Here is a 49,768-nt window from a genome sequence, read left to right on the forward strand (position 1 = left end):
CTGGGGAACGGCTCGGCCCGCGCCAACGGTGGCCGCGTCGCGCCAGCTTCCGCTCTGGCCCCGGGCGTACCCCCGCCAGGCGAGCAGGCAGACGGCCGCCGCCACGACCACCGCGCCGGTACGTCGCCGCCGTCGCGGCCGCACCGGGGCCGCCGGCGGAACCGCCCGCGTCACCGGGCCGGCCGGGATCACCTCGGCGGCCGGCGCGGCTCCCACCACCGGCGCCGCCGTCACGGTCAAGCCGGCTCCCACCACCGGCGCCACCCCTACGGTCGAGCCGGCTCCCACCACCGGCGCCACCCCTGCGGTCGGCATTGCTCCGGTGCCCGGCAAGCCGCCGGCCGCGGCGACGGCGGCGATCACGGCAGCCGGGTCCGACCGGAACAGCGCCAGCCCGGCCGCCCGCTGCCGGCAGCCACGGGCGCCGTCGGTCAGCTCCACCAGGGTCCGGCCCAGGTCGGCGCGGCGCCGGATCCAGGTGGCGACGCCCACCCGGTGCATGGCGGCGGCGTTCGCCCGCCCGTGGCCGGGAATCGGACGGTACGTCGCCACCGGCACGCCACTGGCCATCGCCTCCAGCGAGGTCAACCCGCCGGCGTTCTCCACCAGCACGTCGGCCGCCCGGAGCAGTCCCGGCATGTCGTCCACCCAGTCCAGGGCGTACCGGATGCCCGCCCGGCGCAACCGGCGGGCCAGGGCGGAGTTACGGCCGCAGAGCACCACCGGCGTGGCCAGCCCGGTCCCGGCGATGTCGGTGGCCGCCCGGGCCACCGCGCCCACCCCCCAGGAGCCGGCCACCAGCAACGCGAGCCGGCCACCGGACGGCAGCCCGAAACGCTCCCGGGCCTGCCGGCGCTCCCCCGCCGAGCCGGGCCGGAAGCCCGGTCCGATCAACCGGCCACCCACCTCGACGGCCGCCGCCCCGAATCGGGCGGCCTGCTCCGCCGTGACCCGATGGGCGGCGCAGTGCAGGTCGACACCGGGCGACACCCAGATACGGTTCACCGCCAGGTCGGTGAGGTAGGTGACCACCGGCACCGGCAACGAGCCGGCCCGGCGCAGCGGGCCGAGCACCTGGCTGACCACCGGATAGGTGGAGACCACGGCCCGGGTGTCGGCCGGCAACGCCCGCAACGTCCGGGGTCGCACCGGCCGCAGCAGCGCCCGGGTGCTCGCACCCGCTCCGGGAAGTGCGCCACCGAGCGCGAACAGGAACCCGTAGCACCAGGGCAGCCGGCACATCATCCCCTGGTACGTGCCCTGCAGCAGGCGTCCGACCCCCAGTGGGAACAGCTCGGCCAGGTCGAGCAGCTCGGTCTGGAACCCGTAGCCGCGCAGCCGCCGCGCCAGTTCCTGGCTGGCGCCGTCGTGCCCCGCTCCGGCGCTCGCTGAAATGATCACGACTCGACCCGCCGGGTGCGTGGAACCCATTGTCGGCATCCGGCCTTCTACCCGCCCCGACGGGGAAGATTCCTGTTCCGGCCCCGGCGCCCGGCGATCACCCCCGTACGCTGAACGCAGCCCGCGACCGGGCCCGCCGGCGCGGCGGACGCGAGGAGGTGGGGCTTGCGGATCCTCATCGCCTCGGCCGGCTCGCGCGGTGACGTGGTCCCGTACGCCGGGTTGGGCGTCCGGCTTCGCGCCGCCGGCCACCACGTCACGATCGCCACCCAGGTGCAGTTGGCCCCGCTGGTCACCGGTTGCGGGCTGGAGTTCCGACCGCTGGCCGGTGACCTGCACGCGCTCCAGACCTCCACGGTGGGCCGCCGGCTGCACCGGGCCGGCCCGGGCGTACGCGGCGCGCTGAACTTCCTGCGGCTGGGCGGCCAGTTCGTGCCACGGCTCGGCGCGGGGCTCGCGCTGGCCGCCGAGGGCGCCGACGTGCTGCTGCTCTCGGCCGTCACCGCGCCGCTGGGGTACTCCGTGGCGCAGGCCCACGGCATTCCCAGCCTGGGCGTCTTCCTCCAGCCGGTGGAGCCGACCGGCGAGTTCCCACCGGTGCTGCTCGGCTCGTCCGGACTGACCCGCTGGGGTAACCGCGCGGCCGGCGCCCTGGGCGAACGGCTCGGCCGCCGGGTGTACGCGGACACCTCCCGCCGGCTGCGGGCCGATCTGGGCCTGCCGCCGGTCCCGGTGGGCCGGTTGCAGGCGGCGGCCGCCGCCGCGAACTGGCCCGTCCAGCACGGCTTCAGCCCCACCGTGGTGCCCCGGCCCGCCGACTGGCGCCCGGGCCTCGACGTGGCCGGCTACTGGTGGCCACCGGCGGAGCCGGACTGGCGGCCACCGCCGGAGCTGACCGCCTTCCTCGCCACCGGGCCACCGCCGGTGTACGTCGGCTTCGGCAGCATGGTGGGTGGCACCGACCGGCTGACCGGGCTGATCGTCCCGGCACTGCGCCGGGCCGGGCTGCGCGGCGTGGTCCAGCGCGGCTGGGCAGAGCTGGATCCCGGGGCGGTCGAGGCGGACGACGTGCTGGTGGTGGGTGAGGTGCCGCACGCCTGGCTCTTTCCCCGGGTGGCCGCGGTGCTGCACCACGGCGGTGGTGGCACCACCGCCGCCGGGCTGCGCGCCGGGGTGCCGACCGTGCCCGTACCCATGCTCGGTGACCAGCCGTTCTGGGCGGCCCGGCTGGCCACGCTGGGGGTGAGCCCGGGTCCGGTGCCGCTGCGCAAGCTCGGCGTGGACCGGCTCGCGGCGGCGCTGCGCGCGGCGGTCCGCGACCCCGGGTACGCCCGGCGGGCGCGGGCCATCGCCGACCGGCTGGCCGCCGAGGACGGCGCCGGGGCGGTGCTACGGGCGATCGACCGGCTCAGCTAGCGGCGGCCCGGACCCGCCGCGCGGGTGGCGGACGGCGTGGATCGGCGGCGGGTTCAGACCGGCTGTTCCCGGCTGGCCAGCCCCGGCGGCGCGGCGGCCAGCGCGTCCCGGATCGCCTCGATCAGGGCGTGCGCCGACTCCTCGGTGAGTTCGACGGCCACCCGGGCCCCCGGACCGGCGGTCGGGTCGAGAAAGTCGATGTTGACGGTGTGCCCGTACGGCGCGTGCTGGGGGTGGTCGACGTACACCATCGCGCGCCGGGCCGGGAACCAGCCGGTGGCCCCCTTCGCGCTGCCCTCGATGTCGCGGTGCGCGGTGACGTAGGTACACATGGCGGCCTCCTCGGCGGGCGCGGGCGGGTACTCGGGTCAGCCTCGGCGGGACGCGGACCGACGGCCGGGTCAGCCTCGCCGGGCATCGGGCGACGCTCGGGTGTGATTCGGACGCTCAGGTGAGGTTGCGGTCGAAGAAGTCCCGCACCCGTCGCCAGCCGTCGACCGCGGCCAACGGTCGGTAGCTCGGCCGGTTCACCGCGAAGAAGGCGTGGCCCGCGTCGTCGTAGGTGTGGAACTCGTGTGGTTTGCCCAACCGGTCGAGTTCCCGGTCCAGCTCCGCCGTCTGCTCCGGCGACGGGTACCGGTCCTGCGCGCCGAACAGGCCCAGCAGCGGGCAGGACAGTCGGTCCGCCTGGTCGAGCAGCGGGGTCACCGCCAGCGGGAAGTCGTCCGGCGGATCGCCGACCACGAAGGCCCCGTAGCAGTCGACGGCGGCCTGGAGCGGAAGCCGGCACGCGGCCAGGAACGCCTGCCGGCCACCGGAGCAGAAGCCGATCACCCCGATCCGTCCGTTGCTGCCGGGAATGCTCCGCAGGTACGCGGCGGCACCTTCGACCTCCCCGACCAGCCGGTCGTCCGGCACCCCGCCGGCCGCCCGAACCGTCGCGGCGGCGTCGTCCGGGTCGGCCCCGGGCGCCTCCCGGCTGTAGAGGTTGGGGCAGATCGCCTGGTAGCCGTACACCGCAAGCCGGCGGGTGATCTCCTTGGTCGGCTCGTCGTAGCCGGGCAGGTGGTGGATCACCACCACCCCGCCGTACGGACCGGGCCCGTCCGGCCGGGCGAGGTACGCCTCGATCTCGTCGCCGTTCGCGCCGGTGATCCGCACCGTTCCGGCCCGTATCGAATCGCGCACCACGGTTCCTTCCTGTCCGACGTCTGCCGGTCCGATGCCGTCCCTGACCCTGTCCGACTCCGGCCTGACCCCGTCGGACCCCGCCCCGCTCCGGCCTGACCCCGTTCGGCCCGGCGGTGACCCCGGGTCGGCGGGGCGACCGGCGGCGACCGGCTCATGATCAGCCTAGGTCAACCAGCCGCGCCCCCGGCCCGCCGCCCGGCTGGTCCGGCTCGCGCCGGACCAGTGGGCCGCGTCACCCGCGCCGGAGGATCTGGTCGAAGATCAGCTGCGGGCCTTACGGGTGTGCCGGGTGTTCGCCTTGGCTATCGCGTCCACCAGTTCCGCCTTGGTCATCCGGGACCGGCCGCGGATCTCCAGCCGCTTCGCGACGTCGAGCAGGTGCTCCTTGCTGGCGTTGGCGTCGACCCCGCCGGCGGTCCGGCCCCGCCGGGAGTCCCGGCCACGGGCCGCCTGGGCGTCACTGGGCCCCTTGTGGTCCTTCGGCTCCCAGTGGTCACCCACCTTCTCGAACGAATGCTTCACGGCGGCGAACGCGGTCCGGTGGGCCCGCTCGCCCTCGCCGTACGACTTGACGGCCGAGTCGTGTGCCTCGGCGTAGGTGTCCTGGGCCTTCCTGGGCGACCGTCGGAGCGTGGCGGGCATGTCCTCTCGGGCTGGCATCACAACCTCCTCACCATGGTTACGTCAGGTTCCTGCCCCCGGATCGGGTTGGACAAACCGCTCCGTTCCGGCTTGGCCCGGCCCGCCCGGGGTAAGACCTCGACGTCCGCCGGTCCGACCGGGTCCAACCCCCGGTGTCCGGACCGGCTGCGCCCGGCCCGGTCCCCGGACCCTCGAAGTCCCCGGACCCTCGAAGTCCCCCGGGCCGTCGAAGAAGGGCCGTCGAAGGAGAGCGGGATGTCCGCACGGGTGTTGACCGTGGTCGCCGGCTCGTCCAGCCTGCACCTGGGGTACGTCCGGGACGGTGTGGTCGGTCCCCGGCTGGACCGCGCCGACCCGCCCGGATCGGCCGAGGCGGCCCGGGTCACCGGCGGGTTCCTCGCCGAGCACGGCCGGCCGGACGCCGTCGGCCACCGGTTGGTGCACGGTGGCGACCTCGTCATCGAACCCCGGTTCGTGGACGACGCGCTCCGCGCCGAACTGGCCGGTCTGGTGGACCTGGCGCCGCTGCACCTGCCCCCCGCGCTGCGACTGCTCGACCTGCTCCGGGAGCGGCTGCCGGACGTACCCCAGGTGGTCTGCCCGGACACCGGGTTCCACGCGGGCCTGCCGGCGCACGCGGCGACCTACCCGCTGCCCGCGGCGTGGCGGCGGCGCTGGGGGCTGCGGCGCTACGGCTTCCACGGGCTGTCCTACTCGTACGCGCTGCGCCGCACCGCCGAGTTGCTGGGCCGACCGGTGGGGTCGCTGCAGGTGGTGCTGACCCACCTGGGTGGCGGCGCCTCGGTCTGCGCGGTCCGCGACGGGCGCAGCGTGGACACCTCGATGGGCTTCACCCCGCTGGACGGCGTACCCATGGCCAGACGCTCCGGTGCGGTCGACCCGGGCATGCTGCTCTGGCTGCTCGACGACGACCGGCTGGGTCGGGACGAGCTGGCCGACGGGCTCCACCACGGGTCGGGCCTGCTGGGTCTGTCCGACGGCCGGTCCGACGACACCCGGGAACTGGTCGCGGCGGCACCGACGGACCCGGCCGCGGCGCTGGCGCTGGCCGTCTTCGCCCACCGGGTACGCCGGGAGATCGCCGCCGTCTCGACCGGTCTGGACCGGCTCGACGCGGTGGTGTTCACCGGCGAGATCGGCTGGGACCAGCCCGAGGTCCGGCGCGACGTGTGCGCCGGGCTGTCGCTGCTCGGGGTACGCCCGCCGGCGCGGCCGACGAACCGGACCGACGACGGACCGGTCTCGGCCCCCGACGACCCGGTACCGGTGCTGGTGGTCGAGCCCCGCGAGGAGTTGGCGGTGGCCGCCCAGACGACAGCCATGCTCGCGCACGCAAAGAGTTAGGAAGGGCCCCTTCCTATACAAAAAGCGATAACAGGGGGCCCTTCCTTTCCCGGGGTGGGTACGTCCGCACAGCGGCCACTCAGGATCGGGCCGGTAGGGTACTTCCCCGGCGGAGGGAGACGCGGTGCATCACGTGGAGGTCTGGCTCGGGACGCTGCCCGCGTTCGGCGTCTATCTGCTGCTCGCCCTCGTCATCGGCGGCGAGAGCATGGGCATCCCGCTGCCGGGAGAGATCGTGCTGGTCAGCGCCGCCCTGCTGGCCACCACCGGGGTGACCAGCCCAGAGGGTGTGGCGATCGCCGCGGCGGCCGGCGCCATCATCGGGGACTCCGTCGGCTACGCCATCGGCCGTCGTGGTGGCCGGCCGTTGCTCGACCGGCTTGGCCGCCGCTTCCCCCACCACCTCGGGCCGGACCAGGTCGACCGGGCGGAACGGTTGTTCGCCCGCTGGGGAGTCTGGGCGGTGTTCATCGGCCGCTTCGTCGCGCTGCTCCGAATCCTCGCCGGACCGCTGGCCGGCGCTCTCCGGGTGCCGTACCGCAGGTTTCTGCTGGCCAACGCGGCCGGCGGGGTGATCTGGGCGGCCGGCACGACGTACCTGATCTACTCGGTGGGCCGGGTGGCCGAACGCTGGCTCAAGGACTTCTCCTGGGCCGCCCTCGTGGTGGCCGCGCTGTGCGGCGTACTCAGCACCCTGTGGTTGCGACGGCGGACCCGCCGCCGGGAGCCGGACGCCGGAACCGGCGCCGAGGGTTCCGCGCGGGACACCCGCTCGTGTGACATTCGGCCGTCTGCCGACGCTGGATCCGATGTCGGGACGACCATCGAGCCCGACGCGGCCGTCGCCGGCATCCGGGAGTCGGCGCCGGCCGGGTCGGCGTCGCCGAGCCGGCCGGCACGGGCGGCGGACCGGCCGCCGGCGGTCTGATCACCGCCAGCGGCGCAACCGGGACCGCTTCTTCTGGGGACGGATCAGGTCCGCCGCCTGGCGGAGCAGTGCGCTGCCCCGGGACGGTCCGCGTCGCCGCTCGATCGCCCGGCTGAGACCCCTGGCTCCGGCCGCCGCCAGCGGCAGCGCCACGGCGGTGACCGCAAACCGTTTCATCAGCATTCTCATATCGATTCTCCAGGTTCGCCGGCTTGACTGTGGCGGGTCTGGATGTACCCCGCACCGGGAGCGCTCATGCCACCTTCAGCACCCCCGCTGGCAGTCCGCGCCGCCGTGCGCCGGACCACCGGCGGCCGGCGCGACCGGGCGGACCGCTGTGCCGGTAGCGACCTGAGTGGCCGGTCGGACGGCCGCGCCGGGACGGACCGGCGTGACTCTGGTCACACGAGGTCATCGGCGGTGGCGGGCACAGGTTTCCGGCTGACGCGATCCGGGCACCGTTGCAGGCGCGTGGACGGGAGGCTCTCATGACACTGGGCGCGGTCGCACCGCCCACCGACCGCGGGAGACCCCAGGTCGTCACGCCCGGACGGGACCGCTACCTGGACCTCTGGCGAGCCGCCGCACTGTTCCGGGTCGTCGCGTACCACGCCTTCGGTTGGCTGTGGTTGACCGTGCTCTTCCCGGCGATGGGGCTGATGTTCGCCCTGGCCGGCTCGCTGATGGCCGCCTCGCTCGACCGTACCGGGTCGGCCGCGGTGGGCCGCCGACTGCGCCGGCTGCTGCCGCCGCTGTGGGCGTTCGGCGCCATCGCCCTGCCGCTCATGCTGGTCACCGGCTGGCGCGCCCGACCGTCCGGGGGCCTGGGCTGGGGCGAACTGCTCTGGTGGGTGCTGCCGGTCCGGACGCCGCCGGTCGGCGACCAACCCTGGGCGTGGACCTTCAACGTCGTGCTGTGGTACATCGTCACGTACCTCTGGCTCGTGGTCCTGTCCCCGCTGCTGCTGGCCGCGTTCCGGCGGTGGCCGTGGCACACCGTCGCCGTCGCCGCCCTGCTGCCGGTGCTCGCCCGCTTCGGCGTCGCCCACCTGGAGGGATACTTCACCGATCAGGCCACCAACGTCACCACCTACCTGGGCTGCTGGCTACTGGGCTTCGCGCACCATGACGGACTGCTGCGCCGGATCCCGGCCCGCCGGTACGCCGCCGCGGTGGCGACGTTCGCGGTGGGCGGCGCGACGTGGATCCTGATGGACGGCGTGCTCACCGGGACGTACGACCTCAACCGGATCCAGGGCGGCAACACCCTGTGGTCGATGGCGTTCGTCGCCACCGTGCTGCGGTTCCGGCCGTCGCTCGACTGGCTGCCCCGGGTCCGCCCGCTGCACCGGGCGGTGGCGGTGCTGAACGCCCGGGCGGTGACCGTGTACCTGTGGCACCTGCCCGCCGGTTTCGTCGCGGCGCTTCTGCTCACCCCCTTCGACACCCGGCACTACTGGGTCAACGTGGCCCTCCGGATCACCGTGGTGTGGCTGCTCGTCTCGGTTCCGGTGGCCGTCTTCGGCTGGATCGAGGACGTCGCGGCCCGGCGCCGGCCAGTGCTGCTGCCGGGCGGCTCCCCCGACCACCGCCGTCGTATCCCCACACCGGCCCGAGCCGCCGACCCGGCCACGCCGGGCGGGCCCGCCGCTCAGCCCCTGGCCGGGCCCGACGGCCTGCCCGCCGAGCCGCCCACCGCGACCGGGCCCGCCGGCCGACGGCTCGTTGGCGCGCTGGCCCGGTGGCGGGAACCGGCCGCCACCTGGCACCGGGTCATGGTCGGCGGGGTGGCCGCGCTGGCGGTACTGCTCGCCGGTGGCGCCCTGCACGCCATCCCCGGCCTGCCGGTGCCGGCACCGGCTCCCGCCGCGCAGGCCGAGACACCCCGCTACCTCAGCGACCAGGTGCTGGTCCTGGACGACGCCGCCGCGTCCGGCCTGGTCCCGGTCCCCGCGGAGACCGGCGGTGGCACGATCACGGTCGGCGGGGCCTCGTACCCCAACGCCGTGGTGACCCGCACCCCGAGCCGGATCCGGGTCCACCCACCCGCCGGCTGCGACCGGCTGCGGGCCATGACCGAGATCGGTGACGCCGACGCCGACGCGGTGGTGACCTTCGCGGTGCAGGCGGACGGCACCACGGTCTTCGACTCGGGTGCCCGGACCGCCGCCGACGGCGCCACCCAGGTGGACGTCCCGCTGTCGGCGGCGACCACGGCGGTCGAGCTGGTGGCCACCAGTTCGACCGGAGCCGCGTCGGCGGTCTGGGCCGACGCCCACTTCCTGTGCGCGCCCTGATCGCCCTCTCCTCGTCGATCACGGACCGCACCGCGCACTCCGGCGGAAGGGCAGGGGTCAGACGTAGATCGCGAGGGCGTCGTTCGCGCCGACCGTCGCGGTGAACCGGCCGGCCGAGTCGACGGAGTACGTCGGCCCGGTGCAGCCGCCGCCAGCCCGGTCCCCGTGTTGGACGTCGCAGTAGGTACCCGCCGGCAACGAGGTCTGGAAGGTCCGCGTCACCGCGAACGACTCGTGGTTGATCACCACGTACCCTCGGCTGCCCCGGCCGAAGGCGATCGTCTGGTACCCGTTGGACCACCAGTTGTTCACCGCGGTGCCGGCCACCGCGTTGCGGAAGCCCACCATGTTGGCGATCTGCCGCCAGAGGTGCTGGCACTTCCAGCCGTCACTGAAGCAGGCGGTCACGGTGCCGCCGTTGGGCGGCCCCGCGTCGATGTCGCTGAACTCGTAACCCGAGTAGACGTTCGGAGCCCCGTACGGCCAGGCCAGCAGGTACACGTTGGCCAGCGTGTAGGTGGCGTCGTACCGGTAGTTCAACGTCGAGCCGTTCCGCTCGGTGTCCCAGTTGTCGACGAAGGTCCGAGCCTGACCGCTGGGCAGGTATCCCCAGGACTGTCCCCAGTTGTTCAGGTACGCCAGCCGTTCGGTGGTGAAGATCCGCTTGAGGTCGTACGCCGCCCGGAACTCGTCGACGTCGCCGGTGCCGGTGTACTCCTCCGGCTGCACGGCCTCGCCGGCACCGTAGATCACCTCCTGCGCCCAGAAGACGCCCGGGTTGGACAGTCTGCTCCTGATCGCCGCCAGGTCGGCCGCCGCGATGTGCTTCGCCCCGTCGATCCGGAACCCGTCCACGCCCATGCCCAGCAGGCTGTTCAGGTATCCGGCGATCCGGCCCCGGACGTAGTCGCTGCCGGTGTTCAGGTCGGCCAGGTTGACCAGTTCGCAGTTCTGCACGTTCCACCGGTCGGTGTAGTTGGTCACCGGGCTGTGGCAGGAGTGGAAGTCCTGCACCTGGTAGTACCCGGGGTAGTCGTACTTGGTGTACGAGGAACCCCCGGTGCCGGTGCCCGAGCCGGCCGTCATGTGGTTGATCACCGCGTCCGCGATCACCTTGACCCCGGCGCCGTGGCAGCTGGCCACCATGGACCGGAACGACGCCTCGGAGCCGAGCCGGCCGGCGATCCGGTACGAGACCGGCTGGTACGACGTCCACCACTGTCCGCCCTGGATGTGCTCCTGTGGCGGGGACACCTCGACGAACCCGTACCCCTTGGGGCCGAGCGTGCCGGTGCAGGCGGTGGCGACCGAGTCGAACCGCCACTGGAACAGCGTGGCGGTCACGTCGTGGCCGCCGGGCGGCGAGGCCGCCGCACGATCCGCATCGGGCCGGGCGACGACCAGGCCCGCGGCGAGCAGGGTGGCGACGAGGACCGCGGCGGCGCGGCGACCGGAAAATCGACCGGACGGGGGTACGGCGGTGCGCATGGCTGCCTCCAGCGCCTGCACATTTTCTGCAAGATTTCCGAAACTCGCCGAAAAGTTGTGACCGGACTCTAGGAGGCGAAGACGTCGTCGTCAATGGATGGATGTCGACGGATCGGCCGAGGTGATCCACTCCCGGGGTGGTTAACAGGGGGCCCTTGTTCTACAAAAAGCGATAAGAAGGTGCCCTTCCTTACCGGTCAGCGGCGTAGCGCTACGGCGACGGCCGCGCCCGCCGCTCCGGCCGCGACGGCGGCGCCGGCCAACAGCGGCCGGTGCCGGGACAACCAGATCTGCGGGCTGCGCCCGTGTGCCCGATCGCCAAATGCTCCGTGGGCGCCGAAGTCCATGCCGTGTCCGTCGTCGACCGGCTGCCACAGGTTCGACGGACGACGCGGATCGGCCGGCTCGTCGGTCTGCTGGGATTTGAAGCCGGTGCGCGCGAGGTAGCGGTCCAGCAGTCCCGGGATCACCCGGTTGGCCAGGATCGTGCCGACGGTGGAGGCACCCACCCAGTACTCCCGGCGGTTGGGGTGGTCGGCGGCGTGCACGATCGCCCGGGCCACCACCTCGGGCTGGTAGATCGGCGGCACCGGTTGCGCGTGCCGGCTCAGCCGGGACAGTACCCAGTCGAACTGGGGTGTGTTCACCGCCGGCAGGTGGACCTGGGTCACCCGGACCCGGCTGCCCGAGTGCAGCAGCTCGGTCCGCAACGACTCGGTGAATCCCACGATCGCGTGCTTGGCCCCGCAGTACGCCGACTGGAGCGGGATCGACCGGTACGCCAGGGCCGATCCGACCTGCACGATCGTGCCGGAGTCGCGGGGCAGCATCCGGTCCAGCGCGGCCCGCGTCCCGTAGACGTACCCCAGGTAGGTCACCTCGGTCACCCGCCGGAACTCCTCCGGGTCCACCTCGGCGAACGGGGCGAAGACCGAGGTGAACGCGTCATTGATCCACAGGTCGATGGGGCCCAGTTCGGCGCTGGCCCGCGCGGCGGCGGCCTCGACCTGACGGTGGTCGGCGACGTCGGTCTCGATCGGCAACGCCTCACCACCGGCCGCGCGTACCTCCGCGGCGGCCGCCTCGAGCCCGGTCGAGCCGCGGGCGACCAGGGCGATCCGGGTACCTCGGGCCGCCAGTTCCCGGACCACCGCTCGACCCACCCCGGCGGTCGCGCCGGTGACGACGGCGACCTGCGCGTGACGCGAACCCATCCCGGCTCCCCTCCACTGGCGACCGGACCGCAGGGTCGATCCGCCCCACCGATCCGTCCCACCCAACCCGACCGACTCGAACAATCCGACTGACGTCCCGGAACCCGCCCGGCCGGTCCCACGTACCGAAACCACCGGCCGGCCCCGCGTACCGAAACCCGCCCGGCCGGCCCCGCGTACCGAAACCCGCCCGGCCGGCCCCGCGTACCGAAACCCGCCCGGCCGGCCCCGCGTACCGAAACCTGCCCGTCGGCCCCGCGTTCCCGGCGGGGCCCGGAGCTAACCTGCCCACCGGTTTCAGCCCGACCGGCCCGGGTACCCGCGCGGCCCGACGGGCGTCACCCCCCGACCCGCGGGCGGCCCGGGTACCCGCACGGCCCGACGGGCGGCCCGGGTACCGGCACGGCCCGACGGGCGTCACCCCGGCACGCGGGGAGCGAGGATCAGTGCCGGTTCGCGGGCCGCGGCGCCGGCCGGACGGCGACCTGTCACCCGCGCAGGTGTGGCCCATGCCCCAGGTCCGGCGCAGCGCACGTGGCACCGGCCGGTCCCGTCGGGTGTTCGCGGTCTTCCCCCGGTACGCCCGACCGTTCGGCACCCTCGACCACGCCCTTCCACTGCTCGGCGTGGCCGGCACAGCCGTCCCGACGGTTATGACCGTCGCGGAATGGGCGGAGTCTCGCCAGATCTTGGAATCCGTTGACCCCTGGCGGGGGGTGTGGATTCCAAGATCTCAGCCGGGACGGGGGCGGGGCCGTCGGTGCCCGGAGGGCCTGGCGGGGATCAGCGAGATCGCTCCAGGCGGCGGGGTTGGGTGGGGCGGGGTTTGGTTGAGAGATCAGTGTCGGGAGCGGGCGGACACGCGGGCCGCAACGCCGACCCAGGCGAACGCCAGCCCGGTCTCGACCAGCGCGGGACCCCGCTGGCGCCGGTCCAGGGCGGCCAGCAGCACGGCCGTCGCGCCGTGCAACGCGTCCGCTCCGGCCCCGGCCGCCAGCACGGCACCGCCGGGCCGCCAGACCGTCGCGACCCCCTGGGCCAGGTGTCGGACGCCGAGCACCCGCAGCGTCGCCACGGCCAGATCGGTCCGCTGGCCGCCGAGGGCCCGCAGCATGACGCCGGGGGCGGTCAGCAGAGCCGTACCCCAGAGCATCCGCCCGGCGGCGCCGGTCCGCACCGCCAGCCGTCCCCCACGCACCCTGCTCACCACGTTCTCCCCGCCGGACCCGGCGGTCTCGTCCCCGAGCCGTCGACGCGCCCGAACCGCCGGACCGGTGATCGACTCGCGCACCGGACCGGCGGTCGACTCGGACGCCGGACCGACGGTCGGTGTGGGCGGACCAGTGGGTCCCGGTCGAGGTCGTCGGGCGGGATCATGACCGCAACTCGTTGATCTTGTCGCGGGCCACCGTCGCCAGGGTGGCCGTGCGGTGCGGCTGCCCTCGCAGGAACGCCTCGGTGAACCGCTTCGCCTGCTCGTACTTCACCTTGCCCGGCATCGGCGGCTCGTTCGGGTTGACGTCGCAGTCCACCAGCGCCGGTCCGGGGTGCGCCAGCGCGGCGCGGACCGCCGCCGCGAGGTCACCGGAACGCTTCACCTTGACGCCGTACCCGCCACACGCGGTGGCCCAGGCGGCGAAGTCCGGGACCGGTTCGCGGTGCCGGACCGCGTACTCGGGGTAGCCGAGGATGATCTGCTCCCACAGGATCTGGCCGTACGAGTTGTTGTTGTTGATGATCACCTTGACCGGCAGTTCGTGCCGGACGGCGGTGAGGAACTCGGCCATCAGCATGGCGAACCCGCCGTCCCCGACGAACGCGATCACCTGCCGACCCGGGTACGCCTGCTGCATGGCGATCGCGTACGGCAGGCCCGGCGCCATCGTGGCCAGGTTGCCCGACAGGTAGAACTCCCGACCGCCCCGGATCGTCCAGTGCCGGGCCGCCCAGGTGGCGATCGTCCCGGAGTCACAGGTCAGGATCGCGTCCTGCGCCGCCGCCTCGTCCACGCAGCCGATCAGGTACTGCGGCGCGATCGGGTCCCGCCCCGCGTCCTGGAGCGCGGCCATGTCCGACCGCCAGCCCGCCATCGCCTTCTGGTACTTCTCCAGGAACTTCCGGTCCTGGCGGCGGGTGAGCATCGGCAGCAGCTGACGCAGCGCCAGCCGCGCGTCGGCGGCCACCGGCGCCTCGACCGGCAGCCGCATCCCGATCAGGCTCGGGTCGGTGTCGATCTGCACCACCCGCACCTGACCCGGCTCGGGCAGGAAACTCCCGTACGGGAAGGAGGTGCCGACCATCAGCAACGTGTCGCACTCCTCCATCAGTTCCTCGCTGGGCCGGGTGCCGAGCAGCCCGAGCCCGCCGGTGGTCAGCGGGTGGTCGTCCGGCACCACCTGCTTGCCGGGCAGCGTCTTGACGATGGGGCTGCCCAGCGCCTCGGCCACCGCGAGCACCTCGTCCCGGGCGTCCCGGGCGCCGGCACCGACCAGCATCGCGATCTTCTTCCCGGCGCCCAGCACCGCGGCGGCCCGCCGTAACTCGTCCTCGCCGGCCGGCAGTACGGGCCGGCCCACGGTCGGGGCGCTGGCCGGTGGGGTGCCGGGGCTGACGTGCCGGTACGGGTCGTCGGCGGCCGCCGCCACCTGCACGTCGTTCGGAAAGGTCAGGTGCGCGACGGTCCGCTTCGACAGCGCCTCCCGGATCGCCAGGTCGACCACCGCCGGCATCTGCTGCGGGTTGGTCACCATCAGGTTGTACGCGGCGACGTCCTGGTAGAGGTGGGTGGTGTGCACCTCCTGCTGGTAGCGCGAGCCCAGCACCGAGGTCTCCTGCATGCCGGTGATGGCCAGCACCGGGGCGTGGTCCAGCTTGGCGTCGTACAGGCCGTTGAGCAGGTGGATGGCGCCCGGACCGGAGGTGGCGCAGCAGACCCCGAGCCGGCCGGTGGCCTTGGCGTACCCGGTGGCCATGAACGCCGCCGCCTCCTCGTGGTGGACGAGCACGAAACGCAGCTTGTCGCGGTGCCGCCGGAACCCTTCCATCAGCCCGTTGATGCCGTCCCCGGGCAGCCCGAAGACGGTGTCCACGCCCCATTCCACCAGCCGGCGGGCCAGGCTCTCCCCGACGATCTCCTGCACTTGTGCCACCTCTCCCCTGTTCGGCCGGCGCCGGCCGAATCCCGCGGGACCCGGTCGGCCGGCCGGCACCCCCGCCATGACGGTCCCGACCGGCTGGCCGGCACCCCCGCCACGACGGTCCCGACCGGTCTGGCCGATGGTGCGGGAACCGTCCGGGACTGTGCTGCGGCGTACCCGTGGTCAATACCGGCAAACGCCGCCCCGGCCGCGAAATGTCCCTCGGCGCCCAACCGTGCCGTACCCGCTCGGGGTGGGGCCGGATGTGATCTGCCGGGCTCGACACCGGGGGCGCCGGGAACTCCCGGAGCGGTCCGGGCGACTATTGGGCCATGCCTGGAATCCTCCGGAACGGCCGAGCGCCGGCCTGGCTCCGCACGCTGTTGGCGTCGCTGGTGGCCGGCCCGCTCCTGCTCGCCGGTACGGCCACCCCCGCCTCGGCGCACGCCGCGCTGCGCACAACCGACCCGAAGGCCGGTTCCACGGTCAAGCGGCAGGTCGACGAGGTCACCCTGACCTTCGCCGAGGTGGTCCGGGGTGACTTCAGCACCGTGGTGGTCACCGGCGCGGACGGCGCGAGCTACTCCGACGGCCGGGTGCGGGTGGTGGACGGGACGGTCCACCAGCGGGTCCGCCCGCTGCCCTCGGGCGCGTACCGGGTGGCCTGGCGGGTCGCGTCCGGGGACGGGCACCCGGTGCAGGGCGAGTTCCGGTTCACCGTCGCCGTGCCGGCCACCACCGCCGGGTCACCCTCGGCGGGTGCCGCCGGCGCGGCGTCCGCGAGTCCGGTCGCCGCCGGCGCGGCGTCGCCGACCGGCTCCGCCGGCACCCCGGCCGGTACGGTGAATCCCGCCGCCGGTCCCGCGCGCCGCACCTCACCGGCCGAATGGATCGTGTTGGCCGTCCTGGCGCTGGTGATCGCCGCCCTGGGTGTCACCCTCGCCCGGCGCCGACTGAACCGCCCGGCCGAGCCCGGACCGTTCGATCCGCCGCCGCGGCGCCGGCTGCCGGGGTGGCGGAAATGACCCCGATCGGGCCGAATACGGGCATGGTGGACCGGTGAGCGCTACCGATACGACCCTGCCGGCCGGGAACACGACGGTCGCGGCGCCGACTGGTGGTCGGCGCCGTTGGTGGCTGCCCGTGGCGGTCGGCGCGGCCGGACTGGCGGTCCTGGCCCTGGCGCTGGCGGTCGGCCACGGCCTGAGCCCGGTGATTCCCGGGCTGCCCGAGCCGGGCCGGCTCACCTCGTGGGGGCTGCCGGTGGTTCGGCTGGCCCTGGACGTCCTGGCCACCGCCGCGGTGGGGCTCACCGTCACCGCGGCCTTCCTGCTGCCCGGGGACGGACCGAGCGTCTCGGCCCGGGGCTACCTGCTGCTGCGCCGGGTGACTCCGGTCGCCGTCGGCTGGGCGCTGTCCTCGCTGGCCCTGCTGGTGCTGACCCTGTCCGACCTGCTCGGTCAGCCGGTGTCGCGGCTCCGGCCGGGCATGGTGGTGAACTTCGCGGTCTCCGTCTCCCAGGGCCAGGCCCTGGCCTGGCAGGCCGGCCTGGCGCTGGTCCTGGCCGTGCTGTCCCGGGTCGCCGTGTCGCGTGGCACGGCCGCGGGCACCGCCGCGCTCGCCGTGGTCACCGTGCTGCCACCGACCTTCACCGGTCACTCCGCGGCCGCCGGCAACCATCAGGTCGCGGTGACCAGCCTGGCCCTGCACGTGCTGGCCGCGACGCTCTGGGTGGGTGGCCTCGGCGGGCTGCTCGTCGTACGCCGTACCCCGGTGCTGGCCGCGGCGGCGACCCGGTACGTCCGGCTGGCGCTGGTCTGCTTCGGCTGCGTCGCGGTCAGCGGCGTGGCCAACGCCTGGGTCCGGCTCGGCGGCTGGCACGAACTGTGGGGATCCCGGTACGGGCTGCTGGTGCTCGGCAAACTGGTCGCGCTGGTCCTGCTCGGCGGGTTCGGCGCGCGACACCGGGCGGCCACCCTGCCGGCGCTGCGGGCCGGCCGGCCGGGCGCCTTCGGCCGGCTCGCCGCCGGGGAGATGATTCTCTTCGGTGCCACCTTCGGGCTCGCCGTGGCGCTGTCCCGCAGTCCCACCCCGGTGCCGTCGGACCCGGTGGACCCGGACCCGGTAACCGCGCTGATCGGCTTCCCGACGCCACCGGCGCTGACCCCCGGACACCTGGTCGGCAACCTGCTGCCGGACATGTTCTTCCTGACCGCGGCGGTCTTCGGGGTCGGCGGTTACCTGCTGGCGGTCCGGCGGCTGCACCGGGCGGGCGTCGCCTGGCCGGTGGTCCGGACCGCCTGCTGGCTGGCCGGCTGGGCGCTGCTCACCGTCGTCACCAGCCTGGGCTTCGCCCGCTACGCCTACGTGCTGTTCAGCGCGCACATGGCCCAGCACATGGTGCTGTCGATGGCCGTACCCATCCTGCTGGTCAGCGGCGCCCCGCTGACCCTCGCGCTGCGTGCCCTGCGCCGGCCCGCCGATCCCGAGGTACGTGGTCCCCGGGAGTGGCTGCTGATCCTGGTACACAGCCGGCTGACCCGGCTGCTCACCCATCCGCTGGTGGCGCTGGCCATCTACATCACGAGCCTCTACGGGCTCTACTTCAGCGACCTGCTCGGCACGCTGATGCGCTACCACCTCGGTCACCTGGCCATGCTCACCCACTTCGTGCTGGCCGGTTACCTGCTGTTCTGGGTGCTGATCGGCATCGATCCCGGTCGGCGCCGGTTGAGCGCGCCGCTGCTGGTCATCATCCACTTCGCGGCGATGAGCTTCCACGCGTTCTTCGGCATCGTGCTGTTGCAGTCGAACACCCTGATCGCCCCCGAGTGGTACACGCCGCTGCACCCGTCCTGGGCCTCCGCGCCGCTGTCCGACCAGCATCTCGGCGCGGCCATCGCCTGGGCCTTCGGGGAGATCCCGGCGGCCGTGGTGATGCTCGTCCTGGTGCGGCAGTGGATCCGGGCCGACGAACGGGAGCAGGCCCGGCTGGACCGGGCCGCCGACCGGGCCGAGGCGGCGGGCGAGGAGGACGAGTTGGCCCGGTACAACGCGTTCCTGGCCGCCGCCGCCCGCGCCGACGGTCGCCGCGGCCCGTCCTGACCGGCCACGGGATCCGCCGGCCGACCGGCCGGGCCGACCATGACCAATCGGCCTGGCCAGCCGCCCGGTCGGCCGGCTGACCGGCCGGGCCGGCCAGGGCAGACCGGCCTGACCAGCCATGACGAGGCGACCGACCGACCACCGAAGGCCGGCCTGACCAGCCACCACGCGCCGGCCGACCGGCCGGTCGGGCCCGGCCTGACCGGTGGGTCCGCCCGGCTGACCAGCGGGTCCATCCCCGCTGAGTGGCTGCTCCAGGCCGGCCCGGAGCGGCGCGGGTGGGCGGGACACGCGCGGAGGGCCGCTTACCAGTACCATTCCGCGCGGGAGGAAACTGATGGTCACTCGCAGGAAAGTCGTCGCGCTTGGCGCGGGGGTAGCCGCTGGATTCGCGGTTGCCGGGTGCAACGACGGCGGCGCCAAACCGAAGGACGCGAGCTGGAACGGGCCGAACTCGCCCGAGGCACCAGCTCCGTCGTCCGCGACCCCGGTCACCGTCACGGTGACCCCGGCGGCGAACGCCACCAAGGTGTCCCCCAACGAGGCCGTCGTGGTGTCGGTGGCGGGCGGCACCCTCAACGGTGTCACGGTCACCGCCGGCGGCCAGAAGGTGGCCGGCAAGCTGGCCGAGGACGGCACCTGGCGCTCCACCGGCCAGCTCGGCTACAACAAGACGTACAAGGTCACGGCGTCGGTCACCGACGCGGCCGGGACGGCCAGTGAGCAGACCAGCACCTTCAAGACGCTCAAGCCGAGCGGGGTCGCCGACGTCACCTTCCAGGCCAACGCGCTGACCGCGCTCAGGACGGGCGGCACCTACGGCGTCGGTCAGGTGGTGATGGTCCACTTCAGCCGGACGGTCCGGGACCGCGACGCCGCCGAGAAGGCGATGAAGGTCGAGACGTCCCCGCCGGTCGAGGGCCGGTGGCGGTGGCTCGACGGGCAGAACGCGCACTGGCGGCCGGCGAAGTACTTCGCCTCCGGCACCCGGATCTCCGTCGAGGTGAAGCTGCACGGCGTCCACCTGGGTTCCGGGACCTACGGCGAGAACGCCGCGACGCACTACACGATCGGACCGTCCCGGATCGCCATCGCCGACGGCAAGAGCCACCGGATGAAGTGCTACATCAACGGCAAGCTGGTCCGGGACATCCCGGTCAGCATGGGCAAGGGCGGCACGACGAAGACGCCCGACGGCAGGACGGTCAACTACTGGACCGCCTCCGGCCCGCACGTGCTGATCAACAAGCAGAGTTCGTACCGGATGACCTCGGCCAGCTACGGCGTCACCGACAAGAACGACCCGAACTTCTACGACGAGCCGATCAAGCTGTGCAACCGGATCTCCTACACCGGCGAGTTCGTCCACATGGCCGACTGGAACATCTGGGCGCACGGTAAGGCCAACACCTCGCACGGCTGCATCAACGTCGGCCCGTCGAACGCCCAGTGGTTCTACGACACCTTCCAGGTCGGCGACGTCGTCGACGTCCGCAACACCCCCCGGAAGATGGGCATGGGCGACGGCGTGGGCGACTGGACCATCCCATGGGCCCAGTGGTGAGCTGACCCGGTCCGGCCGGCGGGACCGGGCGTCCCCCGGTTTGGCCGGCCGGTTCCCAGAGCCCTCCCACGGCACGGTCAACCGGCCCCGCGGTTGACCGGCCCGGCGGTCAACCGGCCCGGTGTCGACCTCCGCCCACCGGCGGCAGGTCCCCGGCCCGGCACCCGGCGACACCGGTGCCATCGGCCGCTTCGGCGGGCGCGCCCGACCCCACGGATGCGCCAGCGGTGTCGGTGGGCGCGCCCAGGGCCGCGGCCTCGGTGGCCGGGTCCAGCACCGCCTCGGTGGCCGCCGCCAGGTCCGCGTCGGCGTGCCGCCGGGCCCCGTCGACCGGCTGACGCGGACGCGGCACCGGCGGGGGCAGTACGCCAACCGGCACGTAGACCTGGGCGTCCACGGCGTCGGCCAGCAGCAGCGCCGTGGCGACGCTGGTCGGCCGGGCGGCCGGGTCGGAGCACAGGCAGCGCAGGCACAGTTCGGCGACGTCGATGGGCAGTCCGGGCAGCGGCGGGAGCGGGTCCGGCGCCCGGTAGACGTGTGACAGCGGACGATCCGGTTCGGCCCCCACCGGCCAGGGCAGGCGCCCAGTCAGGCAGAGGTAGAGCAGCACACCCACCGCGTACACGTCGGTGGCGGGACTGGCGCCCACCCCGTTGAGCCGTTCCGGGGCGACGAACGCCGGGGTGCCCACCACCTCCCCCCGGGCCACCGGGTCGCGCTGGCCGATCGCGGCGGCGATGCCGAAGTCGAGCACCTTGACCCCCGCCGGGGTCAGCACGATGTTGGCCGGCTTGACGTCCCGGTGGACGATGCCGTGCAGGTGGGCCGCGGCCAGGGCCGCGCTGACCTCCGCACAGACCCGGACGGCGATGCTCCAGTCGAGCGCGCCGGCCCGCAGGTGGATCGCCAGCGTCTCGCCCTCGACGAACTCCATCACGATGTACGGCGCGGCCGGCCCGTCGGGCACCGGAGCCAGGCCGAAGTCGTGTACGCCGGCGATGTTCGGGTGGGACAGCCGGGCGGCCGACCGGGCCTCGGTGCGGACCTGCTCGATGACCGTCTCGGCGGCATCCGGATCGGCGTACGGGAGGGTGATCAGCTTGATCGCCACGGGTCGGTCCAGAACCTCGTCATGTGCGCGCCACACCTCGGACATGCCGCCGGTCCCGATTCGACGGTCGAGCCGGTACCGCCCGTCCAACACCGGCATCTGAGCCCCCGACACGTCCCGTCCGACGCCGTCCGAACCGGCGGCGGGTCAACAGATCGCTACCCGACCACCGGCCAGGACAAACGCACGGCGCTTCCTGGGCCGCCTCCACCGACCGAGCCAACCGGCGACACCGCCCGGCGCAATGACGTAATTCACCATTAACCCCCAGCGACGGTGGAGCCGGCCAGCTATCCGAAAAAGGCTGATAGAGCCGACAGTCTGGCGGCGAACAGCTCACGGTGGGTGACGCCTCATGAGCGCTGCCCGATCCACCCGTTCCGCCGGGACAGCGATCGCATTGATCAAAAACTTATGCTCGGGCCACGCCGGTCTGTGCTTGGAACAGCGACGAGTGGTCCATGGCCGGCGCCGAAAGGGGTTGGCCCGTGGCCTGACGTCGAGCCGACCCCGTGTTGTCCGTAGCTGGATGGAGAACCCAGGATGAGGACGAAGAAACGGCTGGCCGCCATCTCCGGCGGCGTGCTGCTCGCGGCGGCGGGCGGCCTGCTGGTCCTGCAGGCCCCCGCGCTCGCGGTGGACACGCCACCGCCGGTCACCGTGGCGCAGGCACGGGGATCCGTCGCCTACCTGACCGCGCAGTACGGCATATCCGAGTCCGAAGCGCTGCGCCGGCTCGACCTGCAACGACTCGATCCGGTGCTGGAGACGGCGCTCAGCGCGCGTTACCCGGACGCCTTCGCGGGCTCCGTGCTGGACCAGGCCGACGGCGGCGTGTTGGTGATCCACGCCACCGACCCGGCAACCGTCCGAAGGGCCGTCCGGACGGTACGGGACGCGGACCACCTCAGGGTGGTGCCGGCGAAGTACTCGATCAGGCACCTCAACCAGGTGGCGGCCGACATCGACGCCCGGCTGAACCGGTCCGGCGGCCGCAACCGGGTCGCGGAGGCCACGGTCGACGTCGAGCACAACGTGGTCGCGGTCTACCAGCACGCCGGCGAGGAACGGACCGCCCGGGCCAGCGCCGCCCAGCGACGGCGGCTCGTCGACGCCGCGCCGGACACCCCGGACCCCCGGGTCACCGCCGAGGTGAACCGGCACCCCGACGCCGCGGTGATCCGCCAGCTGATCGGTGGGCGACAGCGGATGGGCAGCCTCGCCGGCCCGTTCCGACAGGGTCTGGTGAACACGCCCAGCTGCCGGCCCAGCCTCTGCGGCAAGCCGCTACGCGGCGGGATGCGGCTCGACGTGCTGCGGAACCAGCCCGGCCCCGTCTATCCCGACGGCGATGCCCTCAACGCCAGCTGGGGGCAGTGCACGAACGGTTTCAACGTGACCGACAACCGTGGCTGGGGATACGCCCTGACCGCCGGTCACTGCCTGGTCGGCGCCAACAAGGCCGGCACCACGCTCAGCTACTCCAGCTCCGACACCAACCGGACGCCCATCGGGAGCGAGTCGGGCAACTTCGAGAACGCCAACGCCGATGGCACCTCCGCGTACCCGTGGGACTTCGCCATCCTGCCCTTCCAGACCACCAGCTCGACCAACTGGGCGACCTACTGGCTGCCCAGCACCGGCCCCCGCAACCTGGTCAACTCCTACTGCGTGGCCGGCGAGGGCACCCAGGCGTGCACCGACGGCACGTTCGGAATCACGGGCTACTACAGCTACAGCGGCGTCCACCTGGGCTGGGTGGTCTGCGGCACGGGAAGCGCCGACGACAACCCGAACAGCGGCTACCACACCAACATCGGCTACCGCCCCGGAACCCGGTGCGGTGAGATCACCGGCCGGGACGGCGGCATCAACACCAACCTCTGCATGCGCAGCGGTGACAGCGGCGGCCCGTTGTTCAGCGAGTTGGACAGCAAGGCGTACGGCATCCTGACCAACGGCACGGAGGGGTCCGGGCCGTGCCCGACCAGCCCGGCCGGCACCGAGCAGAGCAACTACACCCCGATCAGCAACGCGTTCTCGCGGGCGCACACGCAGACCGGTTACACGTTCAACGTGTTCACCTCCTGACCGGCGGGGCGGGCCGGTCCACCCGACCGGCCCGCCCCACCGCCGGTCCCACCCGGCCGGCTGGCACGTCCACCGCCCCGGTCCCAGCCACCGTCGACCGGACCCCGTTAGGGCGGCCCGGCGGCAGGGTAGGGGATCCGGCATGGCGGAACTGGACCAGCTGTGGATCGTCCGGCACGGTGAGAGCGTCGGCAACGTTGCGGCGGCCCGGGCCGAGGCCGACGGGGTGGAACTGATCGACCTGGCCGACCGGGACGCGGACGTACCGCTGTCGCCGTTGGGTCGGGAACAGGCCGCGGCGACCGGGCGGTGGCTGACCGGCCTCCCCCCGGACGACCGGCCCACCGTGGCCGTGGTGTCGCCGTACCGGCGGACGGCGCAGACCGCCGAGGCGACCCTGGCCGGTACGGACATCGCGGCCAGCGTGGACGAGCGGCTGCGGGACCGGGAGCTGGGCATCCTGGATCTGCTGACCGGCCGGGGCGTCCGGGCCCGCTATCCCGACGAGGCGGCCCGGCGGACCCGGTTGGGCAAGTTCTACTACCGACCGCCCGGCGGGGAATCCTGGGCCGACGTGGCGCTGCGGCTACGCGCCCTGCTCGGCGACCTGCGCCGCGACCACGCCGGGGAACGGGTCATCCTGTTCGGCCACGAGGCGATCGTGCTGCTGCTTCGTTATCTGGTGGACGGGCTGGACGAGTCGTCGCTGATGGAGATCGCCCGATCCACCACCGTGGCCAACTGCTCGGTGACCGGCTGGTCCGCCGACCGGTCGGGAACGCTGCGCCTGGTCACCTTCAACAACGTCGACCACCTGCGTCGGGAGAACACCACCGCCACCCGGGAGGAAGAGGTCGATGCCGAACCGGTCTGAGCCACGGATCATCACCCCGGGACTGCTGCGCGACTGGGCACTGCCGATGCCGGACGGCGGCAAGGGCGCCCGGGGCACCGTCCTGGTCGTCGGCGGGTCACGGTTCACCCCCGGTGCCGTGCTGCTGGCCGGGCTGGCCGCGCTGCGGGCCGGTGCCGGCGTACTGCAACTCGCGGTCGCCGGGTCGACGGCCACCGCACTCAGCATCGAGGTGCCCGAGGCGCTGGTCATCGGCCTGGCCGAGACCGACGACGGCGCCGTGGCCGGGCGGCCCGACGACCGGCTGGCCGACCTGGTGGGCCGGGCGGACGCGATCACCGTCGGCCCCGGTCTCAACGACATCGACGAGACCACCGCGCTGCTGCGGCACGTGCTGGCCGCCGCCCGCCCGGAGACCGCGTTGCTGCTCGACGCCTACGCGCTGGGGGCACTCAGCCACGAACCGGAGCTGCTCGCCGGCCGGAAGGCGCCCGCCGTGCTCACCCCGAACCTGACCGAGGCGGAACACCTGCTGGGCCGGGAGCCCGGCCCCGACCCCGACGCCGACGCGGCCGAGCTGGCCCGCCGGTACGGCAGCGTCGTGTCGCTGCGCAGCCACATCGCCACCCCGGACGGGGAATCGTGGCGGGAGGAGAGCGGCGACACCGGGTTGGGCACCTCGGGCAGCGGTGACGTGCTGGCCGGGATCCTGACCGGGCTGCTCGGTCGGGGCGCCGAACCGGCCCAGGCGGCCTGCTGGGCCGCCTGGGTACACGCGGTGAGCGGTCAGCGGCTCGCCCCCCGGTACGGCCGGCTCGGCTTCCTGGCCCGGGAACTGCTCGACGAGGTGCCACACACCCTCGCGCAGCTCGCCTGACAGCGGGTGAAAGGAAGGGCCCCCTTTTATCGTTTTCTGGGGTACAGGGGGCCCCTGTTAACGACGCCGGCGCCTCGCACCGCTCCCGATCGGTAATCATCGCCGCCCCGGCGACACAAGCCAGGGTGATGGTCGCCGAGACACGAGGAGTTCGGATGGGTCCACCGGACCGGCGCGACGAGGACTGGTTCACCACGCTCTACACCGCGCACTTCCCGTACGTCGTCAACTACGGCCGGCGCCGACTGGTCGACCCGGAGGCGGCGGCGGAGCTGGCCCAGGAGGTCTTCATGGTCGCCTGGCGCCGACGCGCCGAGGTGCCCGACGCGGGCCTGCCCTGGCTGTACGGGGTGGCTCGGCGGCTGCTGGCCAACCACTGGCGGAGTCGGCGGTCCGCCCCGGAGCCGACGACGTACGGCGAACCGACCGTACCCGGCGCGGACGCGGGGGTGGCGGTCGCCGATGTGCGCGCGGCGCTGGCCACCCTCGCCGAGCCGGACCAGGAACTCCTCCGGCTGATCGGCTGGGAGGAACTGACGGTCGCCGAGGCCGCCACCGTACTCGGCTGCACCCGCACCGCTGCGGCGGTCCGGCTGCACCGCGCTCGTCGACGACTGGCCCACGCCCTGACCAAACCCACCCGCTTCCCTGTACCGGTGACCGCACCGGCCCGTCGCTGAGAGGTTCCCATGTTCGGAGAAGAGCACATCCGTACCCTGCTCAAGCCCGCCGATCCGGTCCTGGGCGCGACCGAGGTGCCGTACCGGCTCTCGGCGCGGGACCTGATCGTCCGGGCCGAGTCCACGCCCGCGCGGGAGGTCTCGCGACGGTACGCCCGGCCGAACCGCCGCCTGGTGCTGGCCGCCGGCGCCCTGGCCGCGGTGACTGTCGCGGCTGGCGGCGCGGCCGTCCTCGACCGGGGCCCCCATGGCGGACCGGGCCGGATCGCCGATCCGGACCTGGCCGATCCGGACCCGGCAGATCCGGGGCCAGCCGATCCGGGGCCGGGAGGCGGTGTTCTGGTGCCGATCGCCTACTCGGCCGACACCGGCGGCACGGCCGCCGCGACCAAGCTGCGGGAGCTGGCCGACCGGGTCGGCGCCGCGCCGTACGACAACCACACCGGCGGGTACGCGTACCACCGGACCAGGGCCTGGGGGGACCCGGTGCTGACCTCCCCCGAGGGGTACAGCGTGGCCTACGCCGACGAGACGCGGACCTGGCAGCGGGCCGACGGCACGGGTTGGCAGCGGGTCCGGCGGCTGGAGCCGGAGTATCCCGACGCCGCCTCCCGGGACTACTGGCAGCGCCACCTGCCGGTCGAGAAGACGGCCGGCCCGTCGGGTCCCGGCACGCGACCCGGCGGTCCCGATGTTGCCGCCAGCCGGCCCGGCATTTCCGGCGGCGGGCCGGTCGGGGATCCGCTGCCACCGCTCGACATCCCGCCGCTGCCGACCGACCGGGCCGGGCTGGCAGACCTGCTCGACGTCCGGTATGGCGGTGGTTCCGTGGGCAAGCCGGTCGTCACCGTCTTCTCCCGCCACGTCGTCCCCCGTGCCACCCGGGCGGAAATCCTCCGGGTCCTCGCCGACGTGCCGGGGCTGCGCTGGCGCGGCACGGTGACCGACCGGGCCGGCCGGACCGGGGTGGCCGTCACGTTCGACGATCGGGAACACCACCAGCAGACTGTGCTGGTGTTCGACCCGCAGACCGGCGGACTGCTGGCACATGAGTTGCTGACCGCCACGCCCATCCGGCTCAGCCTGTACCTGCTGATCCTGGAAACCGACCGCACCGACCGACTCGGCTGACCCCACCGGCGCGGCACGGCTCGACCCGGCGCGGCACGGCTCGACCCGGTGGTTAACAGGGGGCCCTTCCTATACCGAAAACGATAAGAAGGTGCCCTTCCTTTCATCGCTGGGTCCAGGCGCGGAGCAGGACCGCGCTGTTGAACCCGTCGTAGCCGCGGGCGCAGACCAGGGCCGTGTCGCCGCGAGGGCGGCGCGGTTCCCGGACGAAGTCCAGCTCGCAGCCGGGTGCCGGCCGGTCCAGACCGGCCGTGGCCGGCAGCAGGTTGTGGCGCAGCGCCAGCAGGGCGGTGGCCACGTCCAGCGCCGAACCGCCCTGGTGGGCCCGCCCGGTGAGGGGTTTCTGGGTACTCACCGGCGGGGTGGTCGGACCGAACACCGACCGCAGCGCCCGCGCCTCGGCCCGGTCGTACCCGGGAACACCGAGCGCGTCCGGCACCACCAGGGCGACCTCGGCGGGCCGTACGCCGGCCCGGCGCACCGCCAGTTCCATCGCGCGGGCGTAGTGTCCGGCGCCGGGCTCACCGTCGGGGTCGGTGTGCCGGGCGTCGTGCGTGGCGCCCCAGCCCAGCACCTCGCCGTAGATCACCGGCGCGCCCCGGGACCGGGCGTGCGCCAGGTCCTCCACCACGAAGACCGCGCCGCCCTCCGCCGGAACGTAGCCGCCGGCCGCGACGTCGAACGGCCGGTACGCGCGGTCCGGGTCGGTCGCCGTGCTGAGCAGCCCGTTGCGCAGGTGACAGGTCAGCGCGTACGGGCTGAGCGGGCACTCGGTGCCGCCGGCGATCACCACGGGGGTGCCCCGGCGGATGGTACGGACCGCGTGCGCCAGGCTGTCCAGCCCGCCGGCCGCCTCGGTGGCCAGCACCCCGCACGGGCCCTTGAACTGGTGCGCGATGGACAGCTGTCCGACGCTGGCCGCGTAGAACCAGGCGATCGACTGGTACGCCCCGACGGTGCGCGCCGGTTGACTCCACAGCCGCTGCAACTCGCGCTGCCCGAACAGGTTGCCCCCGGACGAGCTGGCCAGGGTGACCGCCACCGAGTACGGGTCGCCGCCCGGCCCGGTGAGCCCGGCGTCGGCCAGCGCCAGCCGGGTGGCGGCGAACCCGAGGTGGGTCCACCGGTCGGTCTGGACGATCCGCCGGTTGTCGGTCCAGGCGTGTGGATCGAAGTCGGCCACCTCACCGGCCAGGGTGACCGGGTACGGCGTCGCGTCGAACAGGGTGATCGGGGCGATCCGGTGTTCCCCGGCGAGCACCCGCTTCCAGTGCTGGTCGGCGCCGACGCCGGTCGGTGCCACCACGCCGATGCCGGTGATCACCGCCCGGGGACCGTCCGGATCCGCCCGACCGTCCCGACCATCTCGACCCGCCCGACCGTCCCGACCCGTGCGACCGTCCCGAGCTGTGCGACCGTCCCGAGCCGTGCGACCCGTGCGACCGTCCCGAGCGTCCGGCACCGCACCCGCCGCACCGCCGGTACCACCGCCGGCCCCGGCCCCGCCAGCGGTCACCGCCGCACCCCCGCCACCGGTCACCGGACCGGCTCCGGGCTGCGGCGGAACACCATCGCGGACTGGAACCCGCCGAACCCGCTGCCCACCGACAGCGCCACCTCGACGGCCACCTCGCGGGCCGTGTTGGGTACGTAGTCCAGGTCGCACTCGGGATCCCGGTTGGCCCAGTTGGCGGTGGGCGGCACCACGCCGGTGTCGATGGCCAGCGCGCAGGCCGCCATCTCGATCGAGCCGATGGCGCCCAGCGAGTGGCCCACCATCGACTTGAGGGAGCTGATCGGCACGTCGTACGCGGCCGGGCCGAGGGCGCGCTTGAGGGCGGCGGTCTCGTGCCGGTCGTTCTGCCGGGTGCCGGAGCCGTGCGCGCTGACGTACGACACCGCGGTCGGGTCCAGCCGGGCCTGGTCGAGGGCGTCGGTGATGGCCAACGCCATCTCCACCCCGTCCGGCCGCAGCCCGGTCATGTGATAGCCGTTGCTGCGGCTGGCGTACCCGGCCACGGTGCAGTAGATCCGGGCTCCCCGGCGGCGGGCGTGGGACAGTTCCTCCAGCACCAGTACGGCGGCGCCCTCGGCCAGCACGAACCCGCTGCGGTCCCGGTCGAACGGCCGGGAGGCGTGCGCCGGGTCGGCGTTCTCGGCGGTGGTGGCGCGGATCGCGTCGAACGACGCCACGGTGACCGGTGAGATGGGACTGTCCGAGGCGCCGGCGATCACCACGTCGGCCTCGCCGTCCGCGACGAGCTGCTGCGCGTACCCGATGGCGTCGATCCCGGAGGTGCAGCCGGTGGAGACCACCTGCGCCGGACCGTGCAGGCCGTACCGGCAGGCCACGTCGGCGGCCAGGCTGCTGGGCACCAGCGCCGGATACAGGTGTGGTGTGGTCCGGGCCGGGTCCACCAGCCAGCGCCGCCCGGAGTCGCTGCACGCCACGTACTCCCGTTCCAGCGCGGTGGTGCCGCCGACCGCCGAGCCGAGCACCACGCCGGCGCGTTCCCGCGCCGAGTCGGTCAGTTCCAACCCGCTGTCCATCAGCGCCTCCCGGGTGGCGGCCAGGGCGAACTGGACGTACCGGTCGCAGCGCCGCACCTCGTCGGCGGTGAGTCCGGCGGCGGCCGGATCGAAGTCGCACTCGGCGGCGATCTGGGAGCGGAACGGCGCCGGGTCGAACAGGGTGATCCGCCGGGTGGCGGTCCGGCCAGCCGTGACGGTGGCCCAGAACTCGTCCCGGGTGCCGCCGCCGGGTGCCACCACCCCCACCCCGGTCACCACCACCTGCCGCCCGGTCACGGCGACGCCTCCACGGCGACGGCCGGACCCGGCGCACCCGCCGTCGCCGGTGCGCCGGCCGCACCCGCCGGGCCCGGTCCGACCGGCGCAGGTGGTACGCCGGGAGCCGGCACCGGAGCGGTGGTCTCGGTGTCGACGTGCCCGAGTTCCGGGCGGGGCGCCAGCGGACCCAGTTGGAAGACCACCTCGGCCGGCTCGGTGCCGATGTTGCGCAGCCGGTGCCGGGTGCCGATCGGGATGTGCAGGGCCTCGCCGGAGCCGATCGGCACCGGCACGTCGTCCAGGTCCACCACTATCGCGCCGTGCGCGACGTACAGGAACTCCTCGCTGTACGGGTGGTAGTGCTCGGCGATCCGCTCGCCCGGCCGCAGGTTCGCCACCCCCATGAAACCGGAGGTGCTGCCCACGGTCCGGGGACCGAGCAGGACCCGCAGCTCCGCGCCGCGTCGCCGGTCGGCCGGGATGTCCCGGGCCGCCACCACACCCGGCCGGTCACTCATCGCCGGCTCCCGGGTCCGCAGCAGCCGACGCGCCCCGGCCAGCGGCGACCGGCGCACCTTGACCGGCGATGCCCGACGCGCTCCGGTCCGCGATGCCCGCCACGTCCTGGTCGGTGCCGCCCTGGTCGGCGGTGGCCGGCGTCGGCGGGCCGGACCGGGCCGTCGGTACCCGGTCGCCAGCCGCCCGCTGCCGGGCGAGGCGCTCGATCCGCTGCCGGATGATGTCCAGCTGCACCCGGCTGTTGGCGTTGATCCGGTCGGTCATCTGCGCGTCGTTCACCGGGGCCTCGGGCCGCAGCGCGAAGTCCTGCACCCAGGTCATCCGGGTCCCGCCGGGCTCCTCGGTGTAGCGCCAGTGGATCCGCATGTGCGCGAAGGGACCGGTCTCCACCCGGTGTGCCCGGACCTCCCGGCGGTCCCGGTCGGCGGTGCGTTCGCTGACCCAGCTCCACGACACGCCGTTCTCGTCCGGAAACATGGTGAGCCGGAACAACACCGTGTCGCCGGTACGCCGCAGCACCTCCACGGCCGCGTACTCGGTGAACAGGGTGGGCCAGCCGGCCACGTCGTTGGTCAGCTCCCAGACCAGGTCGAAAGGCGCGTCGATCAGCACCGAGTTCTCGGTGTGTCCGGGCGGCGGACCCGCGCCGTCGGTCTGCCGCGCCACCAGCTCGGCGATCTCCGCGATGCTCAGCAGGATGGCCTCCTCGGGCAGCGACACGCCGTAGCGGTCCGCGACCACCGCTTGGAGTTCGAGCAGGGCGAGCGAGTCCATGCCCAGGTCGGCCAGGGAGGCGGTCGGAGCCGCGTCCGCCGCCTCGGCGTCCAGTCCGCAGTGCCGGACCAGGATCGCGGTGATGTCGACCGGGCTTGCCGCCGGTCGGGACGATTGTTCGAGCGTCATGGCTCCTCCATAGGAATGCGCGCCGGGTACCGGCTGGTGGATCGGGACTGCGCGCCGGATACCGCCGGCTCCGGGTCAGGACTGCGCGGCGGACGGCGGCGGCGCCGGCGGCGGGCCGGCGGTCAGCCGGTCGACCAGCCCGGTCGAGTAACGCCCCTTGCGGAAGGCCGCGTCGTCGAGGATCCGCCGCAGGAACGGGATGGTGGTACGGAGGCCGGGGCCGGCGACGCGGAACTCGTGCAGCGCGCGGTCCATCCGGTCGATCGCCAACTCACGCTCGGGCGCCCAGGTCAGCACCTTGGCGAGCAGCGAGTCGTAGTGCGGGGTGACGACGTAGCCGGGAAAACCGTGGGTGTCGACCCGGGTGAACGGCCCGGCGGGCGGCTGGAAGACCTCCAGCCGGCCGGCGGTGGGCAGGAAGGCGCGGTCCGGATCCTCGACGTTGACCCGGCACTCGACGGCGAATCCCCGGGTGACCACGTCTGCCTGGGTCAGCCGCAGCGGGCCGCCGCTGGCCACGTGCAGCTGCTCGCGTACCAGGTCGACGCCGGTGATCATTTCGGTGACCGGGTGTTCGACCTGGATCCGGCAGTTCGCCTCGATGAAGTGGAACCGCTCCGCCTCGTCGACCAGGAACTCGAAGGTGCCCACCCCGGTGTAGCCGACCGCCTCGGCGCCGTGCAGCGCGGCGGCTTCGAGCGCCGCCAGGGTCGTGGCCGACAGGGCCGGCGCCGGCCCCTCCTCCACCAGTTTCTGGTGCCGCCGCTGTACCGAGCACTCGCGGGTGCCGAGGTGGACGGCCGCGCCGTACCCGTCCCGCAGGAGTTGCACCTCCACGTGCCGGGCCGGGTTGAGGTACCGCTCGACGTACACCCGGTCGTCGCCGAAGACGGCCTGGGCCGTTGCCCGGGTCCGGGCGTACGCCCCGGGCAGCTCGGCCGGCGTCCCGACCACCGCCATCCCCCGGCCGCCACCACCGGCGGCGCACTTGAGCATCACCGGGTAGCCGATCGCCTCGGCGGCCCGCCGGGCCTCGGCCAGGCTGGCCAGCGTGTCGGCGCTGCCCGGCGGCACCGGCAGCCCGGCGCGGCGCATCAGGGCCAGCGCCCGGGACTTGTCACCGAGCGCCCGGACCACCTCCGGGTCCGGACCGATGAACACCAGTCCGTTGTCGGCGCAGATCTCCGCGAAGTCGGCGTCCTCGGCCAGGAACCCGTAACCCGGATGCACCGCCTCGGCACCGGTTCGCCGGGCCGCCTCGATGATGGCCGCCACGTTCAGATAGCTGTGCCGGCTGGGCGCCGGCCCGATCCGCACCGCCTCGTCGGCCAGCCGGACCACCGCCGAGTCGTCGTCGGCCGACGAGTGCACGGCCACGGTCCGGATGCCCAGCTCGCGGCAGGTCCGGGCGATCCGTACCGCGATCTCCCCCCGGTTGGCGATCAGCACCTTCTCGAACATCCGCCCGCCCCGTTCCCGTCCTCGTCACACCGGCGCCAGCGCGATCAGCGGCTGGCCGTACTCCACCGGCTGGCCGTCGCCGACCAGCAGGTCCAGCACCCGGCCCGGCTGGCCGGCGGTCACCTCGTTCATCAACTTCATGGCCTCGACGACGCCGATCACCTGGTCCGGACCCACCACATCGCCGACCGTCACGAACGGCGGCTTGCCCGGCTCGGGTGAGCGGTAGAAGGTGCCGACCATCGGCGACGCCACCACGTGCGATCCGGCTCCGCTGACCGGGCCGTCCGCCGTCGGGACGACGCCGGCTCCGAACCGGCCGGTCCCGGGAGCGGGTACGCCGTCCGTACCCGCCCCGGGTCCGACCAGCGCCGGGCCCTGCCACTCGATCTCCAACGCGGCGTCCCCCCGACGTACGGAGATCCGGCGCAACGGCCCGGACACCTCTGCCACCAGCTCGCGGGCCTGCGCCCGCAGCTCGGCCAGCACCCCGTCCACCCGCACCCCGTCGACCTGCGCCCCGTCGACCTGGATCCCGTCGACCTGGATCCCGTCGACCGGCGGCCCGGTCATGACCGTCCCCCGCCGCGCTGACCGGGCAGGCCAGCGCCGCCGGCACCCGGAGCGACCGGCGGTGGACCGGCCGTGGCCGGCGGGGCGTAGCTGCGGAAGCGCCGGGTCCGCCGCCGCACCAGCTCGTCGGCCGGTACGTCGAGCAGCGGCCGAAGTGCCGCGATCAGTGCGGCCCGCAGCAGGTCGGCGGCGGCCACCGGATCGGCGTGCGCCCCACCGGGCGGCTCGGCCACGATCCCGTCCACCACACCGAGCCGGAGCAGATCCGGGGCGGTCATCCGGAGCGCCGTCGCGGCACGGGGTGCCGCCGACCGGTCGTCCCAGAGGATGGCGGCGCAACCCTCCGGGCTGATCACCGAGTAGACCGTGTTGCGCAGCAGCAGCACCGTGTCGGCCACCGCGAGCGCGAGCGCGCCGCCGCTGCCGCCCTCGCCGGTGACCACCGCGACGGTCGGGATCCGCAGCCCCGACATCGTCCGGATGCTCTCGGCGATGGCGGCGGCCTGCCCCTCACGTTCGGCCGCGAGGCCCGGGTGGGCGCCCGGGGTGTCGACGAGGGTTACCAGCGGCAACCTGAGCCGGGCGGCCAGCCGCATGATCCGGGTCGCCTTCCGGTGGCCGGCCGGGCTGGCCATCCCGAAGTTGCGGGCCAGCAGCTCGGCCGTGTCGTGCCCCTTCTGGTGGCCGATCACCGCCACCCGCAGGTCACCGAGCCGGGCCAACCCGCCGACCACCGCCGGACAGTCCGCGCCGGCCCGGTCGCCGCGCAACTCGATGAACCCGTCGAAGGCGGTGGCCAGGTAGTCCAGCGTGGTCGGCCGGCGGCTGTCCCGGGCCAGCCGCACGGTGTCCCAGGCCGGCGTCCCGCCAGCCGGTCCGGCCGGTACCCCCGGAAACATCCCGTCCGGCACGGCCTCCGGACCGGCGCCGACCCGGACGGGCGGAGCGGACGTGGCCGTCCGGCCCGATGTCGCCGACGGGCCGGACCCCATCGGCTCGGCAGCGGTGGCCGGGTTGGCGGGGGCGGAGGCGCCGAGCAGCGCGGCCAGCACCGGGCGGAGCTGCCGCCGGGGTACGACCATGTCGACGTGGCCGTGTTCGAGCAGGAAGTCCGCGGTCTGGAAGCCCTCCGGCAGTTCCTGGCCCAGGGTCTGCCGGATCACCCGTGGGCCGGCGAAGCCCATCCGTGCCCCGCTCTCGGCCACGATCACATCGCTCGCCGTGGCGAAGGAGGCCGCCACGCCGCCGTAGGTGGGGTCGGTGATCACGCTGACCGTGAGCAGTCCGGCCGACCGGAGCGCGTCCATCGCCTGCACGGTGGCCGCCATCTGCATCAGCGACAGGGCGCCCTCCTGCATCCGGGCGCCACCGGAGGCGGTCACCACCACGTACGGCAGGCGGCGGGCCAGGGCGTGGTCGGCAGCCCGGCTGACCAGTTCGCCGGTGGCCGCGCCGAGGCTGCCGCCGAGGAACCGGAAGTCCATCACGGCGAGCACCACCGGGTGGCCGCCGATCCGGGCCTGGACGCAGTGGACCGCCTCGGTCAACCCGGTGGCCGCACGGGCCGCGGCCAGCCGGCGCGGATACGGCACCCGGTCGACGAAGTCGAGCCGGTCGTGCGGGCCCAGGTCAGCCGGCAGCGGATCGACGGTACCGGGATCGGTCAGGTGTTCGATCCGCTCCGCCGCGGTCAGCCGGCGATGGTCGCCGCATTCCGGGCAGACGTCGAGGTTGCGCCGCAACCGCTTGCGGTAGAGCAGCGCGGTGCAGGCCGCGCAGCGTACCCAGCTCGGTCGCTCGACGCCGGGATGGGCCGTCACGACGTCGACCCGGTCGGTTGTGACCCGGTCGGTGCCCCTGGCGCGGCGGGTCCGGAGCCGACCGGCGACGCCGGGTCGGCGAGCGTTCCGGCCAGACCGACCGACCCCGTCGCCGGCCCGGACCGGTCCGCCGGTGCCCGCGCCGTGGGGGCGGTGGGCGCATCCCAGTGATAGAAGCATTCCGCCATGGCGTCCCGGGGCGACCGCCAGGTCGGCAGGTACGGCGAGATGTACGGCCGAAGCCGTTGGCTGACCCGGGCGAACTCGGGATGGTCCGCCCCCCGGCCCACCGCGACGGACGCCGGGTCGACGGTCTCCAGCAGGTGCAGGTAGAGGTCGCCGAGCTGGTACAGCGAGCGGTGCCGCACCCCCACCACGCCGGGCAGGTCGGTGCGGTCGGACTCCGCGAAGATCTCGGCTACCCGGCCGGCCGCGTCCGGCGCGATCCTGGCCACGATGAGCGCACGATGCATCTGTCCCCCCAGCCTCGACGGTCCCCGGCGACGGCCCGGTCCCGGCGTGGAGTCGGTGCCTCCGGGTCGGGCCGTGCCGTGGCTGGGTCGAGCGTGCGGGCCGGGCTGTCACCGGCCTGTCACAGCGGACTCACAGGTTTCCGGAGATCGTGACGCTCCGATGACGCCCGCCTTGGAGGATCCGGGTGGCACCAGCCGGACGGCGAGGAGTTTCAGCAGCTCAAGGCCGGTTCTTCCGACACACCGGGAGGGGTCGGATGGGCAACCTGCCCATTGACGCACTGTAGCCCGGTAGATAACGTTTGTTATCTTTTGGTGGTTGACGCCCGACCCGGGATCGGATCGGTGACAGCGGTGTCCCGGCCCAGTCCGCCTGGGTGGGTTCGCCGACCGGGTTCCGGTGCGGGGGGTTTCAGCCGTGAGTTCTGGAAAGACCACGACCAGGAACACCGCGCAGTCGTTACCCGGTCCGAGAACGGCACCGCCGGGCGTACGCCTGATGCTGCTCGGCGGGTTCCGGCTGCTCGACCGGGGACGTCCGCTGGTCGTACCGCGTGGTTTGCAGCGGGTGCTCGCGCTGGTCGCGCTCCGACCGGGCTCGACCCGCGCGCACCTGTCCGGCCTGCTGTGGCCGGACACCTCGGAGGGTCGGGCGCTGTCCTGCCTGCGTACGGCGCTGTGGCGGATCCGGCAGGACCGGTGCTGTCCGCTGGTGGTGTCCGGTGGCACGGTCCGGCTGGATCCGCTGGTGGAGGTGGACGTCGACGAGTTGGTCCAGACCGCCGAGCGGGTGACTGCGGGCCAGGACCCCCGACCGGCCACCCGGGTGCTCTCGGCCGGCCGGCACGACCTGCTGCCCGGCTGGTACGACGACTGGGTGCTGCTGGAACGCGAGCGACTGCGACAGTTGCGCCTGCACATGCTGGAGGAGGTGGCGCGGGCGCACCTGCGGGGCGGTGAGCACGGCGCCGCGTTGCAGGCGGCACTGGAGGCGATGTCGGCCGAGCCGCTGCGCGAGACGCCGCACCGGCTGATCGTGCAGATCCACCTGGCGGAGGGCAACGCCTACGAGGCGCTGCACGCCTTCTACGTCTACCGGGACCTGCTGCGCCGCGAACTCCAACTGGAACCCTCGGCGACGATGTGCGCGCTGGTCGACGACGTACTCGCGCCGATCCGGTCCCCCGGCCGGCCGGGCGGCGACCGGGAGGCCGGACGGCGACCACCCGACGGCTCGTGAACCCCGTTCGACCGAACCGCGACGCGGGACCGCCGGACCAGGTACGCGGCAGCGGGCCCGGACCGGGCAGCGAGGCATACTGCGCGGCCCGGATCGGGCAGCGAGGCATATTGCGTCGAATCTTTCGTCGTTTCGACACCCATCCGACGGGTATCGAACAGGTACCGGCGGCGTCGATCCGAGGGCGTGCACCGGCCGCCGGCGGGTTTGCCGATCCGCCGGCCGGGCATCGAAAAACCGAACCCGTTCAGCTCATGAGGAGGTTCCCTTGTCCACCATTACCGAGTCGATCGACGTGAACGTCCCGGTCAGTACCGCGTACAACCAGTGGACCCAGTTCGAGTCCTTCCCGGAGTTCATGGGTGGCGTCGAGTCCATCACCCAGCTGAACGACCGGCGTACCCACTGGGTCACCAAGATCGCGGGCGTCAAGCGGGAGTTCGACGCAGAGATCACCGAGCAGCACCCCGACGAGCGGGTCGCCTGGAAGAGCCTCGACGGTGACACCACGCACGCCGGCGTGGTCACCTTCCACCGGCTGACCGACGGCCAGACCCGGGTCACCATCCAGCTCGACTGGCAACCCGAGGGCCTGGTGGAGAAGGCCGGCGACGTCGTGGGCGCCGACGACCGGCAGGTCAAGGCCGACGCCAAGCGCTTCAAGGAGTTCATCGAGAAGCGCGGCGCCGAAACCGGCAGCTGGCGCGGAGACGTACCGCGGCCCGGTCAGTGACCGACCCTACGCGCATCGGCGTCGCTGGCCCCGGCCGGCGGCGCCGATCCGCGTAGGCCGGCTCCCGTCCAGCGGCCGGGCCCGCAACAGGGTCGCCCACCAGGGCCGGGACCGCACCCGCGCACCGGGTACGCCGCGCAGGCTCACCCAGCCACCCGGGCCCATCCGGACCGAGCCGATCGCCGGCCGCCGACGTACCGCGGTCGCGACGCTGACCGCCACGGCGAGCGCGCCGACCATGCCGGCCGCCGCGCCGACGACCTGCCGCAGGTCCACCACCGGCCGGTACCGGATCTCGTCACCGACCCGGACGAAGGCGCCAACCGGCCGTCCCCGGTAGCTGACCGGCACCAGGGCCGTCGGGTCCGGTCCCGGCAGCAGACACACCGACCAGCCCGGTGCGCCCGCCGGGTCCACGGGTCCGTTCCCAACCGGTTCCCGGGTACGCCCGTCCGCCGCACCGGTGCGCTGTCCGGCATCCGCCGGCTCCGGTTCGGGCCGGACCGGCGGCGCGGGACGCGGTACGGGAACGATCAGCGGAGCGGGACCGGTCGGATTGAAGATCGCGGTCATCGAGGGCCTCCCATCGTCCGGCATCCAGCCCCAGCGGCGGGTGACGAAGCCGTCCAGGTCCTTCGTACCCGGCCCGGCCACCCGCCCGGCAGGGCCGGACGGCCCGGTTCCGCCGGTCGACCGGCTCAGCCGGGCCGCTCCCCCACCGTCCGTCCGGACTCCCGGCGGCGCGCTACCCCGGGTTCGGCGGCGCGCTACCGGCCCACCGGGGTGCCGGCGGCGGTCCCGGTCCGCCCCGCCGGGGTGCCGGCCAGCCAGCGGTCCACCAGGTCGTTGCGGAACGTGCCGGTCGGGTCGTACCGCTGGACCAGCGCGGCGAAGTCGGCCAGCCGCTCGTACGAGCCCGCCGGGTCCAGGTCGAACACCTTGCCCCAGTGCGGCCGGGCGGACAGTGGCGCGAGCCGCTCCTCGACGTCGGCCAGCACCGGCGCCACCGCGGCGGCGTCGGGCACCCAGGTGAAGTGCACGGCCGACGTGTCCCGGCCGTACATCGGACTGAGCCACAGCTCGTCGGCGGCGATCGTGCGGATCTCGCTCACCTGCAGGACGGCGGCGATCCGGTCGTGGATTCCGTCGAGCGCCGCCAGCGCCTCGACCAGCCGGTCACGCGGCAGCAGGAACTCCGACTGCAGCTCGGCTCCGGCGCTCGGGGTGAATTCGAGCCGGAAGTGCGGCAGCCGGGCGTGCCACGGGCCCGGTACGCCGCCCTGCCGGGTGCAGGCCGCCGGGTCGACACCGGGTACCGGGTGACGCGGGCCGGTGGCGGCGGTCGCGCCGAACCAGTTCGGGCCGGGTTCCGGCCGCCCGTCGTCGGCCCGCCGCTTGAGCCACGCGGTACCGAAGTTCCCGCTGGTCCAGTCGGTGAACAGGCTCACGCTGTAGCCGTCGGCGAAGATCTCCGCCCAGTGCTCGTCCACCATCGACCGGGGCAGGTCGTCGAAGACGTACTGCTTGATCTCGTAGGTCGGTTCGATGTCCAGCCACAGCCGGCTGACCACGCCGAGGCGGCCCAGTCCGACGACCGCGCCCGGGAAGTCCGGCTGGCCGCGGCGCAGGACCCGCGCCGCACCGTCCGCGGTGACCAGTTCCAGTGCGGACACCGCCGTGGCCAGGCTGCCGTTGCGGTCACCGGAGCCGTGGGTGCCGGTGGCGCAGGAGCCGGCGACCGAGATGTGGGGCAGCGAGGCCAGGTTGGGCAGCGCGAAGCCGGCCGTGTGCAGCTGGACGGCCAACTCGCCGTACCGGACCCCGGCGGCGACCGAGACGGTACGGTCGGCCGGGTCGATCTCGATCCCGGACGGCAGGTCGGACAGCGACACCAGCTCGCCGTCGGTGTCGGCGATCCGGTTGAACGAGTGCCCGCTGCCCAGCGTCCGCAGCCGGATCCCGGCGGCACTCCGGCTGCCCACCAGGTCGCACAGCTGCGCCACCGAGGTCGGCCGGTGCAGCCGGCGGGTGCTGAACTCCACGTTGCCGGCCCAGTTGGTGATGGCCGTGGTCATCCGGCGCCTCCCGATTGTCGCGGTCCACCACGCTACCCCGACCCGGCCGGGTCGGCATCGATCAGCGGGCCACCGGGTACCTGGAGCACGGACAACAACCGGTTGCGGACCACACCCATCCGAGATCGACATCGAGGAGTACGCCCATGAGCACCTACCGGGACCCCGCGGCGAGCGGCGACGTGTACCCGTCCGAGGAGGAGATCGATCCCACCGACGTCGGCTACCAGCCGGCCGCCGGGGACGGCACTGCGCTGTCCGGCGGCGGGAACCCGGCGGCGGACCTTGGAGCAGCGCCGGACTCAGGGACGATGGTTGACCCGAGGGTGGTGCCGGCGACGGTGGCGGCTGGGCGCGTCATTGGACCACCTCACGGATCTGCCCCGGGGACGATGGCCCGCGCGGCTTCGGTGTCGTCGGCCGGTTCACGGTCGATCGTCACCCATCACGCCGACGGGTCCACCGAGGTGGTGACCGACCTGGACGGTGACGGCGTGGCCGACATCGTCCAGATCGACCTCGACGGCGACGGCGTACCCGACGTCACGTACCTGGACGCCGACCACGACGGACGGCTCGACACCGTGCTCGGCGCCGACGGCGCACCCCGGCCCAGCCGGTGAGCCCGCCCGGGGACGCGCCGCCCGGCCCGGCAGCCCAGCAGTCTGGCGGCGCAGCAGCACGGCGGCGCACCAGCCTGGCGGCCCGGCGGCGCGGCACTGGCGGCGCAGCAGCCCGGCGGCGCGGCAGCACGGGCGCCGCGGGGCTGCCGCCGGGGTCTAGGATCGCGACGTGTACCGGGCGGTGCTGCTGGACGTGTACGGGACGCTGGTGCGCGATGACGAGGCGTGGCTGACCGAGGTCGCCGCCGTGGTCGCCGAGCTGGCCGGGGTCGATCCGGCCGCTGTCGCCGCAGAGTGGTCGGCGCGGATCTGGGCGATGGCCGACGCCGCCCACGGTCCCGATTTCCGCCGGCTGGCGGAGCTGAACGTCCACAGCCTCGAGGAGACCGCGACCCACTTCGGGGTACGGGTCGACGCCGATCAGCTGTATCGGCGGCAGATCGGGTCGGAGCGCCAACCGCCGCTGTTCGTCGACAGCCTTCCGTTCCTGTCCGCCCTCGACCTGCCGGTCTGCCTGGTCTCCGACGCCGATCGGGGCAGCCTGGAAGCCGTCCTCGACCACCACGGCATCACGGTTGCCGGCGTGGTGACCAGCGAGGACGCCCGCGCCTACAAGCCACGTCCCGAGCCGTTCCGGCTGGCCCTGCGGCGGCTGGGCGTGGCCGCCGGCGACGTCATCCACGTCGGCGACTCCCCGGCGACGGATCTCGTCGGAGCGGCCCGGCTGGGAATCGACACGGCCTTCGTCCGGCGCGACGACCGCCGCCTTCCCGCACACCTGACGGCCACCCACACCGTGGACACGTTGACCGCGCTGCTGCCGATCCTCGGCTGACCCGGTCCCACCCACGCCGTCGGACCCGGGCCGACACCGGCGGACCCGACCGGTGTCGAACCGCCGGCCCCGGCCCGCGCTGTCGGAAGCCGTGCCGCCCGGTCCGAGGTATCGGCGGCCTGCCCGGATCAGTGCCGGGCTCGCCGCCAGGACCAGGCGGCCAGGCCGCCGAGCAGCGCGACGGAGGCGCCCAGCAGCCCGTGGTGTTGTGAGGCCCAGAGCTGAACGCTGCGGTCGGTGGCCTTCGCGTCGAACGATCCGTGCGCGCCCTCGTCGGTCCCGGGCGCGGCGTCGGCCGGCCGCCACAGGTTCTCCCGGACCCGGTGATCGACCTGGTCGGTCTGCTGGGACTGGAAACCGGTGCGGGCGAGATACCGATCGAGCAGGCCGGGTGCCACGGCGTTGGCCAGCAGCGTGCCGGCGGTGGACGCGCCGACCCAGTACTCCCGGCGGCGCGGATGGTCGGCGGCGTAGACCACGGCCCTGGCGGCCACCTCGGGCTGGTAGATCGGCGGCACCGGTTGCGGGTGCCGGGGCAGCCGGGACAGCACCCAGTCGAACTGTGGTGTGTTCACCGCCGGCATCTGCACCATCGTCACCCGGACCCGACTGCGGTCGTGCAGCAGCTCGCAGCGCAGCGACTCGTGGAAGCCCTGGACGGCGTGCTTCGCACCGCAGTACGCGCTCTGCAGGGGAATGCCCCGGTACGCCAGGGCCGAGCCGACCTGCACGATCGTCCCCCGGTCCCGGGGACGCATCCGCCGCAGCGCCGCCCGGGTGCCGTTGACATATCCGAAGTAGGTGACCTGGGTGGCGCGCTCGAACTCCTCGGGGGTGATCTCGAGGAACGGCGCGAAGACCGACGAGAACGCGACGTTGACCCACACGTCCACGGGACCGAGCCGATCCTCGATGGTGCTCGCGGCGGCCTCCACCGCCTCGTGGTCGGCCATGTCGACCGACAGCGGTAACGCGGCCCGGCCGCTCTTACGGACCTCGGCCGCCGCCTCCTCCAGCCCGTCCTCGCCCCGCGCGAGCAGGGCGACGTCCGAGCCGGTGTCCGCGAACCGCCTGGCTGTCGCCCGACCGATCCCGCCGCTTGCGCCGGTGACCACCACGATGCGTCGTTCCCGCATGGAAACTCCTTCCCTCGCCCCCTCGGTGCCCAGGGCGGGGGGTGGGAAAACCCGACTGTCCGGGACAGCCCGGCGGAATCGCCGAACGCTGGTCAGCCCTCGGGGGCGGCGAGTTCCCAGATGACGGTCAGACCGGACTCACCGGGCGCCTCGGGTTGACCCTCGACCCGGGCGACCTCGGTGAAACCCGCCTTGGCCGCGACCCGGGCCGAGGCGGCATTCCGTACGTCGTGCCGGATCGCCGCCCGGTCGATGCCGGGCATGGTCAGCGCGACGCGGCCGAGGGACCGGGCCAGCGCCGTCGCATGGCCCCGCCCGGTGTGGTCGGTGTGGATCCAGTAGCCGATCTCCAGAATTCCGGGACCCATCCGGGTCATCAACCCGCAGGACCCGATCAGCTCACCGACCGTGGTGAAGACCGCGTACGAATAGGCGGTACCCGCCGACCACTGGGCGTCGGCCAGCGTCAGGAACGTCCGGGCGTCCTCGACGCCGTAGCCGTCGTGTGCCCAGGGCATGAACGGCGTCAGCTCCGGCAGCGAGGCCCGTACCGCGTCGGCCAGCTCGTCGACCCACGCCGGCTCCCAGCGCTTGAGCACCACGTCGCCCGCGTTGATCATCTCAGGTACGTCCACCACCCGATCCTGCCGTCCGCACGGACAGGACGGCAAACCGATATGGCTCCGGTCAGCAGACCGGGACGGCCCACGACCGCAACCACGGACCGGACGGCCGACCGACCGGAACGGCTCCCGGCCGGGAAGATGCGGGCCGGGAGCCGTTCCAGGGGGATGGATCGCGGGTGTCCCGGGGTGTGCGGTCGGGTCGCGCCTTCGGACGACCGCACACCCACCGGGACGGGCCGGTCAGGTACGCCGGCTCCACTGCTGGTTGGCGCCGCCGTTGCAGGCCCACAGGATGATCTTCGTCCCGTTGGCCGTACCCGCGCCGTTGGCGTCCAGACACAGGCCGGACTGCTGACCCGTGATGGTGCCGTTGGAGTTGACGTTCCACTGCTGGTTGGTGCCGCCGTTGCAGTCCCAGATGATCACCGTGGTGCCGTTGGTCGTGCCCTTGCCATTGGCGTCCAGGCACTTGTTGCCGTACACCTGCAACTGCCGGCTGGAGGTGTAGGTCCACGCCTGGCCGGCCGATCCGTTGCAGTCCCACAGCTGGGTCTGGGTGCCGTTGGTGGTGGACGAGTTCGGCACCTCGAGGCAGCGACCGGACTGGCCGCCCACGATCCGCTGGGCGCCGGACGGCGGCGTGCTGGTGGCCGCGTACCCGGCGGCCGTGAGGTTGGCCTGCACCGCGTCCTCGGTGGCGTCCGACGGGTAACCGGAGGTCATCACGCCCTCGTAGAACGTGCCGGCGGAACTCTTGCTGTTGTCACCGCCGATGCCGAGGATGATGGCGCCTTCCTTCTTCATCGGGTTGTAACCCGACACGCTGGGGCGCGCCCCGTTGTAGAAGGTGGACAGGCCGCCGGACTGCGCGTTACCACCCCGGATCGCCCAGTGGTTCGGCTCGCCCTTGACGATGGCGGTCAGGAACCGGTGGCTGATGCTCGGGTCGTTCGGGTTGTTCTTCGGGTTGAGGCCGGAGAACAGCCCGTTCTCCAGGTCGGCCATGATCCACGGGCCGCTGCCCGACCCGGAGCCCCAGAAACTGAGGTTGCCGAAGTAGATGGCCTCCATGTGGCCGTTGCCGTTGTCCAGGTTGTTCGTCTCGGCGTTGCCGTAGTCGAAGCAGCAGCCGCCGTTGTAGTGCGTGCCGTCGAAGATGGCGTACATCCCCTCCGGCTGGTCACCGGTGGCGACGCCGCTGGTCCGGTTGTTCCGGTAGCCGGTGCCGGGCGCGACGAACACCCCGTACGCCTTCTGGCCGCCGACCGTGACCGGCGCGTCGGTCGCGTTGGCGAGGTTGTCCGGGCCGCCGGCCGCGCCGCCGCCGGGCGCCTGGGTCAGGTGGTTACCCCGGCCGGACTGGTCGTAGATGATGGTGATGAAGCAGGTCGTACCAGCGCAGAACGAGTCCTGGGTGGCGGCGTTCGCCACGCCGCCCGCGCTGACCGGGGCGATGTCCCGGGTGGTGTTGTCCGAGGAGCGTCGCACCTGGTACAGCGAGCCGGTGTACGCGCCGTACAACGCCCGGGTGGTGCTGTGCGCGGCCACACACGGCGTACCGCCCGAGGCGTAGATGTCGCAGGGCCCGGTGGTGGCCGCCTCCGCAGCCGGCGCGGACAGGACCGTGGCTCCCACGCTGGCCGCGAGCAGGGCCAGCGGCACCCAAGCCGCCGCCAGTCGGCGGCCGATCTTTCCACGGCTCATCTAATTCCTCCGTTGAGGCTACGGGAATGTGAACGATAACATCGACGATCAGCATCGTATTTACATTCGCGGGTGTCAACGCCTCGCCGCCCGCCGGCCGTGCGCTCACGCACCCCGGGCGAGCAGCGCCAGCCGTACCCGGTTGGGACTGTTGGTCTTGGTCATCAGGCTGGTGATGTGGGTCTTGACCGTGGTGACGCCGATGTGCAACCGGTCCGCGATCTCGGTGTTGGACAACCCGTCGGCGACCAGGTTCAGCACCTCGCGTTCGCGCGAGGTCAGGCCCTCGACGGGGCGCGGTGTCTCGACCCGGGCCCGCACGGCGCGCTGGACCAGACGCCGCAGCACCTCCGGGCTGAACGGGCTGTCGCCCGCCGCGGCCCGGCGGATCCCGTCGAGCAGTTCGGTGGGAGGCGCGTCCTTGAGCAGGAATCCACACGCGCCGGCGGTCAGCGCGGGATAGAGATGGTCGTCGTCGCCGAAGGTGGTCAGCACCAGGACCCGGACGGCCGGTCGATCGGCGAGGATCCGGCTGGTCGCGGTGATCCCGTCCACGCCCGGCATCCGCAGGTCCATCACGACCACATCGGGGACGAGCCGGGCCGCGAGCGGGACCGCGTCGCGACCGTTGTCGGCCTCGCCCACCACCTCCATGTCGGGCTGTGCCTCGCAGAGCATCCGCAGACCCGCGCGGATCAGATGCTGGTCGTCGACCAGCAGGACCCGGATCACCCCAACTCCCCCGCCGGCTGCGGCACGGCCGGCCCCGACGGCCGGTCGACGCCGTCCCGGGTGGCGGCGGGCAGGACGGTACGGACCCGCCAGCCCGCACCCGCCGGACCGGCCTCCAGCCGTCCACCGAGCACCTCCGCCCGCTCCCGCATCCCGGTGATGCCGTGCCCGCCACCGGGCGGCACCGGCACCGGCACCGAGCCGCCGCCGTCGTCCGAGACCTCCCAGTGGACGGCCCCGTCGACCACCGAGACCGACAGCCGGGCCAGCGTCGACGTGCCGGCGTGCTTGGCCACGTTGGTCAGCGCCTCCTGGGTCAGGCGCAGCACCGCCAGGCCACGGACCGCGTCGAGCGAGCCGACCGCCGCGTCGAGGTCGGCCTGCACCGTGATCCCGGCCTGACGAGCCCGGTCGACCGCCGCGTCGAGCGCGGCCGGCAACGCCGAGGGTTCGATGGCGGTCAGCGCGGCGTCCCCGCGTACCCCGGCGGGGTCGCGCAGCACCGCGACCAGCCGGCGCAGGTCAGCCAGGGCCGCGGTGCCGGTGCCGTGCACGTCGTCGAACACCTCGGCCACGCGCGGATCCAGATCGGTGAACACGTGCCGGGCCACGCCGACCCGCAGCACCATCGACGCCACGTGGTGCGCGACCACGTCGTGCAACTCGCGGGCGATCGCGCTGCGCTCGTCGGCCCGGGCCGCCCGGCTCTCCGACTCGTACCGGCGCTGCTCCGCCAGGGCCCGCTCCTCGGCCTGCCGGCCGAGTTCCCGGCTGGCCCGGACGACCAGGCCCAGCAGCAGCGGCACGCCGACCTCCACGGTCAGGCCGTAGACACCGGACAGGAACCGCCGGAACGGGTCGCCGATCGAGTCGCTCAGATCCACCGCGGCCAGCAGGCCGACGCCCAGCCAGACGATCCGGGTCCCCCGCGCCGACATGACCAGCTCCAGCAGCGCCCAACTGGCGCCCACCTGGTTGATCGTCCTGTCGTCGAGAACCTGGATCGCCACCGCCAGCAGCGCGGCCTGCCCGATCAGGTTGATCGGCAGCCGCCGGTGGCACAGCGGCGCGATGGCGAACGCGAGCAGCGCGAGGACCCACTGCCAGCCGGTCGGCGCGTGCCCGGCGTGGTTGCCGAGGAGCAGATAGCCGAGACCGCTGAGGTCCAGCAGCAGCAGCCGGACCAGCGTGTCCCGCGCGTCGAACACCCGCCCCAGCAGCCGCATCGGTTCAGCCTAGGTGCTGCTGTCGGCGAGCCGGAGGGGCCGCCGGGCCGCCGGTCGACGCCGGCCGGTCTGACCCCGCCCGCTGATCGTTCGACGCCGGTCGGTCTGACCCCGCCCGCTGGTCGTTCGACGCCGGTCGGTCTGACCCCGCCCGTTCACCGTTCGACGCCGGCCGGGCCGACGGCGTCCGTTCGCTGGGGTACGCGGACCGGTCCGGGGCCGACGGTGCCGGTTCGCGCCATCCCGTCCGGACCGCGAGGTATCCGGCCAGGCCGATCGGTCCGAACAGGATCGTCAGCAGCAGCACCGGAGCCATGACCAGCGCCGGCACCCCCCGTTTGCGGCTGTCGATCCAGGCCCACCGGCCGGTGAACAGGTCGAAGGCGATCAGGTGGGCCCACGCCGCCGCCGCGCCGGTCGGGGTGCCGAGCAGGTCACGGACGCCCTCCAGGCTCGGCGATGTGACGGCGGGCAGCACCTGTCCGAGTGCCAGGACGACCAGGACCGCGTAGATCGCCAGCACCGGCAGCACGATGAGCGGCGAGCCGATGATCCGGGCGGTCCAGGACCACCGTGGCACCACGATCATCAACGCCCAGAACGGCGCGGCCACCGCGAAGGTCAGGCCGAACAGGATGACGGTCATGCCGCGAGCGCCAGTTCCGGGCGCCGCCGGCGAGCCAGCACCGCCCCGGCGGCGACGGCGGTGGCGCCCAGCAGGATCGCGGCGGCGGCCAGCGTCGGGCCGTCCGGACGCAGCAACGGCTGCCCGCGCAGGGCCTGCCAGGTCAGCAGGATCGTGAGTACGCCGTAGCCGGCGCCCGCGACCGCCAGCAGCCGAGCGCGGGTCTGCTCGTCCAGCCGGGTGAACCGGGTCAGCAGGATCGCCAGGATCGGCAGTGCCTGCAGGGCGTGCAGGCCGACGAAGTGGCCGATCCGCAGGTCTCCACCGACGGTGCTCCAGCCGACCAGCGGCAGGCCCGGCCCGCCGTCCGCGACGCCCACGCTGTGCGAGCCGGTGATCCCCGCCGGCGTCGGGGCGTGGCCGGGTAGCACCATCGGGACCGCCGCCAGCATGCCCAGCAGGGACAGGCCCAGTCCGAGCGCGACCGCCCGAGCGGCGGCCCGGTCCGTGATCCGCTGGCGCAACACCGCCGTCCCGAGCACGAGGTGCGCCAGGAAGAGCAGCATGATCGACGTGCCCATGAGCTGGAACAGGGCGGCGTTGAGCGGGGTGGTCTCGTTGAAGTGGCTGGTGGTACCGCGCAGCACCTGCCCGACGATCAGCACCATCTCGGTCAGCCCCAGCACGGCGATGATGGTGCCAGCCCAGTCCGCCACCCGGCTACGTCGGGGCAGCAGGGAGATCATCCAGGCGAGCGTGCTGGCGTACACCGCGAGCGAGACGGAGAACTTGAACGGTTTCAGCCAGATCGGTGCGCCGGTGAGGACCCGGGAGTCGGCGACGAGGCCGACGGCGCAGACGATGGTCAGCACCGCCATGGTCGAGGCGAACAGCATCAGCGGCCGGTGCCGGCGCACCGCGCGGCGCGGCCGAACAACTGTGGTGGTCATGTCGTAGATGCTTCCGGCGTCGCCCCCTGGCGGCGTCCGACCGCGAGCCGTAGTCGCGGCCCCCGGTCGGAGCCACGCCTCCACCCTGGGTAGGAGACCGGGGCGGCACGGCGGACCACGGATCCGGTCCCGCGCGGGGCGGCCGCCGCGCGACGGGGCCGGCCGTATTGCTATTCCAGACCCGACCTGAGATTCTTGTTCATCGATGGCGGGCCCGCTCACCGGGCGACCACTGGACGGGGCGGACCGGTCATTTCGGCCTGGCGCATGTGGACACCGGTGCGCGCGAAACACCAGGGACGACCCCGAGCCGGCCGGCCCGGATTCCGGTGGCGGCCTCACCCTGTTCGGAGCGCGGGCGCGACATGGTCTGCGATCCGAGGATGTTAGCGCTAACCACCGAGACCCGCAGGCGATCGGCCAGGACTTGATCAAGGAGTGAAGTCATGTTGTTGACGCGGCGATCCCACCCGTGGCGACGGGTGTTCCTGCTGACCCAGGCAAGCCTGCTGACCCTCCTGGCGACCGGGCTCGTGGTCGTCGGGCGGTCGGCGTCGCAGGCCGCCCCCAACAACGTGGTGAGCACGCCGCCCATGGGCTGGGCATCGTGGAACAGCTTCGCCGCGAAGATCAACTACGGCGTCATCAAGCAGCAGACGGACGCCCTGGTCTCCTCCGGCCTGGCGGCCGCCGGCTACCAGTACGTCAACATCGACGAGGGCTGGTGGCAGGGTACCCGTGACTCGGCCGGCAACATCACCGTCGACACCAACGAGTGGCCCGGCGGGATGAAGGCGATCGCCGACTACATCCACAGCAAGGGCCTCAAGGCCGGCATCTACACCGACGCCGGCCGGGACGGCTGCGGGTACTACTACCCGACCGGCCGGCCCGCCGCACCGGGCAGCGGCAGCGAGGGCCACTACGACCAGGACTTCCTGCAGTTCTCGAAGTGGGGCTTCGACTTCGTGAAGGTGGACTGGTGCGGTGGCCAGGCGGAGGGGCTGAACGCGCGCAACGCCTACCAGTCGATCAGCGACTCGATCGCCCGCGCCACCGCGCAGACCGGCCGCCCGATGGTCCTGTCGATCTGCAACTGGGGTGTCGCCAACCCGTGGGACTGGGCACCGGGCATGTCGACCATGTGGCGGACCAGCCAGGACATCATCTACTACGGCCAGAGCCCGTCCATGAGTCGGGTGCTGGGAAACTTCGACTCCGCGCAGCACCCTGCCGCGCAGAGCCCGGGTCACTACAACGATCCCGACATGCTCGTCGTGGGCATGCCCGGTTTCTCCGCCGCGCAGAACCGCACCCATCTGGGCCTGTGGGCCATCTCGGGGGCGCCGTTGCTGGCCGGCAACAACCTCGCCACGATGAGCGCTGAGACCGCGGGGATCCTGGGCAACCGCGAGGTCATCGCCATCAACCAGGATCCGCTGGGCCGGCAGGGCACCAAGGTCGCCGAGGACCGGTCCGGCCTGCAGGTCTACAGCAAGATCCTCACCGGTCAGGACCGGCGGGCCGTCCTGCTGCTCAACCGGACCGGCGGCACCGCCGACATCACCGTCCGCTGGTCCAACCTGGGTCTCACCGGTACGGCCAGCGTTCGCAACGCCTGGACCGGGACCAACCTGGGCACGTTCTCCTCCGGTTACACCACCTCGGTGCCCGCGAACGAGGCGGTGCTGCTCACCGTCGCCGCGTCGACCGGCGGCCCGACCACGCCACCACCGACCACCGCGCCGCCCACCACGGCACCGCCCACCACGGCGCCACCGACCACCGCACCGCCCACCACCGCACCGCCCACCACGACGCCACCCACCAGCCCGCCACCGAGCCAGTCCGGCGCCTGCGAGGTCGGCTACACGACGAACGCCTGGAACACCGGACTCACCGCCAGCATCCGGATCACCAACCGCGGCTCGTCGGCGATCAACGGCTGGGCGCTGGCGTTCACCCTGCCGGGCGGCCAGACCATCACCAGCGGCTGGAACGCCACGTACACCGGTTCCAGCGGTCAGATAACCGCCCGAAACGTGTCCTACAACGGCGCGCTGGCCGCCGGCGGGTCCGTCGACATCGGCTTCCAGGCCACCCACACCGGCAACACGGCCGCGCCCACCTCGTTCACCCTCAACGGCGCCACCTGCTCCATCGCCTGACCTCGTCAGGCGCCACGCCGGCCGAGGGCGGGAGCGAGCGGGAGGTCCCGGGCAGGAGCGGTGGG

General features: G+C 73.4%; 41 protein-coding genes and 3 pseudogenes (1 of these 44 only partly in view). 17 read left to right on the forward strand and 27 right to left on the reverse strand.

From position 1 onward, the window contains the following. Window positions 1-1,401: the 5' portion of an MGDG synthase family glycosyltransferase gene (locus ACXN5W_RS11660; RefSeq protein ID WP_473158228.1), read on the reverse strand. 6 nt of this gene lie to the left of the window's left edge; 1,401 of the gene's 1,407 nt are visible here — the first part of the coding sequence; the start codon lies at window positions 1,399-1,401; its stop codon lies off the left edge, out of view. A gap of 165 nt (window positions 1,402-1,566) precedes the next feature. On the opposite strand from ACXN5W_RS11660, the gene ACXN5W_RS11665 reads away from it, so the two are divergent. Next, window positions 1,567-2,817 carry a glycosyltransferase gene (locus ACXN5W_RS11665; protein ID WP_473158229.1) on the forward strand — a complete coding sequence of 417 codons (1,251 nt, stop codon included), beginning with the start codon at window positions 1,567-1,569 and terminating at the stop codon, window positions 2,815-2,817. A gap of 53 nt (window positions 2,818-2,870) precedes the next feature. Here the strand turns inward: ACXN5W_RS11665 and ACXN5W_RS11670 are convergent, their stop codons facing one another. From ACXN5W_RS11670 to ACXN5W_RS11680, 3 genes are all read right to left on the reverse strand, one after another. After that, window positions 2,871-3,149 carry a DUF6295 family protein gene (locus ACXN5W_RS11670; protein WP_473158230.1) on the reverse strand — a complete coding sequence of 93 codons (279 nt, stop codon included), beginning with the start codon at window positions 3,147-3,149 and terminating at the stop codon, window positions 2,871-2,873. 115 nt (window positions 3,150-3,264) lie between these two features. Beyond that, on the reverse strand, window positions 3,265-4,005 hold the full coding sequence (locus tag ACXN5W_RS11675; protein WP_473158231.1) for a dienelactone hydrolase family protein: 741 nt from the start codon (window positions 4,003-4,005) through the stop codon (window positions 3,265-3,267). A gap of 264 nt (window positions 4,006-4,269) precedes the next feature. After that, the gene (locus ACXN5W_RS11680) at window positions 4,270-4,668 is read right to left on the reverse strand and encodes a ChaB family protein (RefSeq protein WP_473158232.1); all 399 of its coding nucleotides are present in this window, start codon (window positions 4,666-4,668) and stop codon (window positions 4,270-4,272) included. Window positions 4,669-4,905: 237 nt separating this feature from the next. Here ACXN5W_RS11680 and ACXN5W_RS11685 point away from each other — a divergent pair, with 237 nt between their 5' ends. Both ACXN5W_RS11685 and ACXN5W_RS11690 read left to right on the forward strand, forming a co-directional pair. After that, window positions 4,906-6,015, forward strand: coding sequence for an acetate kinase (locus ACXN5W_RS11685; protein ID WP_473158233.1), 1,110 nt, complete (start codon window positions 4,906-4,908; stop codon window positions 6,013-6,015). A gap of 124 nt (window positions 6,016-6,139) precedes the next feature. After that, entirely contained in the window at window positions 6,140-6,943 is an 804-nt protein-coding gene (locus tag ACXN5W_RS11690) for a DedA family protein (protein WP_473158234.1), read from the forward strand. Here ACXN5W_RS11690 and ACXN5W_RS11695 read toward each other — a convergent pair whose 3' ends face one another. After that, on the reverse strand, window positions 6,944-7,120 hold the full coding sequence (locus ACXN5W_RS11695; RefSeq protein ID WP_473158235.1) for a hypothetical protein: 177 nt from the start codon (window positions 7,118-7,120) through the stop codon (window positions 6,944-6,946). It lies immediately after the preceding gene. A gap of 311 nt (window positions 7,121-7,431) precedes the next feature. Between ACXN5W_RS11695 and ACXN5W_RS11700 the strand changes: the two genes are divergently transcribed. After that, entirely contained in the window at window positions 7,432-9,240 is a 1,809-nt protein-coding gene (locus tag ACXN5W_RS11700; RefSeq protein ID WP_473158236.1) for an acyltransferase family protein, read from the forward strand. Window positions 9,241-9,297: 57 nt separating this feature from the next. Here ACXN5W_RS11700 and ACXN5W_RS11705 read toward each other — a convergent pair whose 3' ends face one another. The 4 genes from ACXN5W_RS11705 to ACXN5W_RS11720 all read right to left on the reverse strand — a co-directional run bounded on the left by ACXN5W_RS11705 (window position 9,298) and on the right by ACXN5W_RS11720 (window position 15,082). After that, window positions 9,298-10,728 (reverse strand): alpha-amylase, encoded by a 1,431-nt coding sequence (locus ACXN5W_RS11705; RefSeq protein ID WP_473158237.1) that lies wholly within the window; start codon window positions 10,726-10,728, stop codon window positions 9,298-9,300. 197 nt (window positions 10,729-10,925) lie between these two features. Then, window positions 10,926-11,942: an SDR family oxidoreductase gene (locus tag ACXN5W_RS11710; protein WP_473158238.1), complete on the reverse strand. Its 1,017-nt coding sequence runs from the start codon at window positions 11,940-11,942 to the stop codon at window positions 10,926-10,928. 838 nt (window positions 11,943-12,780) lie between these two features. Beyond that, window positions 12,781-13,149: a hypothetical protein gene (locus tag ACXN5W_RS11715; RefSeq protein ID WP_473158239.1), complete on the reverse strand. Its 369-nt coding sequence runs from the start codon at window positions 13,147-13,149 to the stop codon at window positions 12,781-12,783. Between the two features lie 166 nt (window positions 13,150-13,315). Continuing rightward, a complete protein-coding gene (locus tag ACXN5W_RS11720) occupies window positions 13,316-15,082 on the reverse strand; it encodes a thiamine pyrophosphate-dependent enzyme (protein WP_473158240.1) in 1,767 nt (588 codons plus the stop codon). Window positions 15,083-15,411: 329 nt separating this feature from the next. On the opposite strand from ACXN5W_RS11720, the gene ACXN5W_RS11725 reads away from it, so the two are divergent. From ACXN5W_RS11725 to ACXN5W_RS11735, 3 genes are all read left to right on the forward strand, one after another. Next, complete coding sequence (locus ACXN5W_RS11725; RefSeq protein WP_473158241.1) at window positions 15,412-16,104, forward strand: copper resistance CopC family protein; 693 nt, start codon at window positions 15,412-15,414, stop codon at window positions 16,102-16,104. A 34-nt stretch (window positions 16,105-16,138) separates the two neighbouring features. Beyond that, complete coding sequence (locus tag ACXN5W_RS11730) at window positions 16,139-18,184, forward strand: bifunctional copper resistance protein CopD/cytochrome c oxidase assembly protein (RefSeq protein WP_473158242.1); 2,046 nt, start codon at window positions 16,139-16,141, stop codon at window positions 18,182-18,184. Window positions 18,185-18,521: 337 nt separating this feature from the next. Then, on the forward strand, window positions 18,522-19,748 hold the full coding sequence (locus ACXN5W_RS11735) for a L,D-transpeptidase (RefSeq protein WP_473158243.1): 1,227 nt from the start codon (window positions 18,522-18,524) through the stop codon (window positions 19,746-19,748). Window positions 19,749-19,857: 109 nt separating this feature from the next. On the opposite strand, the gene ACXN5W_RS11740 is transcribed toward ACXN5W_RS11735, so the two are convergent. Then, window positions 19,858-20,904 (reverse strand): serine/threonine-protein kinase, encoded by a 1,047-nt coding sequence (locus ACXN5W_RS11740; RefSeq protein WP_473158244.1) that lies wholly within the window; start codon window positions 20,902-20,904, stop codon window positions 19,858-19,860. Window positions 20,905-21,402: 498 nt separating this feature from the next. Here ACXN5W_RS11740 and ACXN5W_RS11745 point away from each other — a divergent pair, with 498 nt between their 5' ends. The 5 genes from ACXN5W_RS11745 to ACXN5W_RS11765 all read left to right on the forward strand — a co-directional run bounded on the left by ACXN5W_RS11745 (window position 21,403) and on the right by ACXN5W_RS11765 (window position 26,491). Further along, complete coding sequence (locus tag ACXN5W_RS11745; RefSeq protein ID WP_473158245.1) at window positions 21,403-22,950, forward strand: chymotrypsin family serine protease; 1,548 nt, start codon at window positions 21,403-21,405, stop codon at window positions 22,948-22,950. Window positions 22,951-23,092: 142 nt separating this feature from the next. Then, window positions 23,093-23,824 carry a histidine phosphatase family protein gene (locus ACXN5W_RS11750; RefSeq protein WP_473158246.1) on the forward strand — a complete coding sequence of 244 codons (732 nt, stop codon included), beginning with the start codon at window positions 23,093-23,095 and terminating at the stop codon, window positions 23,822-23,824. Beyond that, a complete protein-coding gene (locus ACXN5W_RS11755; protein WP_473158247.1) occupies window positions 23,808-24,680 on the forward strand; it encodes an NAD(P)H-hydrate dehydratase in 873 nt (290 codons plus the stop codon). The genes ACXN5W_RS11750 and ACXN5W_RS11755 overlap by 17 nt, the downstream gene beginning before the upstream one ends. Before the next feature lie 155 nt (window positions 24,681-24,835). Continuing rightward, entirely contained in the window at window positions 24,836-25,360 is a 525-nt protein-coding gene (locus ACXN5W_RS11760) for an RNA polymerase sigma factor (RefSeq protein ID WP_473158248.1), read from the forward strand. 9 nt (window positions 25,361-25,369) lie between these two features. Next, window positions 25,370-26,491, forward strand: coding sequence for a CU044_5270 family protein (locus ACXN5W_RS11765; RefSeq protein ID WP_473158249.1), 1,122 nt, complete (start codon window positions 25,370-25,372; stop codon window positions 26,489-26,491). Window positions 26,492-26,594: 103 nt separating this feature from the next. On the opposite strand, the gene ACXN5W_RS11770 is transcribed toward ACXN5W_RS11765, so the two are convergent. The 8 genes and pseudogenes from ACXN5W_RS11770 to ACXN5W_RS11805 form a co-directional block, all read right to left on the reverse strand. Further along, window positions 26,595-27,815 (reverse strand): beta-ketoacyl synthase N-terminal-like domain-containing protein, encoded by a 1,221-nt coding sequence (locus tag ACXN5W_RS11770; RefSeq protein WP_473158250.1) that lies wholly within the window; start codon window positions 27,813-27,815, stop codon window positions 26,595-26,597. A 212-nt stretch (window positions 27,816-28,027) separates the two neighbouring features. Continuing rightward, window positions 28,028-29,299, reverse strand: coding sequence for a beta-ketoacyl-[acyl-carrier-protein] synthase family protein (locus ACXN5W_RS11775; RefSeq protein WP_473158251.1), 1,272 nt, complete (start codon window positions 29,297-29,299; stop codon window positions 28,028-28,030). A 125-nt stretch (window positions 29,300-29,424) separates the two neighbouring features. Continuing rightward, window positions 29,425-29,799 (reverse strand): annotated as a pseudogene (locus tag ACXN5W_RS11780) (cupin domain-containing protein); the annotation flags it as partial. Between the two features lie 172 nt (window positions 29,800-29,971). Beyond that, window positions 29,972-30,703 (reverse strand): annotated as a pseudogene (locus ACXN5W_RS11785) (SRPBCC family protein); the annotation flags it as partial. Between the two features lie 75 nt (window positions 30,704-30,778). Then, the gene (locus ACXN5W_RS11790) at window positions 30,779-32,164 is read right to left on the reverse strand and encodes an acetyl-CoA carboxylase biotin carboxylase subunit (protein ID WP_473158252.1); all 1,386 of its coding nucleotides are present in this window, start codon (window positions 32,162-32,164) and stop codon (window positions 30,779-30,781) included. 24 nt (window positions 32,165-32,188) lie between these two features. Further along, window positions 32,189-32,737: an acetyl-CoA carboxylase biotin carboxyl carrier protein gene (locus ACXN5W_RS11795; RefSeq protein ID WP_473158253.1), complete on the reverse strand. Its 549-nt coding sequence runs from the start codon at window positions 32,735-32,737 to the stop codon at window positions 32,189-32,191. Beyond that, a complete protein-coding gene (accA, locus tag ACXN5W_RS11800; RefSeq protein WP_473158254.1) occupies window positions 32,734-34,557 on the reverse strand; it encodes an acetyl-CoA carboxylase carboxyl transferase subunit alpha in 1,824 nt (607 codons plus the stop codon). The genes ACXN5W_RS11795 and accA overlap by 4 nt, the downstream gene beginning before the upstream one ends. 155 nt (window positions 34,558-34,712) lie before the next feature. Continuing rightward, window positions 34,713-35,030: pseudogene (locus ACXN5W_RS11805) on the reverse strand (TcmI family type II polyketide cyclase); the annotation flags it as partial. A gap of 499 nt (window positions 35,031-35,529) precedes the next feature. On the opposite strand from ACXN5W_RS11805, the gene ACXN5W_RS11810 reads away from it, so the two are divergent. Next, window positions 35,530-36,270: an AfsR/SARP family transcriptional regulator gene (locus ACXN5W_RS11810; RefSeq protein ID WP_473158273.1), complete on the forward strand. Its 741-nt coding sequence runs from the start codon at window positions 35,530-35,532 to the stop codon at window positions 36,268-36,270. Between the two features lie 268 nt (window positions 36,271-36,538). After that, entirely contained in the window at window positions 36,539-37,003 is a 465-nt protein-coding gene (locus ACXN5W_RS11815) for an SRPBCC family protein (RefSeq protein ID WP_473158255.1), read from the forward strand. 6 nt (window positions 37,004-37,009) lie between these two features. On the opposite strand, the gene ACXN5W_RS11820 is transcribed toward ACXN5W_RS11815, so the two are convergent. Then, window positions 37,010-37,576, reverse strand: a complete 567-nt coding sequence (locus ACXN5W_RS11820; protein WP_473158256.1) for a hypothetical protein — start codon at window positions 37,574-37,576, stop codon at window positions 37,010-37,012. A 194-nt stretch (window positions 37,577-37,770) separates the two neighbouring features. After that, window positions 37,771-39,078 carry an FAD-binding protein gene (locus ACXN5W_RS11825; RefSeq protein WP_473158257.1) on the reverse strand — a complete coding sequence of 436 codons (1,308 nt, stop codon included), beginning with the start codon at window positions 39,076-39,078 and terminating at the stop codon, window positions 37,771-37,773. Window positions 39,079-39,224: 146 nt separating this feature from the next. On the opposite strand from ACXN5W_RS11825, the gene ACXN5W_RS11830 reads away from it, so the two are divergent. Then, window positions 39,225-39,701: a hypothetical protein gene (locus ACXN5W_RS11830; RefSeq protein ID WP_473158258.1), complete on the forward strand. Its 477-nt coding sequence runs from the start codon at window positions 39,225-39,227 to the stop codon at window positions 39,699-39,701. Window positions 39,702-39,870: 169 nt separating this feature from the next. Beyond that, a complete protein-coding gene (locus tag ACXN5W_RS11835; protein WP_473158259.1) occupies window positions 39,871-40,536 on the forward strand; it encodes an HAD family hydrolase in 666 nt (221 codons plus the stop codon). A 128-nt stretch (window positions 40,537-40,664) separates the two neighbouring features. Here ACXN5W_RS11835 and ACXN5W_RS11840 read toward each other — a convergent pair whose 3' ends face one another. The 7 genes from ACXN5W_RS11840 to ACXN5W_RS11870 all read right to left on the reverse strand — a co-directional run bounded on the left by ACXN5W_RS11840 (window position 40,665) and on the right by ACXN5W_RS11870 (window position 47,535). Beyond that, the gene (locus ACXN5W_RS11840; protein WP_473158260.1) at window positions 40,665-41,672 is read right to left on the reverse strand and encodes an SDR family oxidoreductase; all 1,008 of its coding nucleotides are present in this window, start codon (window positions 41,670-41,672) and stop codon (window positions 40,665-40,667) included. Between the two features lie 92 nt (window positions 41,673-41,764). Then, entirely contained in the window at window positions 41,765-42,307 is a 543-nt protein-coding gene (locus tag ACXN5W_RS11845; RefSeq protein WP_473158261.1) for a GNAT family N-acetyltransferase, read from the reverse strand. A gap of 231 nt (window positions 42,308-42,538) precedes the next feature. Continuing rightward, complete coding sequence (locus ACXN5W_RS11850) at window positions 42,539-44,002, reverse strand: arabinofuranosidase catalytic domain-containing protein (protein WP_473158262.1); 1,464 nt, start codon at window positions 44,000-44,002, stop codon at window positions 42,539-42,541. A gap of 105 nt (window positions 44,003-44,107) precedes the next feature. Then, the gene (locus ACXN5W_RS11855) at window positions 44,108-44,734 is read right to left on the reverse strand and encodes a response regulator transcription factor (RefSeq protein WP_473158263.1); all 627 of its coding nucleotides are present in this window, start codon (window positions 44,732-44,734) and stop codon (window positions 44,108-44,110) included. Next, window positions 44,731-45,960, reverse strand: coding sequence for a sensor histidine kinase (locus ACXN5W_RS11860; protein WP_473158264.1), 1,230 nt, complete (start codon window positions 45,958-45,960; stop codon window positions 44,731-44,733). The genes ACXN5W_RS11855 and ACXN5W_RS11860 overlap by 4 nt, the downstream gene beginning before the upstream one ends. 4 nt (window positions 45,961-45,964) lie before the next feature. Beyond that, window positions 45,965-46,606, reverse strand: a complete 642-nt coding sequence (locus tag ACXN5W_RS11865; RefSeq protein WP_473158265.1) for an ABA4-like family protein — start codon at window positions 46,604-46,606, stop codon at window positions 45,965-45,967. Beyond that, on the reverse strand, window positions 46,603-47,535 hold the full coding sequence (locus tag ACXN5W_RS11870; protein WP_473158266.1) for a hypothetical protein: 933 nt from the start codon (window positions 47,533-47,535) through the stop codon (window positions 46,603-46,605). The genes ACXN5W_RS11865 and ACXN5W_RS11870 overlap by 4 nt, the downstream gene beginning before the upstream one ends. A gap of 446 nt (window positions 47,536-47,981) precedes the next feature. Between ACXN5W_RS11870 and ACXN5W_RS11875 the strand changes: the two genes are divergently transcribed. Beyond that, window positions 47,982-49,703, forward strand: a complete 1,722-nt coding sequence (locus tag ACXN5W_RS11875) for a cellulose binding domain-containing protein (protein ID WP_473158267.1) — start codon at window positions 47,982-47,984, stop codon at window positions 49,701-49,703. Window positions 49,704-49,768 lie beyond the last annotated feature (65 nt).

This window comes from Plantactinospora sp. A48, from assembly GCF_055793945.1.

What these genes read in the sequence shown, in the direction of transcription:
- ACXN5W_RS11850 (WP_473158262.1), bottom strand. Translation starts at nt 44,002, where the DNA reads ATGAGCCGTGGAAAGATCGGCCGCCGACTGGCGGCGGCTTGGGTGCCG.
- ACXN5W_RS11795 (WP_473158253.1), bottom strand. Translation starts at nt 32,737, where the DNA reads ATGACCGGGCCGCCGGTCGACGGGATCCAGGTCGACGGGATCCAGGTC.
- ACXN5W_RS11865 (WP_473158265.1), bottom strand. Translation starts at nt 46,606, where the DNA reads ATGACCGTCATCCTGTTCGGCCTGACCTTCGCGGTGGCCGCGCCGTTC.
- ACXN5W_RS11710 (WP_473158238.1), bottom strand. Translation starts at nt 11,942, where the DNA reads ATGGGTTCGCGTCACGCGCAGGTCGCCGTCGTCACCGGCGCGACCGCC.
- ACXN5W_RS11750 (WP_473158246.1), top strand. Translation starts at nt 23,093, where the DNA reads ATGGCGGAACTGGACCAGCTGTGGATCGTCCGGCACGGTGAGAGCGTC.
- ACXN5W_RS11745 (WP_473158245.1), top strand. Translation starts at nt 21,403, where the DNA reads ATGAGGACGAAGAAACGGCTGGCCGCCATCTCCGGCGGCGTGCTGCTC.
- ACXN5W_RS11760 (WP_473158248.1), top strand. Translation starts at nt 24,836, where the DNA reads ATGGGTCCACCGGACCGGCGCGACGAGGACTGGTTCACCACGCTCTAC.
- ACXN5W_RS11740 (WP_473158244.1), bottom strand. Translation starts at nt 20,904, where the DNA reads ATGTCCGAGGTGTGGCGCGCACATGACGAGGTTCTGGACCGACCCGTG.
- ACXN5W_RS11705 (WP_473158237.1), bottom strand. Translation starts at nt 10,728, where the DNA reads ATGCGCACCGCCGTACCCCCGTCCGGTCGATTTTCCGGTCGCCGCGCC.
- ACXN5W_RS11875 (WP_473158267.1), top strand. Translation starts at nt 47,982, where the DNA reads ATGTTGTTGACGCGGCGATCCCACCCGTGGCGACGGGTGTTCCTGCTG.
- ACXN5W_RS11840 (WP_473158260.1), bottom strand. Translation starts at nt 41,672, where the DNA reads ATGCGGGAACGACGCATCGTGGTGGTCACCGGCGCAAGCGGCGGGATC.
- ACXN5W_RS11790 (WP_473158252.1), bottom strand. Translation starts at nt 32,164, where the DNA reads ATGTTCGAGAAGGTGCTGATCGCCAACCGGGGGGAGATCGCGGTACGG.
- ACXN5W_RS11825 (WP_473158257.1), bottom strand. Translation starts at nt 39,078, where the DNA reads ATGACCACGGCCATCACCAACTGGGCCGGCAACGTGGAGTTCAGCACC.
- ACXN5W_RS11695 (WP_473158235.1), bottom strand. Translation starts at nt 7,120, where the DNA reads ATGAAACGGTTTGCGGTCACCGCCGTGGCGCTGCCGCTGGCGGCGGCC.
- ACXN5W_RS11860 (WP_473158264.1), bottom strand. Translation starts at nt 45,960, where the DNA reads ATGCGGCTGCTGGGGCGGGTGTTCGACGCGCGGGACACGCTGGTCCGG.
- ACXN5W_RS11870 (WP_473158266.1), bottom strand. Translation starts at nt 47,535, where the DNA reads ATGACCACCACAGTTGTTCGGCCGCGCCGCGCGGTGCGCCGGCACCGG.
- ACXN5W_RS11670 (WP_473158230.1), bottom strand. Translation starts at nt 3,149, where the DNA reads ATGTGTACCTACGTCACCGCGCACCGCGACATCGAGGGCAGCGCGAAG.
- ACXN5W_RS11680 (WP_473158232.1), bottom strand. Translation starts at nt 4,668, where the DNA reads ATGCCAGCCCGAGAGGACATGCCCGCCACGCTCCGACGGTCGCCCAGG.
- ACXN5W_RS11765 (WP_473158249.1), top strand. Translation starts at nt 25,370, where the DNA reads ATGTTCGGAGAAGAGCACATCCGTACCCTGCTCAAGCCCGCCGATCCG.
- ACXN5W_RS11810 (WP_473158273.1), top strand. Translation starts at nt 35,530, where the DNA reads ATGCTGCTCGGCGGGTTCCGGCTGCTCGACCGGGGACGTCCGCTGGTC.
- ACXN5W_RS11820 (WP_473158256.1), bottom strand. Translation starts at nt 37,576, where the DNA reads ATGACCGCGATCTTCAATCCGACCGGTCCCGCTCCGCTGATCGTTCCC.
- ACXN5W_RS11755 (WP_473158247.1), top strand. Translation starts at nt 23,808, where the DNA reads ATGCCGAACCGGTCTGAGCCACGGATCATCACCCCGGGACTGCTGCGC.
- ACXN5W_RS11725 (WP_473158241.1), top strand. Translation starts at nt 15,412, where the DNA reads ATGCCTGGAATCCTCCGGAACGGCCGAGCGCCGGCCTGGCTCCGCACG.
- ACXN5W_RS11735 (WP_473158243.1), top strand. Translation starts at nt 18,522, where the DNA reads ATGGTCACTCGCAGGAAAGTCGTCGCGCTTGGCGCGGGGGTAGCCGCT.
- ACXN5W_RS11700 (WP_473158236.1), top strand. Translation starts at nt 7,432, where the DNA reads ATGACACTGGGCGCGGTCGCACCGCCCACCGACCGCGGGAGACCCCAG.
- ACXN5W_RS11830 (WP_473158258.1), top strand. Translation starts at nt 39,225, where the DNA reads ATGAGCACCTACCGGGACCCCGCGGCGAGCGGCGACGTGTACCCGTCC.
- ACXN5W_RS11685 (WP_473158233.1), top strand. Translation starts at nt 4,906, where the DNA reads ATGTCCGCACGGGTGTTGACCGTGGTCGCCGGCTCGTCCAGCCTGCAC.